At 38.5% G+C, this 57,671-nt stretch carries 59 protein-coding genes, 1 tRNA gene, 1 pseudogene and 1 other annotated feature (1 of these 62 running past the window's edge); of the genes and pseudogenes, 55 read left to right on the forward strand and 6 right to left on the reverse strand.

What is annotated here, in order from left to right; all coding sequences use genetic code 11:
* On the forward strand, positions 1 to 1,179 hold a 1,179-nt coding region (locus WS44_RS00005), incomplete at its 5' end, for an ABC transporter ATP-binding protein (protein WP_046432336.1).
* A gap of 98 nt (positions 1,180 to 1,277) precedes the next feature.
* Here WS44_RS00005 and WS44_RS00010 read toward each other — a convergent pair.
* Positions 1,278 to 1,354, reverse strand: a tRNA-Arg gene (locus WS44_RS00010).
* Between the two features lie 169 nt (positions 1,355 to 1,523).
* On the opposite strand from WS44_RS00010, the gene WS44_RS00015 reads away from it, so the two are divergent.
* From WS44_RS00015 to WS44_RS00040, 6 genes are all read left to right on the forward strand, one after another.
* On the forward strand, positions 1,524 to 2,420 hold the full coding sequence (locus WS44_RS00015) for an alpha/beta hydrolase (protein ID WP_013642186.1): 897 nt from the start codon (positions 1,524 to 1,526) through the stop codon (positions 2,418 to 2,420).
* 1 nt (position 2,421) lies between these two features.
* On the forward strand, positions 2,422 to 2,778 hold the full coding sequence (locus WS44_RS00020) for an arsenate reductase family protein (RefSeq protein ID WP_013642185.1): 357 nt from the start codon (positions 2,422 to 2,424) through the stop codon (positions 2,776 to 2,778).
* A gap of 173 nt (positions 2,779 to 2,951) precedes the next feature.
* Entirely contained in the window at positions 2,952 to 4,181 is a 1,230-nt protein-coding gene (locus WS44_RS00025; protein ID WP_046432343.1) for a GH25 family lysozyme, read from the forward strand.
* A gap of 169 nt (positions 4,182 to 4,350) precedes the next feature.
* On the forward strand, positions 4,351 to 5,190 hold the full coding sequence (locus WS44_RS00030; protein WP_013438211.1) for an alpha/beta fold hydrolase: 840 nt from the start codon (positions 4,351 to 4,353) through the stop codon (positions 5,188 to 5,190).
* Positions 5,191 to 5,259: 69 nt separating this feature from the next.
* Complete coding sequence (locus tag WS44_RS00035; protein ID WP_136860132.1) at positions 5,260 to 5,364, forward strand: aminoglycoside phosphotransferase; 105 nt, start codon at positions 5,260 to 5,262, stop codon at positions 5,362 to 5,364.
* A gap of 49 nt (positions 5,365 to 5,413) precedes the next feature.
* Positions 5,414 to 5,593: a 2-hydroxymuconate tautomerase gene (locus WS44_RS00040; RefSeq protein ID WP_003547962.1), complete on the forward strand. Its 180-nt coding sequence runs from the start codon at positions 5,414 to 5,416 to the stop codon at positions 5,591 to 5,593.
* 55 nt (positions 5,594 to 5,648) lie between these two features.
* On the opposite strand, the gene WS44_RS00045 is transcribed toward WS44_RS00040, so the two are convergent.
* A complete protein-coding gene (locus tag WS44_RS00045; RefSeq protein ID WP_013438209.1) occupies positions 5,649 to 6,674 on the reverse strand; it encodes a branched-chain amino acid aminotransferase in 1,026 nt (341 codons plus the stop codon).
* A gap of 152 nt (positions 6,675 to 6,826) precedes the next feature.
* On the opposite strand from WS44_RS00045, the gene WS44_RS00050 reads away from it, so the two are divergent.
* From WS44_RS00050 to WS44_RS00115, 14 genes are all read left to right on the forward strand, one after another.
* Positions 6,827 to 8,203 carry a DUF2325 domain-containing protein gene (locus tag WS44_RS00050; RefSeq protein WP_013642182.1) on the forward strand — a complete coding sequence of 459 codons (1,377 nt, stop codon included), beginning with the start codon at positions 6,827 to 6,829 and terminating at the stop codon, positions 8,201 to 8,203.
* 68 nt (positions 8,204 to 8,271) lie between these two features.
* Positions 8,272 to 8,352, forward strand: a sequence feature (ribosomal protein L21 leader region).
* A gap of 14 nt (positions 8,353 to 8,366) precedes the next feature.
* On the forward strand, positions 8,367 to 8,678 hold the full coding sequence (gene rplU, locus WS44_RS00055; RefSeq protein WP_013642181.1) for a 50S ribosomal protein L21: 312 nt from the start codon (positions 8,367 to 8,369) through the stop codon (positions 8,676 to 8,678).
* A 20-nt stretch (positions 8,679 to 8,698) separates the two neighbouring features.
* Positions 8,699 to 8,989 (forward strand): 50S ribosomal protein L27, encoded by a 291-nt coding sequence (gene rpmA, locus WS44_RS00060; protein ID WP_013438206.1) that lies wholly within the window; start codon positions 8,699 to 8,701, stop codon positions 8,987 to 8,989.
* Between the two features lie 126 nt (positions 8,990 to 9,115).
* Positions 9,116 to 10,225, forward strand: coding sequence for a Xaa-Pro peptidase family protein (locus WS44_RS00065; RefSeq protein ID WP_013438205.1), 1,110 nt, complete (start codon positions 9,116 to 9,118; stop codon positions 10,223 to 10,225).
* 80 nt (positions 10,226 to 10,305) lie between these two features.
* Positions 10,306 to 10,875 (forward strand): elongation factor P, encoded by a 570-nt coding sequence (gene efp / locus WS44_RS00070; RefSeq protein ID WP_013438204.1) that lies wholly within the window; start codon positions 10,306 to 10,308, stop codon positions 10,873 to 10,875.
* A 16-nt stretch (positions 10,876 to 10,891) separates the two neighbouring features.
* On the forward strand, positions 10,892 to 11,326 hold the full coding sequence (locus WS44_RS00075) for an Asp23/Gls24 family envelope stress response protein (RefSeq protein WP_013438203.1): 435 nt from the start codon (positions 10,892 to 10,894) through the stop codon (positions 11,324 to 11,326).
* Entirely contained in the window at positions 11,326 to 11,718 is a 393-nt protein-coding gene (gene nusB / locus WS44_RS00080) for a transcription antitermination factor NusB (RefSeq protein WP_013438202.1), read from the forward strand. Before WS44_RS00075 ends, nusB begins: the two co-directional genes overlap by 1 nt.
* A 56-nt stretch (positions 11,719 to 11,774) precedes the next feature.
* Positions 11,775 to 12,626, forward strand: a complete 852-nt coding sequence (locus WS44_RS00085; RefSeq protein ID WP_046432357.1) for a bifunctional methylenetetrahydrofolate dehydrogenase/methenyltetrahydrofolate cyclohydrolase — start codon at positions 11,775 to 11,777, stop codon at positions 12,624 to 12,626.
* Complete coding sequence (gene xseA / locus WS44_RS00090) at positions 12,613 to 13,971, forward strand: exodeoxyribonuclease VII large subunit (protein WP_046432359.1); 1,359 nt, start codon at positions 12,613 to 12,615, stop codon at positions 13,969 to 13,971. Before WS44_RS00085 ends, xseA begins: the two co-directional genes overlap by 14 nt.
* Positions 13,961 to 14,203 (forward strand): exodeoxyribonuclease VII small subunit, encoded by a 243-nt coding sequence (locus tag WS44_RS00095; RefSeq protein WP_007125351.1) that lies wholly within the window; start codon positions 13,961 to 13,963, stop codon positions 14,201 to 14,203. The genes xseA and WS44_RS00095 overlap by 11 nt, the downstream gene beginning before the upstream one ends.
* 2 nt (positions 14,204 to 14,205) lie before the next feature.
* Positions 14,206 to 15,075 carry a polyprenyl synthetase family protein gene (locus tag WS44_RS00100; protein WP_013642177.1) on the forward strand — a complete coding sequence of 290 codons (870 nt, stop codon included), beginning with the start codon at positions 14,206 to 14,208 and terminating at the stop codon, positions 15,073 to 15,075.
* Complete coding sequence (locus WS44_RS00105) at positions 15,076 to 15,888, forward strand: TlyA family RNA methyltransferase (RefSeq protein ID WP_013438198.1); 813 nt, start codon at positions 15,076 to 15,078, stop codon at positions 15,886 to 15,888.
* A 10-nt stretch (positions 15,889 to 15,898) separates the two neighbouring features.
* A complete protein-coding gene (gene recN, locus WS44_RS00110; RefSeq protein ID WP_014565970.1) occupies positions 15,899 to 17,581 on the forward strand; it encodes a DNA repair protein RecN in 1,683 nt (560 codons plus the stop codon).
* Positions 17,574 to 18,014, forward strand: coding sequence for an ASCH domain-containing protein (locus WS44_RS00115; RefSeq protein WP_013438197.1), 441 nt, complete (start codon positions 17,574 to 17,576; stop codon positions 18,012 to 18,014). Before recN ends, WS44_RS00115 begins: the two co-directional genes overlap by 8 nt.
* On the opposite strand, the gene WS44_RS00120 is transcribed toward WS44_RS00115, so the two are convergent.
* Positions 18,015 to 18,299, reverse strand: coding sequence for a hypothetical protein (locus WS44_RS00120; protein ID WP_013438196.1), 285 nt, complete (start codon positions 18,297 to 18,299; stop codon positions 18,015 to 18,017).
* Between the two features lie 165 nt (positions 18,300 to 18,464).
* Between WS44_RS00120 and gmk the strand changes: the two genes are divergently transcribed.
* Genes gmk through WS44_RS00175 form a run of 11 tightly spaced genes read left to right on the forward strand, consistent with a single transcriptional unit; the run spans position 18,465 to position 29,395 of the window.
* On the forward strand, positions 18,465 to 19,079 hold the full coding sequence (gmk, locus tag WS44_RS00125; protein WP_013438195.1) for a guanylate kinase: 615 nt from the start codon (positions 18,465 to 18,467) through the stop codon (positions 19,077 to 19,079).
* A 2-nt stretch (positions 19,080 to 19,081) separates the two neighbouring features.
* Positions 19,082 to 19,306 carry a DNA-directed RNA polymerase subunit omega gene (gene rpoZ / locus WS44_RS00130; protein WP_003547927.1) on the forward strand — a complete coding sequence of 75 codons (225 nt, stop codon included), beginning with the start codon at positions 19,082 to 19,084 and terminating at the stop codon, positions 19,304 to 19,306.
* Between the two features lie 50 nt (positions 19,307 to 19,356).
* Entirely contained in the window at positions 19,357 to 21,756 is a 2,400-nt protein-coding gene (gene priA / locus WS44_RS00135) for a primosomal protein N' (RefSeq protein ID WP_046432369.1), read from the forward strand.
* Positions 21,757 to 21,769: 13 nt separating this feature from the next.
* Positions 21,770 to 22,714, forward strand: a complete 945-nt coding sequence (gene fmt, locus WS44_RS00140; RefSeq protein ID WP_013642174.1) for a methionyl-tRNA formyltransferase — start codon at positions 21,770 to 21,772, stop codon at positions 22,712 to 22,714.
* Entirely contained in the window at positions 22,701 to 24,029 is a 1,329-nt protein-coding gene (gene rsmB, locus WS44_RS00145; protein WP_046432371.1) for a 16S rRNA (cytosine(967)-C(5))-methyltransferase RsmB, read from the forward strand. The genes fmt and rsmB overlap by 14 nt, the downstream gene beginning before the upstream one ends.
* 4 nt (positions 24,030 to 24,033) lie before the next feature.
* Positions 24,034 to 24,789 (forward strand): Stp1/IreP family PP2C-type Ser/Thr phosphatase, encoded by a 756-nt coding sequence (locus WS44_RS00150; RefSeq protein ID WP_013438191.1) that lies wholly within the window; start codon positions 24,034 to 24,036, stop codon positions 24,787 to 24,789.
* Positions 24,779 to 26,806 (forward strand): Stk1 family PASTA domain-containing Ser/Thr kinase, encoded by a 2,028-nt coding sequence (pknB, locus tag WS44_RS00155; RefSeq protein ID WP_013438190.1) that lies wholly within the window; start codon positions 24,779 to 24,781, stop codon positions 26,804 to 26,806. Before WS44_RS00150 ends, pknB begins: the two co-directional genes overlap by 11 nt.
* Positions 26,807 to 27,697 carry a ribosome small subunit-dependent GTPase A gene (gene rsgA, locus WS44_RS00160; RefSeq protein ID WP_046432374.1) on the forward strand — a complete coding sequence of 297 codons (891 nt, stop codon included), beginning with the start codon at positions 26,807 to 26,809 and terminating at the stop codon, positions 27,695 to 27,697.
* 11 nt (positions 27,698 to 27,708) lie between these two features.
* Positions 27,709 to 28,359 (forward strand): ribulose-phosphate 3-epimerase, encoded by a 651-nt coding sequence (gene rpe / locus WS44_RS00165; protein WP_046432376.1) that lies wholly within the window; start codon positions 27,709 to 27,711, stop codon positions 28,357 to 28,359.
* Positions 28,359 to 29,045, forward strand: a complete 687-nt coding sequence (locus WS44_RS00170; protein WP_046432380.1) for a thiamine diphosphokinase — start codon at positions 28,359 to 28,361, stop codon at positions 29,043 to 29,045. The genes rpe and WS44_RS00170 overlap by 1 nt, the downstream gene beginning before the upstream one ends.
* 44 nt (positions 29,046 to 29,089) lie before the next feature.
* Complete coding sequence (locus WS44_RS00175) at positions 29,090 to 29,395, forward strand: hypothetical protein (protein ID WP_046432383.1); 306 nt, start codon at positions 29,090 to 29,092, stop codon at positions 29,393 to 29,395.
* Positions 29,396 to 29,493: 98 nt separating this feature from the next.
* On the opposite strand, the gene rpmB is transcribed toward WS44_RS00175, so the two are convergent.
* Complete coding sequence (rpmB, locus tag WS44_RS00180; protein ID WP_007125368.1) at positions 29,494 to 29,679, reverse strand: 50S ribosomal protein L28; 186 nt, start codon at positions 29,677 to 29,679, stop codon at positions 29,494 to 29,496.
* A gap of 167 nt (positions 29,680 to 29,846) precedes the next feature.
* Between rpmB and WS44_RS00185 the strand changes: the two genes are divergently transcribed.
* The 16 genes from WS44_RS00185 to WS44_RS00260 all read left to right on the forward strand — a co-directional run bounded on the left by WS44_RS00185 (position 29,847) and on the right by WS44_RS00260 (position 50,891).
* Positions 29,847 to 30,209: an Asp23/Gls24 family envelope stress response protein gene (locus WS44_RS00185; RefSeq protein WP_003547910.1), complete on the forward strand. Its 363-nt coding sequence runs from the start codon at positions 29,847 to 29,849 to the stop codon at positions 30,207 to 30,209.
* A 21-nt stretch (positions 30,210 to 30,230) separates the two neighbouring features.
* Positions 30,231 to 31,892, forward strand: a complete 1,662-nt coding sequence (locus WS44_RS00190; protein ID WP_013438185.1) for a DAK2 domain-containing protein — start codon at positions 30,231 to 30,233, stop codon at positions 31,890 to 31,892.
* A gap of 1 nt (position 31,893) precedes the next feature.
* A complete protein-coding gene (gene recG / locus WS44_RS00195; protein WP_014565966.1) occupies positions 31,894 to 33,930 on the forward strand; it encodes an ATP-dependent DNA helicase RecG in 2,037 nt (678 codons plus the stop codon).
* A 22-nt stretch (positions 33,931 to 33,952) separates the two neighbouring features.
* Positions 33,953 to 34,954, forward strand: a complete 1,002-nt coding sequence (plsX, locus tag WS44_RS00200; protein ID WP_046432390.1) for a phosphate acyltransferase PlsX — start codon at positions 33,953 to 33,955, stop codon at positions 34,952 to 34,954.
* 33 nt (positions 34,955 to 34,987) lie between these two features.
* Entirely contained in the window at positions 34,988 to 35,230 is a 243-nt protein-coding gene (acpP, locus tag WS44_RS00205) for an acyl carrier protein (protein ID WP_013438182.1), read from the forward strand.
* 119 nt (positions 35,231 to 35,349) lie between these two features.
* On the forward strand, positions 35,350 to 36,378 hold the full coding sequence (locus tag WS44_RS00210; RefSeq protein ID WP_013642167.1) for an ABC transporter ATP-binding protein: 1,029 nt from the start codon (positions 35,350 to 35,352) through the stop codon (positions 36,376 to 36,378).
* Positions 36,379 to 36,381: 3 nt separating this feature from the next.
* Positions 36,382 to 37,368 carry an ATP-binding cassette domain-containing protein gene (locus tag WS44_RS00215; RefSeq protein ID WP_013642166.1) on the forward strand — a complete coding sequence of 329 codons (987 nt, stop codon included), beginning with the start codon at positions 36,382 to 36,384 and terminating at the stop codon, positions 37,366 to 37,368.
* Positions 37,369 to 37,370: 2 nt separating this feature from the next.
* Positions 37,371 to 38,330 (forward strand): oligopeptide ABC transporter permease, encoded by a 960-nt coding sequence (gene opp4B / locus WS44_RS00220; RefSeq protein WP_013642165.1) that lies wholly within the window; start codon positions 37,371 to 37,373, stop codon positions 38,328 to 38,330.
* Between the two features lie 14 nt (positions 38,331 to 38,344).
* A complete protein-coding gene (locus tag WS44_RS00225; RefSeq protein WP_013642164.1) occupies positions 38,345 to 39,277 on the forward strand; it encodes an ABC transporter permease in 933 nt (310 codons plus the stop codon).
* A gap of 219 nt (positions 39,278 to 39,496) precedes the next feature.
* Positions 39,497 to 41,266, forward strand: coding sequence for an oligopeptide ABC transporter substrate-binding protein (locus WS44_RS00230; protein ID WP_046432394.1), 1,770 nt, complete (start codon positions 39,497 to 39,499; stop codon positions 41,264 to 41,266).
* A gap of 207 nt (positions 41,267 to 41,473) precedes the next feature.
* Positions 41,474 to 43,246: an oligopeptide ABC transporter substrate-binding protein gene (locus tag WS44_RS00235; protein WP_046432395.1), complete on the forward strand. Its 1,773-nt coding sequence runs from the start codon at positions 41,474 to 41,476 to the stop codon at positions 43,244 to 43,246.
* Between the two features lie 113 nt (positions 43,247 to 43,359).
* Positions 43,360 to 44,046 carry a ribonuclease III gene (gene rnc / locus WS44_RS00240; RefSeq protein ID WP_013642162.1) on the forward strand — a complete coding sequence of 229 codons (687 nt, stop codon included), beginning with the start codon at positions 43,360 to 43,362 and terminating at the stop codon, positions 44,044 to 44,046.
* A 12-nt stretch (positions 44,047 to 44,058) separates the two neighbouring features.
* Positions 44,059 to 47,628, forward strand: coding sequence for a chromosome segregation protein SMC (gene smc / locus WS44_RS00245; RefSeq protein ID WP_014565964.1), 3,570 nt, complete (start codon positions 44,059 to 44,061; stop codon positions 47,626 to 47,628).
* On the forward strand, positions 47,629 to 48,957 hold the full coding sequence (ftsY, locus tag WS44_RS00250; protein WP_046432396.1) for a signal recognition particle-docking protein FtsY: 1,329 nt from the start codon (positions 47,629 to 47,631) through the stop codon (positions 48,955 to 48,957).
* A 45-nt stretch (positions 48,958 to 49,002) separates the two neighbouring features.
* Positions 49,003 to 50,424: a C69 family dipeptidase gene (locus WS44_RS00255; protein ID WP_013438172.1), complete on the forward strand. Its 1,422-nt coding sequence runs from the start codon at positions 49,003 to 49,005 to the stop codon at positions 50,422 to 50,424.
* A 59-nt stretch (positions 50,425 to 50,483) separates the two neighbouring features.
* On the forward strand, positions 50,484 to 50,891 hold the full coding sequence (locus tag WS44_RS00260) for a MarR family winged helix-turn-helix transcriptional regulator (protein WP_013438171.1): 408 nt from the start codon (positions 50,484 to 50,486) through the stop codon (positions 50,889 to 50,891).
* Between the two features lie 73 nt (positions 50,892 to 50,964).
* Here the strand turns inward: WS44_RS00260 and WS44_RS00265 are convergent, their stop codons facing one another.
* Complete coding sequence (locus tag WS44_RS00265; RefSeq protein ID WP_046432398.1) at positions 50,965 to 52,392, reverse strand: amino acid permease; 1,428 nt, start codon at positions 52,390 to 52,392, stop codon at positions 50,965 to 50,967.
* A gap of 143 nt (positions 52,393 to 52,535) precedes the next feature.
* On the opposite strand from WS44_RS00265, the pseudogene WS44_RS00270 reads away from it, so the two are divergent.
* The 6 genes and pseudogenes from WS44_RS00270 to trmD all read left to right on the forward strand — a co-directional run bounded on the left by WS44_RS00270 (position 52,536) and on the right by trmD (position 56,798).
* Positions 52,536 to 53,298, forward strand: a pseudogene (locus WS44_RS00270) (GRP family sugar transporter).
* Positions 53,299 to 53,370: 72 nt separating this feature from the next.
* Positions 53,371 to 53,712, forward strand: a complete 342-nt coding sequence (gene ylxM / locus WS44_RS00275) for a YlxM family DNA-binding protein (RefSeq protein ID WP_013438168.1) — start codon at positions 53,371 to 53,373, stop codon at positions 53,710 to 53,712.
* 3 nt (positions 53,713 to 53,715) lie between these two features.
* The gene (gene ffh / locus WS44_RS00280; protein WP_013642156.1) at positions 53,716 to 55,146 is read left to right on the forward strand and encodes a signal recognition particle protein; all 1,431 of its coding nucleotides are present in this window, start codon (positions 53,716 to 53,718) and stop codon (positions 55,144 to 55,146) included.
* An 88-nt stretch (positions 55,147 to 55,234) separates the two neighbouring features.
* Positions 55,235 to 55,507, forward strand: coding sequence for a 30S ribosomal protein S16 (gene rpsP, locus WS44_RS00285; RefSeq protein ID WP_003547870.1), 273 nt, complete (start codon positions 55,235 to 55,237; stop codon positions 55,505 to 55,507).
* 66 nt (positions 55,508 to 55,573) lie between these two features.
* Entirely contained in the window at positions 55,574 to 56,089 is a 516-nt protein-coding gene (gene rimM, locus WS44_RS00290; RefSeq protein WP_046432403.1) for a ribosome maturation factor RimM, read from the forward strand.
* On the forward strand, positions 56,079 to 56,798 hold the full coding sequence (gene trmD / locus WS44_RS00295) for a tRNA (guanosine(37)-N1)-methyltransferase TrmD (protein WP_046432406.1): 720 nt from the start codon (positions 56,079 to 56,081) through the stop codon (positions 56,796 to 56,798). Before rimM ends, trmD begins: the two co-directional genes overlap by 11 nt.
* Positions 56,799 to 56,885: 87 nt before the next feature.
* On the opposite strand, the gene WS44_RS00300 is transcribed toward trmD, so the two are convergent.
* Positions 56,886 to 57,428 carry a low temperature requirement protein A gene (locus tag WS44_RS00300; protein WP_046432408.1) on the reverse strand — a complete coding sequence of 181 codons (543 nt, stop codon included), beginning with the start codon at positions 57,426 to 57,428 and terminating at the stop codon, positions 56,886 to 56,888.
* 194 nt (positions 57,429 to 57,622) lie between these two features.
* Between WS44_RS00300 and rplS the strand changes: the two genes are divergently transcribed.
* Positions 57,623 to 57,671, forward strand: the start of a protein-coding gene (gene rplS, locus WS44_RS00305; protein WP_003629071.1) for a 50S ribosomal protein L19. 299 nt of this gene lie beyond the right edge of the window; 49 of the gene's 348 nt are visible here — the first part of the coding sequence; its start codon is at positions 57,623 to 57,625; the stop codon falls past the right edge of the window.

Consider the following 57,671-nt stretch of genomic DNA (forward strand, 5'->3'; position numbering starts at 1 on the left):
GTATTTAGCGTAGCCCTTACACTGTTTACATTTCAATGGAGCTTACTTCTTGCGTGTTTAATTTTTGCGGCAGTGCAGATTTATTTGCCTAAACTGATGGATAAGCAATTACAGAAGGTTACCAGTCTAGTATCTGATGCAAATAAAAAGTATCTGAAGACATTGGGTGATTGGCTCATTGGTCTTTCAGAACTGCGCAGATATTTAGCAGGACAAAAGTTGTTCGACGTGATTGCTAAGAGTTCAGGTAAATTGGAAAATGCTAACGTTGAAAAACAAAAGGTAGATCAAAAACTGGACTATTTAAATCAATTAGCTTATTCAGTTGGGGATGCATTGATTTTCCTGTTAACTGGATTTTTGGTGGTTAATAATTGGGCTGCTTTTGGTTTAATTGCAAGTATTGGTAACTTTAGTTCAGCGATGTTTGCTTCGCTTCAAGGAATAGCTGATTATGGCGGTCGAATGAAGGCAACTAAGGATTTGCGTAAGCAAATTTTACAGGCCAGGAAAAAGATCATTGATGGAAAATCGGTTGATTTGAAACAGCCAGTGTCGTTTTCAACTAAAGGTTTAGCTATCAAATTTAAGAACGGTGAAGAAGTAGCTTTCCCTGATATTCAAGTTAATGCTGGTGAAAAGGTCTTACTTACTGGTGACTCTGGTTCTGGCAAGAGTACTTTATTTAAGTTGATTTTAGGCGAAGAAAAAGCCACTCGTGGTGAAATTGAATACTTTGATGAGAGTGGGAAAGTAGTTAAGCCAGATTTAGCCGAAATTGGTTATTTGCCACAATTTCCAGTGCTGTTCCCAGCGACGATTGCCGAGAATATTACAATGTTTAATGATAAACTAGAACAATTTGTTTCTGGAGCAATTGACGATGTGCAGCTAGCTAGTGACGTATCGAAGTTTCCAGATGGAATTGAAACAGAAATTGATTTGAATAAATTAAACGTTTCAGGTGGTCAAAGGCAAAAAATAGTTTTAGCTCGTAGTAAGGTTCATGATAGTAAGCTAATCTTGATTGATGAAGGAACAAGTGCAATTGACCAAGCTGCAACAATGAGAATTTTGAAACGATTAGTTAAAACCGATGCCACGATTGTGTTTATCGCACATAATTTTAATGATGAGATGCAGAAGATCTTTGATCATGAAATCTGTTTAACTAGATAAAAAATGCCGACAATCAAAGCGTAAAGCAAAGATTATCGGCATTTTTCTTTGGCCTATTTTTTGCAACAAAAAAGCAACGCACACAAGCGTTGCTACTTTGGTGATCCGGGTGAGATTCGAACCCACGACCCACAGTTTAGAAGACTGTTGCTCTATCCAGCTGAGCTACCAGACCATCTGTATGTTTGTATGTCCTCAACAGAACATAAACTATTATAGGGAATACCCATTTAAAATGCAAGGGATATTTTAAAAAAATTATTTTTTTATTTTAAATCCGGGTTTTTATTTTAAAGCAAGTATAATTAAAGTGTGATCAATAAATAATAGAAAAGAGAAGCATTATGGAACTTTCACAGAGACTTAAAAAGTTTGTCACAGAGTATCGTGCGAGATGCAAAAAGAGCGACGACGAACGTGACAAAGATTTGCCACATGATATTCCCGAGGTTGAACGGATCGATGACTTATCATACGGCTCAGACAAATGGCATACCTTAGATGTTTATCTGCCTAAAAAGACTGATGAGCCATTTCCTGTCATCATCAATATCCACGGTGGTGGTTGGGTTTACGGCACCAAAGAAACTTACCAATATTACGGCATGAATCTGGCTAAGCATGGTTTTGCCTTCATTAACCCTAACTACCGCCTTGCCCCAGAAAACGCCGAATTTCCTGATGAGTTGGACGATGTCGACCGTTACATGCACTGGGTCGATGACCATGCAGAAGAATATCGTTTAGATAGAAACAATGTCTTCATCGTTGGCGACAGTGCCGGTGGTCAAATGGCTGAACAATATGTAACGATTTTGACTAATCCAGACTATGCCAAATTGTTCCCATACAAGCCGCTTAACTTAAAGTTTAGAGCAGTTGGACTTAACTGTGCTGCTTCATTTGTTTTAACTCCCGAAAGTCTTGATGGTCTTGAGAGTCTTTACTTCATTCCTAAAGCAGTTGATAAGTATCACGAACAACTTGACGTTGAAAAGTATATTAACTCTAATTTCTTGCCAACATTCTTAATTACTTCAAATAATGATTTCTTGCATGATATGCAGTTTACTTTATTTGGCTTCTTATTAGGTCGCGGCGTGCATGCAATTTGTAAATCATATGGCGATAAAGATCATCCTCGTGGCCATGTCTTTTTCGTAAATCAAAAGGATGAATTAGCCGATATTGCTAACGATGAAGAACTTGAATTCTTTAGAGAACACATGAAGAAGGATTAATATGATTAAATTTTATGGTTATAAACGTTGTTCTACTTCAAAGAAAGCGCAAAAGTGGTTAGACGATCATGGCGTAAAGTATGAGTTCCAAGATTTAGTTGAACAGCCACCTAAAAAAGAAGACTTGATTAAGTGGATGACTAAGTATCAAGATCGCGGTTTAAGATACTTTTTCAATACATCTGGTCAACATTACCGCCAGCAGAAATTAAAGGACAAAATTCCTGATATGACGATTGAAGAAGCTGCCGAGATGATGTCCAAAGATGGCAAACTGATTAAGCGTCCGCTTGTTGTCGGCGATGATCATTTAACTTGTGGTTTTAGAGAAAATATTTATGAAGAAACTTGGCTGTAAAGCTTTTGGCCTTGTATGATACAAAATTATGACAAAGATTAAGCTAACCTTACATCTAGAGCGAATCTATTGACTAAAATCTCAAACGAGCTTATCCTAAATTTGATTTCGTATTACTAGGAAGATCAACAAGTGTGAATTTGAATTTTTTCACATAGTGGAGGACGAGAAGATTGACTACAACCAAAAAATTAATTATTAAATTGGCATGTGCAACCGTATTAGAAACTGCGGGAGTGGCAGTAACTCAAATTAATCGACCACAAATTACTGTTCAAGCATCAGCTACATCTGTTGCAGCACGTTCACTTGGTGTGGACGTTGCCAGTTACCAAAATGCTGACTTATCAAGTCATGCTCAAGCAGGTGCACAATTTGCTATCGTTAAGGTAAGTGAAGGTACTTCATACCGTAACCCTAAGGCTTCAAGCCAAATTTCTACAGCTATTTCTAACAATATGATGCCAATGGCATACCACTTTGCTACTTTTAGTTCTAACTCAAGTGCTGCTGTAGCAGAAGCAAACTATGCTGTTAAGGCAGCGCAAGCATTTGGTTTACCAAAGGGTTCATATATTGCTTGTGACTATGAAACTGGCCAAGGCAACAACATTTATGGTGGTAAGACGCCAACTGCTAACGCAATCATTGCATTCATGGACACAATCAAGGCAGCTGGTTACCAACCACTTCTTTACGCAAGTTCATCAGTTTTGCAAAACAACATTGATACCAGCAGCGTAATTGCTGAGTACCCTAACTCATTATGGGTAGCTTCATATGCTATTTCAGGTAGAATTGATAATCCTAACTTTAATTACTTCCCATCAATGGACGGTGTATCAATTTGGCAATTTACTGATAACTGGCGCGGACTAAGCGTTGATGGTAACGTTGCTGTTCTTCCATTATCAATTAACGGTAATGTAACTTCTAACAACGGTGCTGTTTCACAAGCTCCTTCAAGCAGTAATTCAAATACTACTAATAACTCAAATTCTTCATCTACTGACAATAAGACTGATTCAACTCCAACTGAACCAGCAACTTCTGCTTACGTAATGAAGAAGGCCTACATTTACAACAAGAAGGGTGAACGTCAAAGTGGCTACTACGCAGCTTACTACGGCATTCAATACTACGGCTCAACTGTAACTTTGGATAATGGCAAGACTGCTCTTAAGGTTGGCAATGACCGTTATGTAATGGCAAGCAACGTTTTAGGTAACTCACGTGTTATGAGACGCAATGCTTATATCTACAACCACGCAGGAAGACGTGCAAACTGGAGAGTTTTGAGAAAAGGTACTCCAGTTAAGACTTACGGTTCACGCTTTAACATTAACGGTAAGTACTACTACCGTATTGGTAAGGGCTTATACGTTAAGTCAGCTAATTTCTAAAAAAAGATAAATATCTATTTAGCGCGAGTGAATATGCGCGCGCTTTTTTTGTATAATAAAAGTACCTAAGCAACGCTTAGGTATTTTTTTAATTAAGGTGAAATAAATTTTGAAAAAATTAGCAACATTAGTTTTGCTTAGCTTGGCATTCGCGTTGACGGGATGCACGATGAATAAAAATAATACTAATTCAGATTCATCAGTAAAAACAGTTAAGCGAAATAAAACAAGGGAGAGCTTGCCCCAAAAGAAATATCAAGTATTGGAGCAAGATTGGAATATCAATCAAGATGGCGTCAATATTTATGGTCGATTGTACTTGCCCCAAAATTTACCAGGTAAGAAAAAGGCGGTCATTTTATCGCACGGCTTAGCTGGCAACTACCGTGATGTAACTAAATATGCACAATATTTGGCAGGTCAGGGTTATGTCGCTTATGCTTTTGATTATCCTGGTGGTGCCAAAAATGGCTGCAGCACAGGCGTTGGTCAATTGAATATGTCGATTTTTACGGAGGAGCAAAATCTAAAGACAGTTTTAAATGCAGTTAGAAATAGAAGCGATGTTGATCGCTATCAGGTATCGCTGTTAGGTGAAAGCCAGGGCGGGGCCGTTTCCGCGATGCTTGCTTCTAAATATCCAAAAGAAGTTAAGTCATTAATTTTGCTTTACCCTGCATTTTCAATTACTGATTATGCGCAGGTTGCCTTTAAATCAATTAATCGCGTGCCTGATACGTTGAATCTGTTTGGTTTTACAGTGGGTAAGAATTACTTTGCTAAACTGTTTAATTATGACTTGTTAAAATCCGCCACTAAATACAATGGTCCTGTACTGATCATGCATGGTACAGACGATATCATTGTGCCTGAAACATATTCAGAGAAGGCTAATAAGAAGTTTAAGCATTCGAAATTATATATTTTCAAGCATGCTGGTCATGACTTTAAGGGTAAATATGTGACGCGTGCTAACCGCTTGATTACCGATTTTTTGAAGAAAAATTGAGGATAGATATGAAAAAGGAGGTTCTTAGTTTACTGGCTTTTTTTGGGAGCCTGGACGCTTAATTTTAATTTGAAAACTGATAAGTATCGTAATCGCTTATTTGATGCATATGTTCGAGATAAAGTAGATGAATCAAAGCTCGAAATTCTAGCTGCAGCCGAAGTTTTTGGTTAATTTTCTGCTATAATTGAAGCAAATTCATAAAGATAGGGAGTTGAATATTATGCCATTTGTACATATTGAATTAATTAAAGGGCGTTCAGACGAACAAATCACTAATTTGATGAAGGACGTTACCGAAGCAGTTCACAAGAATACTGGTGCTCCTAAGGAACACATCCACGTAATCATCAATGAATTAGGTAAGCATTCATACGGCCAAGGCGGCGAATGGAGAGCCTAAACAAAAAATGATCTTCTATTTTGGTAGAAGATCATTTTTCTTTGCTTATTTTTGTTTAACTTAATTTAACAGTCCAACCATATTTGTCTTCAAGATCGCCAAATTGAATGCCAGTTAAAGTATCATACAGTTTTTGGGTGATCGGACCAGCTTCAGTTTCACTACCAAAGACGTACTTTTTACCTTGATAAGTGAGTGAGCCGACTGGTGAAATTACAGCAGCTGTCCCCATTGCGCCAGCTTCTGCGAAGCGATCGACGTCCTCGATTGGAATCTTAGTTTCGACTGGATCAAGATCTAAGTCTTTAGCAATCTTTAAGATAGAGCGTTTGGTAATTGAAGGTAAAATTGAGTCTGATTTTGGTGTTTGGAATTGGCCATCTTTAGTAATGCCATAGAAGTTCGCACCGCCGAATTCATCGATATATTTGTGATCTTTTGGATCAAGGTAAAGGGCATCGGCAAAACCATTCTTTTTGGCAATCAATGATGGCATCAAGCTGCTGGCGTAGTTGCCGGCAGTTTTTGCTTGTCCAGTACCAAATGGTGCAGCACGATCGTAGTCGCTGACCTCATATGGCATTGGTTTCAAACCTTTAATATAGGCGCCAACGGGAGTGGCATAAATTCTGAATTGATAAGTTTCAGAGGGTGAAACGCCGACAATTGGCTGAGTTCCCATCATAAATGGACGAAGGTAGAGCGTACCACCTGAGCCGTAAGGAGGGACGAAATCTTGGTTGGCTAAAACGACTTCTTTAACTGCTTTAATGAATTCATCTTCTGGATAAGGCTCCATCAAAAGACGCTTAGCAGAATTTGCCATTCTTTTGGCATTTTGGTCAGGTCTAAATAAGTTAATGCCGCCATCTTTTCTGCGGTAGGCCTTTAAACCTTCAAAGATTTCCTGACCGTAGTGGAGTTCTTCAGCTGCTTCATTAAAAGTGATAGTAGAGTCTTGCGTCAAATGACCGCCTTGCCATTTACCATCTTTAAATTCATCTACCCAGCGATAGGGTAAGTCATGATATTTGAAGCCAAGCTTGTTCCAATCCAAGTCTTCTGGACGAGTTTTAGTCATAAAAATGCCTCCTCATATTTTTAAAGTGCTTTTTCGTTAAATTATAGTTAGATTAAGCTTAAAATACAACTGATAACTTTATATTTTAGTTTTAATTATTAAAAGTAAGCATATAATAGATAGGATGTAAATTTGGGAAAAGTGGTGAAACTATGTACGATTATCGAAATAATATCAAAATTATTTTAAATAAAACTGACGCAGATGATAAAAGCTTAGCCAATAGTTTAAACGCAATTAAGGCAATTCTTGCTATGGCAGAAGGTGGCACAGCTGGAAAAGCGGCACTTAAAAAGGAAGCTCCTAAGCCTAAGAAGATGGCTAACACACAATCAATCGCACAAAGAAACGCAGATTTAAAGCAATTTAAGCAATTATTGATGGGCTTGACTGAATTAATTGAAACACCTGGTGATGAGGCTGCTAAGAAGAAGTCACTTGAAGCCTTGCACAAGATTACTTTTGTTCCTGGCGTGGGCAAACGTTATGGTAATGTACTCGGCAAACTTGACCAGGCCATTCAGAAGTCTAAGACTACAACAGAAGCAGTTAACAAGAAAATCTTTGAAGACGCCTTAAAGCCTAAGGAAGAACCTAAGCGTGACTATCGTAAGGGAAGACGTTACACAGTTATTCGGACTCTTTCGGGATGCAATTTGATTAATGATAATGGTCAAATTGTTTTTAGAATCAAGGAATCACAAATACACTCCTTGAACTTAAAGAGTGGCGATATTGTCGAAGCCTTAGAAGATAAGGACAATCCAAACTATGAAGCAGAAGTGCTGCGTGTGGTTGGTTATCGCAAATTGCGCGCACGTGATTACGATCCAATTGAAGAGTTCCGTTATGCGGTAGTTCAAGGAAAGACTGGCCAGTTAGCAATTACGCGCAATATTAAGGGTGAAAAACTGCGCATTCGTGGCAAAGAAGTAACTATTCCGGTTGACTCTAGTTATTATCAAGGCGAAAATATTCACCTCGAAGATGGTTCGATTGTAGATCTTGCCTGGTACACAGGGGATGTGAGAATTAAGAAGAATCCAAGTGATGCCGTTCAAATTCGCTGGATTTATCAAGTAGATCCGCCAAAGAAGTCTGATTTATCTTATAAGAAGAAAGACAAATCCAAGAAGGATAACGCGGAAGAATTAACCAAGCTGGACATGAATCTGCACTATCAAAGAGTCGGCATTGCGATTGGTAACAACCAAAATGAAGGTATTCTCGAAGGCATCGTTACTAGATACAATGGTATTCCTATTCCAATTGATGCTTTTGAAGGCAAAAAGAAGATCATGGAGCGGCAAATCAAGGATCTTGATATCGTGATCCTGATGACCGCATATGCCGCTCACGATGCAACTTGGAACATCCAAGAATTTGCCTCAAAATATGGCGTGAAATTTGCTGTTTCTTCATCTAAAGGATATCGTTCTTTTGAACGTGCACTTTATCGGGCTGAAAATGGCTTGCCAGCTTATGAAGGAACACAATCCATTGAATATAAAGAAGCAGAGACTAAGTAATTTATAGTAAATTATTGCTATCCGCTGAAAACCGTTGTATTATATAAGAGTTGTATTTGTGGGGACCTCCACATCTGCAACCGCACGGCTTGGGGTTAGAAGTCTTCTTGAGTAAGAAGCACCTCAGTTCGGCGAGTCTAAGTATTTTTTCGGAGGTGTACAAATGTACGCAATTATTAAGACCGGTGGTAAGCAATACAAAGTTGCAGAAGGCGACAGCGTATTTGTAGAAAAGCTTGATGCTGAAGAAGGCAGCGAAGTAACTTTTGACGAAGTTATCCTTGTAGCTAATGGTGACGACGTTAAGGTTGGTACTCCATTAGTAGATGGTGCTAAGGTAACTGCTAAAGTTGAAAAGCAAGGTAAGGAAAAGAAAGTTGTAACTTTCAAGTACAAGCCTAAGAAGCACTCACACAGCAAGTATGGTCACCGTCAACCTTACACTAAGGTTACAGTTGAAAAGATTGAAGCTTAATTTTCAGAGGTGAAATGATTATGAATATTTTAGGTATGAAATTATTTGCCCACCACAAGGGTGGCGGTTCTACTGCCAACGGTCGTAACTCAGCTGGTCGTCGTTTAGGCGCTAAGGCTGGTGACGGTCAATCAATCCACGCAGGTTCAATTATTTACCGTCAACGTGGTACTAAGATTCACCCAGGCAAGAACGTAGGTCAAGGTGGAGACGACACTTTATTTGCACTTGTTAACGGCGTTGTTAAGTTTGAACGTCTTGGCAAGTTCAAGAAGCAAGTTTCTGTATACCCAGCTGAAGAAGCTAAGTAATTCAGAAGATAATTAAGGAGACGAATGGTTAAGACCATTCGTCTTTTTTGTAACCTTTTTCAAGTATTAGAGTTGAAATTCTAGTATAATAGATTCAAATTATACTATGCAAAGAAGGTTCTGATTATGGAAGAAAAGCAACAATTATTATCATTGATTAATAACCGAATTAATCATGTTACAGACTTGATTAAAGAGCACGATGCCGATGCAATGATCATCTTTAATCAAGCTAATTATCGTTATCTCACCAATTTTACCGGTGAAGAAGCTCAACTTATTTTAACTGCCGCAGGTGAACGTACTCTTTTGTCAGATTCACGCTTTGCAGGACAAATTAAGGCCCAAGCTCCAGGTGAAATGGATGTTGTTATGAAACACTCCAGTGATTACGAAGAACTTACTAAGGCCCTTAAAAAGCTTAATGTGAAGAAAGTTTTAGTTGAAGGCGAATTTGTTTCAGCTGCTGAATTTGCTAAGTTAAAGGAACTTAATCCTGACATCGATTTTGAAATGGTCGAGGAATTGGTTGAACGTGTCCGCAATGTTAAGGATGAATTAGAAATTGCCGCATTGCGTAAAGCAATCGATATTTCAATGGAAAGCTTTAAGGCAATTTTGCCAATGATCAAACCAGGCGTAAAAGAACGTGCAGTTGGTGCTAAACTTGATTATTTATTCAAAGTTAATGGCGGAGATGGTCCTGACTTTGATACAATTATAGCTTCTGGTGTTCGCTCAGCTTGGGCCCACGGTGTGGCCAGCGATAAAGAGATTGAAGAAGGTGACATGATTGTCATCGACTTCGGTAGTTTTTACCATGGCTATGCTGCTGATATTACGCGTACCGTTTCCTTAGGTGAAGTAGATCCTGAAATGCACAAAATTTACGATATTGTGCATGAAGCACAACGTCGCGGAATAGAAGCTGCCGTTGTCGGTAATACCGGTCATGACGTTGATAAGGCAGCACGTGATTACATCACCGAACAAGGTTATGGCGAATACTTTGGCCACGGTATTGGTCACGGAATTGGTCTAGAAATTCATGAACTTTGTCAGCCAGCTTTGCCATTTAGAACCACTAAATTAGTTAACAACATGGTCCACACTGTTGAACCAGGTATTTACTTGCCTGACAAGGGTGGGGTTAGAATCGAAGATGATATTTTGGTTCATGATCAAACTCCAGAAACGCTTTCAACTTTGCCTAAAGATGAACTAATTTCTTTATAGTTGTAATTTTAATAGGTCGAAGTTATAGCCAAAACCGTTTAAGATTGGTAAGATATTATTGTAGAAATGAGGGACTTAATATGACAATGATTTCAGTAAATGAATTCAAGAATGGCCTTACTATTCAATATAACAATGATTTATGGCGCATTGTTGAATTCCAACATGTAAAACCAGGTAAAGGTAGTGCCTTTGTTCGTTCAAAGCTTAAGAGCTTGAGAACTGGTGCTGTACAAGAATATACTTTCCGTTCAACTGCTAAGGTTGAAACTGCAGATATTCAAACTAAGTCAATGCAATACTTGTACAACGATGGTTCAAGCTACGTATTCATGGATACTTCAACTTATGACCAATTGGCAATTCCAAATGAACAAATTGGCGATGAATCCAAGTACTTGCTTGAAAACATGGTTGTTAGCGTAATTATGCACGATGGTGAAACTTTAGGTATTCAATTACCTAACACTGTTGATTTGAAGGTTGCTAAGACTGAACCTAACATCAAGGGTGATACTTCATCAGGTGGTGGTAAGCCAGCTACTATGGAAACTGGTTTGGTAGTTAACGTACCATTCTTCATTAACGAAGGCGATGTTTTAACTATTAACACTTCTGACGGTACTTACGTATCACGTGCTAATAAGTAGTTTTTGAGGTAGCGAAATGGCAGATAGTTCAAAAATTCTCTTAAGTGGCGAAGAAAACAGCGAACAAATTAAAATTGATCCAAGTGTTTTAGAAGTTATTTTGGGTATTGCTGCTGAAAAAGTTGATGGCGTTGCAGGTATGCGCGGAAGTCTAAGATCAGGTCTTAACTGGGTTCTTGGCCGTGAAGATCATGGTAAAGGCGTTAATGTTAAGGTTGACGAAGACAACAAGTTAGTTGCTGATGTTTACGTATATCTTGAAAGTGGCGTAAATGTTCCTAAAGTTGGTGTGGCAATTCAAAAGCAACTTAAGGCACAATTATTGCAAATGACTGACCTTGAACTAAAGTCAATTAATGTACACGTTGTAGGTTTAGTTTTCCCAGAAGATGAAAAAGATCCTGAGGAAACTACCTCAGAGCTGTTTCCGGAGGATGAAGTAGAGAAATAATGAACCAACACGAAAGTCGCAAAGTTGCTATGCAAGCCATTTATTTGGCTAATCAAGAGCCAGATTTAAATGCTGAAGAAGTTGAAGCTAAAGTCGTTACAGCGCTTAATTTAAAACAGCTTTCTGCCTATTCGAAGAAGTTGATCGAAGGTGTGCTTGAAAATCGTGCAGATTTACAATCTGCTTTGTCAGAGCACCTAAAAAAAGGCTGGCGTCTAGAGCGTGTAAGTCAAATTGTCGTTGCTATTATGGAAGTTGCTCTTTTTGAAATCAAAAATAGCGATGAAATTGATCCTAAAGCAGCAGTAAATGAAGCTTTGAATTTATGTGACGAATTTGCTGAGCCAAAAGAAAAGCCATTTATTAATGGTATGTTAGCAAACTTTGTTTAATGGATGAATAGCCGGCAGTTTTGCCGGCTATTTTTTTAACAGTAAGGAGAAAGTTAATGGGAAAAATTCTCGATGGTAAAGCTTTAGCAAATTTATTAGGGGAAAATCTTAAAAAAAAGGTTAAGAATTTAAAAGCTGAAGGAATAACGCCACATTTTTGCGTAATAAATATTGGTGATGATCCTGCTAGCAAAATTTATGTTCGCACCAAAAAGCGCAGAGCTGAAAAGATGGGCATTATTCAAGATATTTATCAAATGCCAGCTGATACTAAACAACAAGAAGCTTTAGACTTAATTGATAAGCTAAATGCGAATCCTAATATAAATGGGGTAATGGTCCAGTTGCCAGCTCCTGAACAAATTGATGCAGATGAGTTGCTGGAAAGAATCGATCCCAACAAAGACGTTGATGGCTTAACTCCTGCTAACATTGGTCGTCTATGGATGGAAGATCACTTTATTGAGCCAGCTACTGCAGAAGGAATTATTGCGCTTTTAAAACATTATGAAATTCCACTTAAGGGTAAGGAAGTTGTTGTCATTGGTAGAAGCAATATTGTAGGTAAGCCCCTCGCTGCATTAATGCTTGAACAAAATGCGACAGTAACGATTGCTCACTCAGAAACCACTAACTTAGCCGAACTTACTAAGAGAGCCGATATCATTGTTTCGGCCACCGGTGAAGCGTTATTGGTTAAGGCTGACATGGTAAAAGATGGCGCCGTTGTTGTTGATGTAGGTATCAATCATCTTAATGGCAAATTAGTCGGCGACGTTGACTTTGATGCGGTTAAAGAAAAAGCCAGCTATATTACTCCTGTCCCTGGTGGTGTAGGTCCTCTTACTGTACAATTCTTAATGGAAGCAGTAGTTAAATTAACTAGGAGACAAAATGGCCGAAAATAAATATTTAACGGTTACAGATTTAAATTATTATATTACGCAGAAATTTAAAAACGACCCATACTTACATAAGGTCTTTCTGCAAGGTGAATTATCCAACTTTAGATATCGCCGTAATTCACACCAGTATTTTTCATTAAAGGATGAAAAATCAAAGATTAATGTGGTAATGTTTCGTTCATACTTCGACAAGGTTAAATTTAAACCGGAAGAAGGGATGAAGGTTTACGTTACTGGTTATGTCAGCGTGTATGGCCCTCAAGGTTCATATCAGTTTTACGCTGAAAACATGGAACCAGCTGGACTTGGTGCACTTTATGAGCAATTAAAGCAATTGCAGGCCAAGCTTGCTAAAGAAGGCTTGTTTAATCAAGATCATAAAAGAAGACTGCCACGCTTTCCTGACCGAATCGCAGTTGTAACCAGTGCTTCAGGTGCGGTTATTCACGATATCATGGTCACTGCTAACCGCCGTTTTCCTCATGCCGAAATCGACCTTTATCCCGCTCAAGTACAAGGTGATACTGCGGCAGATTCCTTAGTACGTGCGATGCATCAAATAGCTGAGCAAGGTGATAAGTATGACGTCATGATCATTGGCCGTGGTGGTGGTTCGCTTGAAGACTTGTGGCCCTTTAACGAAGAAGAAGTGGTCCGTCAGATTTATGCAATGCCAATGCCGGTTATTTCTTCAGTTGGTCACGAAACCGATACCACTTTGTGTGACCTGGTAGCCGATGCCAGAGCTGCTACGCCAACTGCCGCCGCTGAGTATGCTACGCCAAATTTGGTTGATGAATTAGCCGGTATTCAGCAGCTGCGCAGTCGCTTATTCTCAAGCATGCAAGCAATTATTCGTGAAAAACGCGATCGCTTGAATCGAGTAAAGAACTCGGTTATTATGCGTGAACCAACGCGTTTATATGACCAGCAAATTGAGACGGTTGATCGCTTAAAGGATAGTTTGCATAACAGTATGCAAAATATGGTTGATCATTCAAAGCAGAGTTATCTTTTGTTAAAACAAAGATTATTTAGTGCAAGTCCAGATAAGCAGATGCAACAGATGCAGCAACAAGAGCGCTTTTTGGCCAAACGTTTGGCTGATAATATGCAGCACTACTTAAAAGACAAGCGCAACAGCTTTAGCAAGACCGTTCAGCAATTAGATGACTACAGTCCGCTTAAAACCTTAGAGCGTGGTTTTGTTTATACTACTGATGCTAATGGCAAGACAGTTAGTTCAGTAAAACAAGTTAAAAAGCTGGAAAGCTTGAACCTGCATTTCAAAGACGGTCAAGTTGAAGCAACAGTTACAAAAATAGAGGAAGAAAATAATGCCAACTAAGAAGAATAATTTTGAAGAACAATTAAACAATTTGGAACAAATCGTAACCAATCTTGAAAATGGTAATGTTCCATTGGAAGATGCATTGAAGCAATTCCAAGAAGGCGTAAAAATTAGTCGTGACTTGGATAAGAAGTTAACTAGTGCCGAAGAAACTGTAGCTAAGTTGATTGATAGCGACGGCACTGAACACAAATTGGATCCTAACAACGCATCAGCACCAGAGGAATAAAAATGACAGCATTTACTTACTTTAAAGATGATTGGACACCCGTTATTGATGATTATTTAGCTAAGCACTTAGCTGATGAAGTTGATAGCAAAAAGATTAGTCAAACTATGTCATATTCAGTAATGGCTGGTGGCAAGCGCCTTAGACCACTTCTTTTCTTAGCTACACTAAATGCCTTAGGAAAGAAGATCGAAGAACCAGAAATTAGAATCGCCTGCGGAATTGAATTAATTCATACTTATTCACTGATTCATGATGATTTACCTGCAATGGATAATGATGATTATCGTCGCGGCAAATTGACCAGTCATAAAAAGTGGGGCGAAGCTGAAGCAATTTTAGCTGGGGATGCCTTGTTGCCACTCGGAATTCAATGGATTGCCCAAGGCAGTAATTCTGCGGAATTGGTAAAAATTATTACGCAAGCAGTGGGTCCTAACGGTATGGTTGGCGGTCAATATTTGGATATTGATTCTACCAATAATGAAAGTGTTGCTGGGGATGCTGATTTTATCAATAAGATGGAATGGCTAAAAACCGGTTGCTTAATCCAAGCTAGTGTTGAAATGGCCGCTGTTTATGCTAAGGCTACAGATATTGAACAAGTTAAGTTAATTGACTATGCTAAGGCCTTTGGTCGCTCTTATCAAATTTATGATGATCTGGTTGATGTTGTTGAAACTAGCGAAGAAGCTGGTAAAGCAACGCATAAGGACCAAGAAGAAGGCAAGAACAATACCTTGACTCTTCTTGGCATTGACAAGAGTCGTAAAGAATTAAGGGATTTGATTAAGCAAGCCAAAGATGATTTGCACGGCCTGAATGGTGAAATCTTGGCAGGATTTTTGGATCTATATCAAAAGGTGTTATAAATGACAAAGCAAAGAGCGGATATTTTATTAGCAGAACAAGGAATTTTTCACTCTCGTTCTGCAGCACAAAGAGCAATTATGGCGGGACTGGTTTCTGATCATAATCATCAAAGAATTGATAAAAGCGGAACTAAATTTCCAGAAGGCGAAAAGTTTTACGTTAAAGATGATGGAAAAAAGTATGTTTCGCGTGGCGGTTTTAAATTAGAAAAAGCCTTAAAAGTTTTTGATATTGATTTAAAGGATAAGATCTGTCTGGATATTGGTGCTTCAACTGGTGGTTTTACCGATGTAGCATTGCAAAATGGTGCCAAGATGGTTTATGCATTAGATGTTGGTTATAATCAGCTCGCTTGGCAACTCCGCGATGATCCAAGAGTTGTGGTAATGGAAAAGCAAAATTTCCGTTACTCTAAGCCAGAAGATTTTGATCAAGGTTTGCCTGACTTTGCGATGACCGATGTTTCATTTATTTCACTTGATTTGATCATGCCGCCAATGTGTGCCATTTTGAAGGATAAATGCGATGCTGTTTGTTTGATTAAGCCTCAGTTTGAAGCTGGTCCTGAAAATGTGGGTAAGCATGGTATTGTGCATGATCATGAAGTTCATAAGCAAGTCATTGAACATACTATGCAAAAAGCTTTGGACATCGGCTTCAACGTTTTAGGCGTTGATTATTCACCTATTAAGGGTGGTAAAGGCAATATCGAATTTTTGATTCATTTGCAAAAAGATGAAGCAGATGGTGGTCATAACCTATGGCAAGGTACCCCAGAGGAAGTAGTCGAGCGCGCTGTAAACGGGCTTTAGGAGTGATGAGATGCTAGTCGAACTGGATATTAAAAACTTTGCGATTATTAAAAGTCTGAAGGTTCGCTTTCAAGAAAAGATGACGGTCATTATTGGTGAAACCGGTGCTGGTAAATCGATTATTATTGATGCTGTTTCATTGTTAATGGGTGGCCGCGGTCAAAAAGAAATGATCAGATCGGGTGAAAATAAGGCTGTCATTACAGGACTGTTTGAGCTTGATGACCAGAAAGAAAAAATTGCTCAACTATGCGATCAATATGGTTTGCCTCATGATGATGATCAGTTGGTAATTAGCCGTGAACTGGCGGTTAAAGGCAGAAACGTAGTACGAATTAATGGACAGCTCACGACGATTAACGTTTTGCGTGATTTAGGCCATTATTTAGTTGATATTCATGGCCAGCACGATCAGCAAATTCTAATGGATCAGGATCGTCAGATTGATTTGGTTGATAATTATGCACCAGCTTCTTTTAAGGATGATTTGGCAGATTATCAAGCTGATTTTGAAAAATGGCAAAAGCTAACCCGTCAACTGCGTCATTTGCGTCAGGATGCACAGGAATTGGCACAAAAGCAAGATATTTTGCAATTTCAAAATAATGAATTGGAATCCGCTGACTTAGAGGATCCTGAAGAAGATGAAAAGCTCGAAGAAGAGTATAACGAGCTGAATAATTATCAAAAGATCGCAGATACGGCTAACTACTTTATGCAGCTTTACGATGATGATGAGCATGGAATAGCCACATTGTTGGGGGATGCACAGAATGCGGCTACTGACTTAACGGAGTTTGGTTCCAAGTTTAAGGACTTTGCCAAAACTGTTGATGACGGTGTTTATGCTTTAAATGATGCTCGCAGTGAATTGTCCAACTTGATGGACCAGATGGATTTTGACGAAGAACGTTTCCAATATGTCACTAATCGACTTGATACTTTGAATTCTTTGAAAAAAAAGTACGGTCCAACATTGAAAGACGTGTTTGATTTCTACAGCAAGGTACAAAAAGAACTCAGCCAGTTTGAAACTGGTGGCCTTGATGAAGAGAAGATTCAAGCTGAAGTTGCAGAAGTAGAAAAACGTTTAACGCAAAAAGCACGCAAGCTGCATTTAACTCGTGAAAAAGTAGCGCATTCACTAGAAGAGCAAATTAAGCAAGAGCTTGCTGACTTATATATGGAAAAAGCTCGCTTCTCAATCAATTTTGATGAAACTAAAACCTTTACTAAAAAGGGTACAGATGAAATTGTATTTCTCATTGCTCCAAACCCTGGTGAAGATTTGATGCCATTAGTAAAAATTGTTTCTGGTGGTGAACAATCAAGATTGATTTTAGCTTTGAAGGCTATCTTTAGCCGCGTTGAACCGGTAGGAACAATGATTTTTGACGAAATTGATACTGGTGTTTCCGGTCGTGTTTCTGCTGCGATTGGTAAAAAGATGCATTCTATTGGTCACAACAAGCAGGTAATTGCAATTACGCACTCACCTCAAGTAGCTGCTGCAGGTGATCAACGTTATCTTGTGGCTAAGCAAGTAAAAGATGGTTCAACCTTCACTCAGATTGGCCCATTAAGCAAGGAAGAAACAATTACTGCCATTGCACAAATGATGGCCGGACAAGACGTGACAGATGCAGCTAAGAAGAATGCCGCTGATTTGATTAAGAGCATAAAAGATGAATAGTATTAGCAAATTTTGGAATGAATTTTGTCAAAAAAATAAAATAGCGCCGAATGCATTAGAAGGAGCTTATGCATTTGGTGCTAATAGTCACGATGCAGATGTTTTGAGTGATTTGATTAATAGAGGAATCAAGACAGCAACAACAAGCATCTATATATCAGCAGATGATTTGCCAGTTGTTGGCATGTATTCGATTGTCTTAGATGGTAATAATCAACCAGTATGCGTCATAAAAAATGAGACCGTGGAGATCATGCCATTTAAAAACGTGTCTGAAAAACACGCTTACTTAGAAGGTGAAGGCGACCGCAGCTATGAATCTTGGAGAAAAGTTCATGAGGCTTTTTTCACCTGGGAATGCAAGGAAGAATTAGGTAAAAAATTTACCGAGGATACTGAGGTGGTCTGCGAGACCTTTACTAAAGTGGGCTAATTATAGGTCGACACGAAAAATATCATCGATATCAACGATGCGTAATATTTTTCGATCGATGTCGCGTAAAACGAAACGTCCAATTGAAATTCTTTTGGGAATTTGGCCAATCTCGTAGCTACCATCCTGAAAGGTAATTAAAATATAATTCTTGTGCAAAATAGCATAAGACAGACGTGCTAAAATTATGCCATTAAATTGGCTATAAATACAAAGCTTATCAGTATTGTATTCGAACAAATGGTGATAAGCTTTTTTTAGTTTTTTGGTTAAAAAATTAGTCATATTGATCATCCTTTACTGAACCGATGTTCGATAAAATAATTATACGAACTTCGGTTCTACAAAACAAGTGTTTGGCACATACAAAATAATAAAAAGTGAAAACTTGAAAATCTCGCGATTTTAGTGCAAACTAGATATATTAATAGTTACTAAGAGGAGTTCAGCATGGCAGATAAAGGTTTATTACTTGTACTTTCCGGTCCCTCAGGTGTTGGTAAAGGGACTGTAAAAAGTGCTATTGTGGAGAACAAGGTCTTTCCATTTGAATATTCAGTCTCAATGACTACTAGAAAACCTCGTCCAGGTGAAGTTGACGGCAAGGATTACTTCTTTGTCAGCGAGGAACGTTTTCAAGAAGCTATTAAAAATGGGGAGCTATTAGAATATAATGAATACGTTGGACATCATTATGGAACGCCCCTCGCTCCAGTGAAGAAGATGCTTCATGAAGGCAAGGATGTTTTACTTGAAATTGATGTCAATGGGGCACAAAAAGTGCGTGAAAAGATGCCAGATGGCGTATTCATCTTTTTAACCCCACCTGATTTACATACTTTGCATTTGCGATTAGAACATCGTGGTACAGAACCAGAAGAAGTAATTCGTGGTCGTATCAAGCAAGCCAGAAATGAAATTCTAGAAATGGAAGACTATGATTATGCAGTAGTTAATGATACAGTAGCTAATGCAGTAGATCATATTAAAGCAATTGTTGATGCAGAACATGTCAGTGTTAAACGTGTAATTGATGACTACCGCAAGATGGTCAAGGAGGATTAATTATGAGAATTACTTACCCATCAATTGATAAATTATTGTCACGTGTTGACTCACGTTACTCATTATCTGTTCTTGCTGCTAAGAGAGCACATGAACTTGAAGCTGGCGATCCCCCAACACTTGAACACTTTAAGTGTGATAAGGCCGTTGGTAAGGCACTTGAAGAAATCGCTGCTGGAAAAGTTACAGTTGACCCAGCACATGCCGAGGTTAACCTCGAAGATTAATTGATTGACCTTCATCCTATGGGGTGAAGGTCTTTTTTACAGGTGATTAGATGATTGCTCAAGTGATTGTAGATGTTGCGGCGCGACAGACTGATCGCGTTTTTGAATATCATGTTCCCTCTGACATTGAGAAGGAAATCCAAGTCGGGTCAAGAGTAGTAGTGCCTTTTGGACCCAGAAAAGTGCAAGGCTTTGTTATCGGCCTATCTGAAACTAGCAATTTTAAAGGCAAAATGAAGGATTTGTTGGTAGTGGTTGATGAAATGCCGCCACTAACGCCTGAATTAGTTAAATTATCTGCAGATTTAGCACAAAATATTTATTCATACCGGATCAAAATTTTACAGGCTATGCTGCCATGGGTGATGCGGGCCGGCTATCGTAAACTATTGCTACCTGCTAGTCCAAAGGCTAAAGAGATGCCGTTTTTTCAAGGCGATCCCATTGATTTAAATAAAATAACAGATTCAACACAAATCAAGAAAATCCGCAGTTTGCTAAAAAATGATGATGCCAAGATTGAGTATGTTGTCGACAATAAGGCTAAAAAGAAAAAGGAAAATCAATATGCATTGGCTTTGGCACCAGAAGAATATACTAAAATCTATAATACTTTGCGGCAAAATGCGGTAAAGCAAAAGCAGCTTTTGATGGATATCATTGAACATACCGATGCTTATCCCAAAACACAAAAGGAATTAGAAGCTGGATTGGGTTTAACCGCTGCAGTCTTGAATTCGGCTGTTAAAAAAAGCTGGCTAAAGAAAAAGGCAGTTGAAGTTTATCGTGATCCTTTAGCAGGCTTTAAAGATGATGAAAAACCAGCTCCAATCAAGTTAAATGATGAACAACAACATGCTTTAGACGAAATTGCCAAAGCTATCGATGAGAAAAAAGCTGAAACATTTTTGCTTGAAGGAATTACTGGTAGCGGCAAGACTGAAGTTTATTTGCATGCCATCAGTAAAGCTTTAGCCCAAGGCAGAACCGCCTTGATGCTGGTGCCAGAGATTTCGCTTACCCCACAGATGGTGCGTCAAGTAAAGGCAAGATTTGGTCAAGAAGTTGCTGTCTTGCACAGTGCGTTATCTGAAGGAGAAAAATATGATGAATGGCGCAGAATACGCCGCGGCGAAACCAAAGTAGTAGTTGGTGCCAGAAGTGCGGTTTTTGCACCGCTTAAAAATATCGGCTTAATCGTGATCGATGAGGAACACGAGTCATCATACAAGCAAGAGTCTGATCCGCGCTATAACGCTCGAGATGTGGCTATCTGGCGCAGTAAATACCATCACTGTCCACTTGTATTAGGCAGCGCAACGCCGTCTTTAGGAAGCCGTGCAAGGGCACAAAAGAATGTCTATCATCTTTTACGACTAACCAAGAGAGCCAACAATAAGAAGCTGCCTAAAGTAAGATTAATCGATTTAAAACATGTTCAATTTGCAGGCGGCCAATTTGATTTATCGCTTGAACTAGTTGATGCGATTAAAAAGCGACTAGAGAAAAAAGAACAAGTTATTTTGATGCTTAACCGTCGCGGTTTTGCCAACTTTATGCTTTGTCGAGAATGTGGCTTTGTCTTAAAATGTCCTAACTGTGATGTATCTTTGAACTTGCATAAGGATACTAACAGCATGCAGTGTCACTATTGTGGTCACACTGAACCAATTCCTACTCGTTGTCCTAATTGTCAAAGTTCTCAAATTCGTTTTTTGGGTACTGGAACGCAAAAAGTACAAGAAGAGTTGGAAGAACTTTTGCCAGGCGCTAGAATTTTACGCATGGATGTTGATACCACCCGTAGAAAGGGTAGCTACAAGAAAATTTTGGATGCATTTGGTAATCACGAAGCAGATATTTTACTTGGAACGCAAATGATTGCCAAAGGTTTGGATTTCCCTAATGTAACCTTGGTAGGAGTAATCAATGCCGATACAGGTTTGTGGCTCTCAGATTACAATGCTTCTGAAAAGACATTTGAGCTTTTAACGCAAGTTGCTGGGCGTGCTGGCCGAGCAGATAAAGAAGGAGAAGTGCTGATCCAGACATATAATCCGGAACACTACGCTATTCAATTAGCTAAGACGCAGGACTATGAGCGTTTTTATGGCTATGAAATGAACGTTAGACACGCCGGAAACTATCCACCATACTTCTTTACTGTTTTAATTTCAATTGCTGCTAAAAAAGAGCAAAACGCTGCAAGAGAAGCTTTTAAGATCAAACGCTATTTAACTAAAGAGCTTCATGCAGAAACGATTATTTTAGGGCCAACGCCAAGTGCAATTTCTCGTGTAAAAAATCAATATTATTACCAAATACTGGTAAAATATAAAAAAGAACCTAATTTGAATAAACTATTACACCATGTTCAGGATTCCGCACAGGAAGCAAAGAAGTATGGCTTAAGTATTTTTATTGATAATGAACCAGAAAGAATAATGTAGAGGAGATGCTGTAATGACATCAGTAATATTTATGGGAACACCGGAATTTTCAGTTCCAGTACTTGAAGGTTTAATTGAAAATAATTATGAAATTAAGGCTGTAGTAACTCAACCAGACAAGAAGGTTGGACGTAAGCAAAAAATTACTAAGAGTCCAGCTAAGGTTGCTGCAGAAAAACATAATTTACCTATTTACCAACCTGCAAAATTATCTGGCTCTGACGAAATGCAAGAATTAATTGATATGCACGCTGACTTAATTGTTACTGCAGCCTATGGTCAATTTTTGCCAACTAAGTTTTTGAATTCAGTTAAAATTGCTGCTGTAAATGTTCATGGCTCACTTTTGCCTAAGTATCGTGGCGGTGCACCAATCCAATATTCTTTAATTAACGGGGATGCCGAAACTGGTATTACCATTATGGAAATGGTCAAAAAGATGGACGCCGGCGATATTTATGCTCAAGAAGCAATTAAGATTCAACCGGATGATAATGCTGGTACTTTATTTGCCAAGTTGGCAATTGTAGGTCGTGATCTTTTGCTTAAGACTTTACCTTCAATTATTGATGGTACTGTTAAAAAGACGCCTCAAGATCCTGATAAAGTGGTCTTTTCACCTAATATTACCAAAGAGCAAGAAAGAATCACTACTAGCATGACAGCTACTGAAGCCAATAATATGATTCGTGCTCTTAACCCAGATCCAGGCGCTTACATGATGGTTGAAGGCAAGCGTTTCAAGGTTTGGAAGGCTGAAGTTGCTGATGAAACTACAGATTTGAAGCCAGGTTCAGTTGTCGCAAATAAGGGTCGCTTCGCTATTAGTTTTGCCGATGGTAATGTTTTGAATTTGCTTGAAGTACAACCAAGTGGCAAGAAGCGCATGAATATTAAGAACTTTTTGAACGGTCAAGGTAGCAAGTTTACACCAGGAGAAGAAATTGTCGACAAGTAAAAGCGCTCGTGCAATCAGCTTAGAAACATTAATCAAGGTTTTACAAGATAAATCCTATTCAAACATCAGCCTAAATAACAGTCTTAACCATTCAGATCTCTCACAGGCTGATCAAAATTTAGCCACTAAGATTGTTTATGGGACGATTCAGTATCGACTTTTTTTAGAGTATCAATTGAAAGGCTTAGTGAGAATTAAATTAACTGAGAAATATCTAAAGCCACTTTTATTGATGTCCATTTATCAAATTGTCTTTTTGGATAAAGTTCCCAATCGCGCGGTCTTAGATGAAGCAAATAAACTTGCTAAACAGTTTGGCAAGCATCACTCATCTGGCTATCGTGTAGTGAATGGAATTTTACGTTCATTTATTAGACGAGGCGTAATTTTACCTGACGCAAAAGATGAAATAAAATATTTGAGTGTAAAAGAAAGTATGCCTGAATGGCTAGTAAATTATTTTGCCAATCATTGGGGCATGGACCGTACTAAAAAGTTGCTTGAAAGCATCAATCAACCGGCTAAAAATAGTGTCCGCATTTCAGCATTATGTGATCGAGATCAAGTCTTTAATCAACTAAAAACGGAAGGTTATGAACCCGAATGGTCTAACTTATCTGTTAATGATATAATTTTAGATCATGGCGGCGTTAGTCAAAGTGATTTATTCAAGCGCGGAAAATTGACAATTCAAGATGAAGCCGCTAGTTTAGTGATAGAATCTTTTGATTTTGATTCCAAAGAAGAGCATATTTTGGACGCATGTAGTGCTCCGGGCGGTAAAACCGTGCAAATGGCAGAGCGAGTTGTCGTCGGTGATGTAACAGCTTTAGACATTCATGAAAAGAAATTGCATTTAGTTAAAGAAAATGCGAAAAGAATGAATGTAGCTAATAAGGTTAAAATTAAAGCTTGTGATGCGCGCAAAGTACAAGATGTTTTCAAGCCGGGAGAATTTACTAAGATTTTAGTAGATGCACCTTGTTCTGGTTTAGGTTTATTAAGACGTAAGCCAGAAATTCGCTATACTAAGACTGAACGCGACTTGCAGAATTTACAAAAAATTCAATTGGCAATTTTAGAATCAGTTAGTCCATTATTAAAAGAAGACGGTGAATTAGTTTATTCTACTTGCTCAATTTCGGTAGAAGAAGATGAAGCCGTGGTCGAAAAATTCTTAAAATTGCATCCCGATTTCGAATTAAAGCCATTCAAGCTCAGCAAGTTGAAATCAAAGACTGGGATGCTAAAAATAATGCCTGACCAAGATAACAATGATGGATTTTTCATTGCTAAATTTAAGATGCGAGGTTAGATTTTTGATTGAAACAGCATACGCTTCTAGTATCGGTAAGGTACGAAAAAGCAATCAAGATTTTGTACAAGTTTTTAAAAATCGCAAGGGAATCACTTTGGCGGTCGTCTGCGACGGCATGGGTGGACATCAAGGCGGCGACGTAGCCTCAACAATGGCAGTTACGCATTTGGGGCATAACTTCGGCATTACCGACTTCACCGATACTAATATTGCGCATAAATGGTTGGATGTTCAGTTAAATTCTGAAAATGAAACCATTTTGAAAACGGCTGATAAGTTTCCCGATTTAAACGGAATGGGGACCACCATTGTTTTAGCCTTTGCTTTTGACAATGATGCTTTAATTGCTCATTTGGGTGATTCACGTGCATATAGCTACTCAGAAGGAAAGTTTGTTCAACTCACAGAAGACCATTCTTTAGTCAACGAATTGGTTAAAATGGGTCAAATTACCAAAGAACAAGCTAAGCATCACCCACAAAAGAACATTATTACTCAAGCTTTGGGTGTATCTAGTACGATTGATCCTGAGATTAATGAAATTAAATTGGGCGATAATGACATTATCTTGTTGTGTACCGATGGATTAACTAATTCTCTTAGTGATCCGCAAATTCAACAAATTTTGGCAACTAAAGAATTAAGTTTGAAAGAACGCTGCAATAAGTTAATTAGCGAGGCTAATCGATTAGGTGGTGGTGACAATATTACTGTCTGCCTAATTTGGAATAAGGAGGACGAAAGCAGTGATCGATAAAGGTTATCTGCTTGGAGAGCGCTATCGCATTATTGATACTTTAGGCGAAGGCGGGATGGCCAATGTTTATCTGGCTGAAGATATTATTTTACAGCGTAAAGTTGCTGTTAAAATCTTGCGCTTAGATTTGCAAAATGAACCTCAAACGCAAGCTCGCTTCCAAAGAGAAGCATTAGCTACCAGTGAGCTAAGTCATCCTAATATTGTCTCAGTTCTTGATGTTGGTACGGATCATGGACTTCCTTATATGGTAATGGAATATGTCGACGGTCCTGATTTAAAAGAATATATCCGTGAAAATTCTCCATTAGATTTGCGTGAAGTAATTCGCATCATGGATCAAATTTTAAGTGCGGTAGCTCTTGCTCACAAGCATAATGTGATTCACCGAGACTTAAAGCCACAAAATATCTTAATGGATAAAAGAGGTAATATTAAAATCGCCGATTTTGGTATTGCAGTAGCGCTTAACCAAAGCTCAATTACGCAAACTAATTCAGTGATGGGTTCTGTCCATTACATGTCACCAGAACAAACAAGAGGAGGATTGGTTACTAAGCAATCCGACATTTATTCTCTTGGGATCATTCTTTATGAATTGATTACAGGTACTGTGCCATTTAATGGGGATACGCCTGTTTCTGTTGCTTTAAAACATGCTCAAGAACCTATTCCTTCAATTAGAAAGAAAGACAAGAGCGTTCCGCAAGCATTAGAGAATGTCGTTTTAAAGGCGACAGCTAAGGATCCACGTGATCGTTACGCTTCTGCTCAAGTAATGAAGGCAGATCTTGATAGCAGTCTTGATCCCGAACGAAGCGATGAACCAATCTTTGTTCCGAATCACGGCAATAGCGATGATAAAACCATCGTTTTACCAGGATTTAAACCACAAAAGACTACTGCTGAGGAATCCAAGAAAGAGGAAAAATCAGAGGTAGAAGAAACACCTAAGAAAGAAAAAAAGAGCTTTTGGCAGAATGTTAAAGCTCATAAATGGTGGTGGATCTTTTCTGTGATTGCCGCTGGGTTGATTATTTTCATTATGATTTTTGCTTTAAGCGGCAATAATCAACCCAAGCAAGTCAATGTCCCTGATGTAACCAACATTGCTGAGAATGCAGCGGAGAGAAGGTTAGAAGCTGCTGGCTTGCAAGTGGGTAAAATTATTCGACGTCAATCTGATGATGTTAAAAAGGGCTATGTCATTGCCACTAATCCGACGGCTGGCAATTCTCTTGATCGAGGAAAATCTGTCAATTTGATCGTTTCTAGCGGTTCAAGCATGGTAAAGGTGCCTGACGTAGTAGGCGATGATTATGATAAGGCCGCTGAGAAGTTAGAAAATCAGGGCTTCGATGTGGTTAGAGAAGATCAATTCTCAAGCAAGATTACTCAAGGCAACATCATTTCGCAAAGTATTGCTGCCGGGGTTGAAGTTAAGCCAACGCAAACTACAATTACTTTGGTAGTTTCTAGAGGTAAGGCTCCACGTCAAAGAAGTAATACGGTGACATTGAAAGATTTGCATAATTACTCATTAAAGAGTGCTCAAGATTATGCAAGAGATCATGGTTTAACTTTGCAGATTAATCAAGAGTACTCTGATGATGTCGAAAAAGGCTTAATCATTTCAATGGATCCAGGTCCTGGAACAAAAGTTGATCGTGGCTCAACCATTGCAATTAAGGTTTCTCGTGGACCCAAGGAAGAAAAAGAGACCACAATAACTAAGAACTTTACCGTAAACTATGTTGGGACAGCAGACGACAGTGCTGGAGAAACAGATAATAATAAAGATGAAGACAGTTCATCCAGCAAGTCAAGTTCTACTAAGGGCGATCATGTTCAGATCTATATTAAGGACGACGATCACTACTTAAGCAATATTTACCGTGATCTTTATATTAAACGTGATATGAGCTTCTCAATTCCATTTTCAATTAAGAATGGTGCAGGACAATTAAGAGTAGTCCGCAATGGAGAAACTATCTTGAATGAAAAGGTGACTAAATAAATGAAACTAGCACAAGGAACTGTTATTGGTTTAATTGCTGGTTATTATGACGTAGAAACCGCTGCGGGTATCGTGAGAACGCGTGCTCGTGGCGTTTTTCGTCAAAAAAAGCAAAAACCAGCAGTAGGAGACCGAGTAGAAATCCAGATCGATGACAAAGGAATGAGTTATCTGGTTAAAATTATGCCGCGGTTAAATCGAATTGGCCGTCCAGCTGTCGCAAATGTTAGCCATGTATTATTGGTAATTTCTGCGGTTGAACCAGATTTTTCATTAGAATTATTAGACCGCTTTTTGACTTTCTTTTCTTGGCAAAAGGTAAAGGCAACTATTTATTTGTCTAAGGCTGATCTGATCGACGATGATAAACTTAGTGAAATAAAAAAATCTTTAGCTTACTATCAAGAAATCGGTTATCCTGTTTTTACTGACTATCATGATGTACAAATTAAGATTCCAGAATTGATCGGTAAAGATCAAATTTGGACGCTAGCGGGACAATCTGGTGCGGGTAAGTCAACTTTATTGAATCACTTAAAAGAAGACGCTCATCAAGCTACAGGCGAAATTTCGACTAGTTTAAACCGCGGTAAGCACACTACTAGAAAAGTAGAATTGTTTAAGTTGGGCGAAGGCTTCCTTGCTGATACACCTGGCTTTTCTTCAATTGATTTGACCCCAATTAAACTTAATGAATTATGCAATTACTTTGTGGAATTCAAGCGTGCTAGTCAAAAATGTAAGTTTCGCGGCTGTCAGCACTTGAAAGAACCAGGTTGTGAAGTAAAGAAGCTGCTTGAAGAAGGTAAAATTTTAGCAAGCCGATACAAGGATTATTTGGCAATGCGGACCGAAATTAGTGAAGGCCGCATCCCCGAATACTTAAAATAACGGAGGAAAATATGCTTATTGCACCATCAATTTTGAATGCAGATAATCTAAATTTAGAAAATGATGTCAAAGATGCCATTGCTGCAGGAATTAGCAGATTTCACATCGATATTATGGATGGACATTTTGTGCCTAATCTTTCTTTTGGACCTCAATTGGTTCAAGACTTCAAACGTGAATTTCCGATGACAGAATCAGAAATTCATTTAATGAGTGATAATCCAGATGATCTTATACCAGCCTTTGTGGATGCGGGTGCTGATCTGATTGAACTTCACTATGAAGCAATGAGTGAGAAGAAATTGGATTATTGGCTTGATTACTTAATTTCCAATGATGTCAAAACTTCTTTAGCAATTAATCCTGATACGCCTAGCGATGTTGTAGCTAAGTTTGCATCTAAGCTTGATCAGGTATTAGTAATGACGGTTCATCCTGGCTTTGGCGGACAAAAATTTATTGAGGATTCTGCTGAGAAAATTAAACAGGCTAGAGAAATTGTTAGCAACGATATTGCTATTGAAGTAGATGGCGGTGTTAATGATCAAACTATTAAAATCGCCAAGGATGCTGGTGCTAATGTCTTTGTAGTGGGTTCATATTTATATAAAGATGGTGATATAGCTAACCAAGTTCGTAAATTAGAAAATGTCATTAAATAATGAGAGCATATGCATTATTAGGTGGCCCAACTGATTTATGGCCCCAGAATATTAAAGAGCAGCTATTAGAGGCTAAACGCAATCATGAATTGATTTTCGGTGTCGATCGTGGTGCCTTGTTTTTAGAAGAACTAGGTATTACGCCCGATGTAGCGATTGGCGACTTTGATTCATTACAAGATAATGATTTGGCACGGATTGAAAAGAGCGTAACAGACATCCGCTATTCTAACCCAGTTAAAGATTTGACCGATTCGGAGTTAATGCTGCAAACGGTTTTTAACGACTATCATGCAGATAAATTAACTATTTTAGGTGCAACCGGTGGCAGACTAGACCATTTCTTGATTAATTTATTGATGCTTCTTAATCCGGCTGTTAATCAATTTGCGCCAAAGGTAGAATTGTCAGATAAACAAAACAGCATCGAATTCTTTAACCCAGGGATGCATGTGATTGAGAGAAAGGAAGAATATCCGTATATCGGTTTTGCTTTGCTCTCTGCAACTGAGAATTTTAATATAATTGGTGCAAGATATGATCTGAAAAATTATTCAGGTAAGTATCCTCGCGTTTTTTCATCAAATGAATTTTTACCTAACAGCGACAGTTTCAAGATTACCTTTAAACAAGGCTTGATTGCGGCAATTTATTCTAAAGATATCAATCGCTTTCATAATCTTTGAAAAAGTGTGAAAATAGGGTAAAGAAAAAGAAATGAGGAAATATTATGAAGTATATTGATTTTGAAAAAGATGTTGCTGATTTCGAAAACGGTCGCTATGAAGCCAGACTTGATCGTGCAAAGAGAAATGTAGAGGACTACATGCACAAGAATCACGTTCATGTTTTTGATAAAAAGAAGAATAAGGAAGTTGCTACAATTAACGGTGCAGCTAGAAATGTTACTTATCAAGATTTAGGTTTGCCAACTAAGCTTGGTGAAATGATTACTGAGTATGCTTATACGCCAATCGATGAAAGAATGGCAGAAGAAATTTCAGACGATGATAAGCATCACAACATTATGAAATAAAAGAAAAAGGGACAGCGTGAAGCTGTCCCTTTTATGATTGCTAAAAAAGCGTAAAAAAATAGTCTACCAGATCGAAGATCTAATAGGCTTTTTTATTATTAGGCACGAGTAACTTTACCAGACTTTAAAGCCTTGGTTGAAACCCAAACGCGCTTTGGCTTACCGTCAACAAGAATGCGAACTTTTTGAAGGTTTGGCTTCCAAGCACGACGAGCTGAGTTCATTGAGTGTGAACGTTTGTTACCGAATGTAGTCTTCTTACCTGTTACGTAATCTTTTGCCATTTGCTAAACCTCCTTTATTTGTGGTGTCATACTTAATTAGATTATCATATGTTTTGAAGCAATTCAACTCTAAAAGGATTTTTTTACAACGTATTTTGTTTATTGATTGAGTAAGTACTATGATAAAATAATAAACGTATACATAGATAATGAGACGGAGGACAAAGATGGCTGTTAAGATCAAGACAAAAGATGGTTTGATTGATATTTCAAACGGTGTAATTGCAACTGTTGTTGGTGGCGCAGCTACGTCTAATTATGGCGTTGTAGGAATGGCATCTAAGAATGCTATTCGCGATGGCTTTGACGGGATTCTTAACCGCGCCAACTATAAACGTGGCGTTGTTGTAAAGTCAGAAGATAATGAAATTACTGTTGACGTGTACATTATTGTTGGTTATGGACTTAAGATTTCTGAAGTAAGTAAGAATGTTCAAGACAGTGTTAAATTCAATCTTTCTAATCAATTAGGAATTAACACTAAAGCCGTTAATGTAATCGTTCAAAGCGTAAAAGTACTTGACGAATAACGTAAGCGGAGGTTTTAAATAGTGGTTTTAAATGAAATAGATAGTAAGCAATTTAGAGATATGGTGCGTGTTGCCACCCACAGAATTGGTAAGAACGCTGAGTTTGTTAACTCATTGAACGTGTTCCCAGTTCCTGATGGTGATACTGGTACCAACATGAATTTAACTATTGAAAGTGGGGCAAGAGCCGTTTCTGAAAATCCTAGCAGCAATGTTGGTGATTTGACTGAAAGCTTAGCTAAAGGAATGTTGATGGGTGCACGTGGTAACAGTGGTGTTATTACTTCACAGTTGTTCCGCGGCTTCTACAAAGCTACTCAAGGCATGAAGACCTTAACTGCACAAGAATTGGCTAACGCCTTTTCAAATGGTGTAGCTACTGCTTATAAGGCAGTAATGAAACCTGTCGAAGGTACTATTTTGACTGTAGCTCGTGTTGCTGCTCAAGAAGGTGCTTCTAAGGCTAATGACACTGATGATGTTACTGAAGTAATGAAGGCAGTTGTTGAAGGTGCTAAGAAGGCTCTTAAATCAACTCCAGATTTACTTCCAGTATTGAAGCAAGTTGGTGTTGTTGACTCAGGTGGTCAAGGACTTTTGTTCATTTATGAAGGTTTCTTAGAAGGTCTTCTTGGTGAAAACTTTGCTGATCAATATCAACCTGACGAAACTGAAATGGATGAAATGATCAACGCAATGCACCACCAATCTTCTGTACAAAGTCAACTAGCTACTCAAGATATCAAGAACGGCTACTGTACTGAAATTATGGTTGACCTTAACGCTGACGTGCCAAACAAGAAGAAATTCGATTTGGAAGAATTCAGAAAGCACTTGTCAGGTTTGGGCGACTCACTTTTAGCTGTATCTGATGGTGAAATTGCTAAGGTTCACGTTCACACCGAACACCCTGGTGATGTCTTCAAGTACGGTAGTCAATTCGGTCAATTAGGCAAGATCAAGATCGACAACATGCGTATCCAACACGAAAGCATCGTTGATCAAGATGAAGAACAACAAGGATCAGTTGACTTTGCTGTTATTGCCGTAGCTTCTGGTAACGGTATTAGAAAATTGTTTGAAAGCGAAGGCGTAAACAGAATTATTTCTGGTGGTCAAACAATGAACCCATCAACCCAAGACTTTATTGATGCAATCAAGAAGTCAGGTGCTAAGAAGGCAATTGTTTTGCCAAACAACGGTAATATCGTGATGGCTGCTAAGCAAGCTGCAGAAGTTAGTGACATTCCAGTAGGTATCGTACCAAGCAAGACTATCTCACAAGGTCTTACTGCAATGCTTTCATTTAACCCAGATGCTTCCGTTGATGATAACGTTGAAGCTATGTCAGAAGATCTCGACACTGTAGTTTCAGGTGAAGTAACTCAAGCTACTCGTGATACTGAAATTGACGACGTAGAAATTCACAAGAATGATTACCTTGGTATCATCGACGGTAATATTAAGGTTGATAACGCTGATTTGATCAAGGCTACTACCGAAATGATCGAAAAGATGCTTGATGAAGATTCAGAAATCATTACCATCATGTTTGGTCGTGATTCAAATGAAGAAGAAGCACAAGAAGTGGTTAGCCAACTTGAAGAAAAACATGATGATCTTGAATTTGAAATTCATGATGGCGGTCAACCAGTATATCATTTCTTAGTATCAGTTGAATAAAATGTTAGATAATGCATTATTTGCTCCGGTAACAGATTTAAAAGGCGTAGGGACAAAGACTGCAGCTGATCTAGGAAGCTTAGGGATTTATAGTATTTATGACTTACTCTTTTATTTTCCTTTTCGATATGACGAACTTCAAACATTGCCGTTAGACCAAATCATGGATGGTCAAAAGGTAATGCTGAAAGGAATCGTAGCAACTGAGCCTTTTGTTAGTGGATTTGGATACAAGAAGAGCAGACTAAGCTTCAAAATAAGAATTGACCATGATATTGTCATGGTCAATTTTTTTAATCAACCGTGGCTGAAAAGTAAAATTGAGATTGGGCAAGAAGTTGCCATTTATGGTAAATACAATGTCGCTCGGCAAAGTTTGTCCGCCTTTAAATTTGTAGCTGCTAAAGAAAATGACAGTGGTATGGCGCCGATTTATCCAGTTAATCGACATGTAAAGCAAAAGAAGCTGATTAATTTAATTAATTTGGCTATTGATAGTTTCTTAGATCAGGTGCAGGATATTGTTCCAAAAGAAATCATGGAAAAGTATCGTCTGCTACATGATCAAGAAATTATTCAAAAAATGCATCACCCTAAAAATGGTCATGATGCTGAATTGGCTAAAAGAAGTGCGATTTTCCGTGAATTCTTCATTTTTGAATTGCAGCTGGCGTTGCTTGCAAATCATGATGGTAAGCAGCAGGGTTACCCTAAGAAATATGATTTAAAAGAAATAGCTAATTTGACTAAATCTTTGCCATTTGAGCTTTCTGATGATCAAAAGAAAGTTGTTAATGAAATTTTCGCGGATATGCACTCAGATGGTCAAATGAGAAGATTGCTTCAAGGTGATGTTGGCTCTGGTAAAACCATTGTAGCTGTTTATGCTATCTTTGCGGCAATTAGTGCGGGCTACCAGGCTGCCTTGATGGTGCCAACCGAAATCTTGGCTACGCAGCATTTTAAAAAGATTGATGAGTTGCTGCGTCCACTTGGCGTAAGAGTAGCTTTACTTACAGGTAATACTAAAACACTCGAGCGCCGTGAAATTTATTGCGAGTTAACGGACGGAACGATCAATGTCGTCATTGGTACTCATGCTTTAATCCAAAAGAACGTCATCTTTAAAAAGTTAGGCTTAGTCATCATTGATGAACAGCACAGGTTCGGTGTTGGTCAAAGACAAGCTTTGATCAATAAAGGTGACAATCCGGATATTTTAGCAATGACGGCAACGCCAATTCCTCGAACTTTGGCTCTGACTGTTTATGGCGATATGACAGTATCTGAAATTCACCATCTGCCGGCTGGCCGAAAACCAATCATTTCGGCTTGGAAGACCAGCAGCCAGATGAAAGACGTTTACAAGTTAATGTACGAGCAACTAGATCAGGGCTTCCAAATTTATGCGGTAACGCCATTGATTACAGAATCAGAAACTCTGGATTTAAAGAATGCTGAAGAATTGCATGAAAAATTAAGCCATGATTTTCCAGATCAGAATGTAGTGCTTTTACACGGACAAATGCCAGGAGCTAAAAAAGACGAGATCATGTCCGCCTTTGCTAGTGGTGAAATCAATATTTTGGTAACGACCAGCGTAATCGAAGTTGGAGTTGACGTAGCTAATGCCAACATGATGGTCATTTATAATGCCGATCGTTTTGGTCTAAGTCAATTGCACCAGCTGCGTGGAAGAATTGGACGTGGTCAAACACAAAGTTACTGTATCTTTATTGCAGATCCTAAGACGGATTCAGGCAAGGCTAGAATGAAAATCATTGCCGCAACCAACAATGGGTTTAAATTGGCTGAGGAAGATCTTAAAATGCGTGGTGAAGGTGATTTATTCGGTAAAGCTCAATCCGGTTTGCCAGAATTTCGCGTAGGTGATGTGGTCAATAATTACAATACGTTAGTAGTGGCCCAAAAGGTCGCCCGTGAGTTGGTTAAAGCAGATCCAGAATTAACAAGTCCGGAACATAATTCCTTAAAGCAAGTGTTAGAATATAAGCAATTAGAACAAAACAGAATTTAAAAAAGATGTGGTGAAAAAGTATATGAGAACAATTGCAATTGATGCCATGGGCGGTGAAAATGCCCCAGAAGCAATCATTGAGGCTGTTTTGAAAGTAAAAGGCGAAATGCCCGACACTAAATTTTTACTATTTGGTGATAAAGAACAATTGCGTAAATTAATTCCAGCTGATCAAATTAATGATCAATTGGGTGTTGTATCAACAACTGAAATTATTGAAGATGAAGATGAGCCAGTAAGAGCCATCAGAAAGAAAAAAGATTCTTCAATGGTGGTTGCCGCAAATTATGTTAAAGAAGGAAAAGCTGATGCACTTCTTTCATTAGGTAACACCGGTGCGCTTTTGGCATGTGGTATCTTTATCATCGGCCGAATTAAAGGCATCGTTCGTCCTGGTTTGATGCCAACGCTTCCTGCACAAAACAGTGATGATGGCTTTAACATGGTAGATGTAGGTGCTAACGCTAAGAGTAAGCCTGAATACTTGTTGCAATGGGCGCAAATGGCTTCTTATTATGCAGAAAAGATTCGCGGTATTGAAAATCCACGTATTAGCCTTTTAAATGTTGGTGCAGAAAGCGACAAGGGTGACGATGTTCACCAACAAGCTTATCAATTGCTGAAGGATAGTTCATTGAACTTCCAAGGAAATATTGAAGGTAACGAACTATTGCTTGGCAACGCTGATGTTGTAGTTACTGATGGTTTTACCGGCAATGCCGTTCTTAAAAATATCGAAGGAACTTCAAGCGTTCTTTTACATCTATTAAAAGACAGTCTTTTAAATGGTGGCGTCATGACTAAGCTTGGTGCTTTAATGGTCAGGGGTTCATTATCCAGCCTTAGATCAAAATTTGATACTGCTAAGTATGGTGGAGCTGTCCTTCTTGGTGTCAATGCACCAGTTGTTAAGACACACGGCCGTTCAGATGTAAGACCGATTTACTACACCTTGAAGCAGGTTGATAAAATGATTAAAGAAAATCTTGTTGAAGATTTTAAAGACGAATTTGCTTCAAAATAGTAAAATAATTTATTAAAAAGGAGGAATATTTATATGTCAAAAGAAGAGATTTTTAATAAGATCAAAGATTTGATTGCTGAAAATTTTGATGTAGATAAAGACAAGATCACTGAAAGTACTAGCTTTACCGACGATTTGGATGCTGATTCAATTGACCTAGTAGAATTCATTTTGCAACTTGAAGATGAATTCGGCTCAGAAATCCCTGATGAAGAAGCTGAAAAGATTAAAACAGTTGGGGATGCAGTCTCATATATCGAGTCTCATCAAGGTTAATTTCCTAAAAAAGCCGTGTAGCTATTTGCATACGACCAGCTTTGTGTTTATAATTAGAAAATAAATAGAAAAGATTAAACGGCTTTTAATGAACAAAGCCATAAATGGAGGAATGACCTTTGGAAAAGCAGAGTGATCTATTATTAGATATTCAGCACCTGCATACGGCGTACCGTTTGCAAGGGAAATTCTATGATGCTGCAGATGATATTAATTTGACTTTGAAGCGTGACGAAATTCTTGCTATCGTAGGCGAATCTGGTTGCGGTAAGAGTACTATCGCTGCAAGTATTATTGGATTGTATGACCATAAAAACACCAAAGTTACAGGTGATATTCTTTACAACGAATTGAACCTAGTTGGTTTGAATGAATCATTGTTTAATAAGATTCGTGGCGACAAGATCGGTATGATCTTCCAAGACCCACTAGCCAGCTTGAATCCTTTGATGCGTGTTGGTGATCAAGTAGCTGAAACTTTATACTACCATACGGATATGGATGAAAAGGCACGTCATGCACGTGTTATTGAATTATTTAATCAAGTAGGTATGCCTAAGCCTGAAGAAATGTACGCAATGTATCCACACGAATTATCAGGTGGTTTGCGTCAACGTGTCGTTATTGCGATGGCTATCGCATGTAAGCCTGAAATCATCATTGCTGATGAACCAACAACAGCTTTGGATGTAACTATCCAAGCTCAAATTTTGGACTTGCTTGAAGACATTCAAAAGCAATCACACTCAGGTATTATTTTGATTACACACGACTTGGGCGTTGTGGCAGAAACTGCAGATGAAGTTGCTGTTATGTATGCTGGTCAAATCGTAGAAAAATCAGATGTAAAGACGATTTTCGAAAATCCTCTTCATCCGTACACAAGATCATTGCTTAATTCAATGCCTCAAACTGATGATTCAGATGAGGACCTCCATGTTATTCATGGTACTGTGCCATCACTTAAGAATATGCCACGTACAGGTGATAGATTTGCTGCTAGAATCCCATGGATTCCAGCAAGCGCTCATGAAGAAAATCCACAAGTACACGAAGTAGTCCCAGGTCACTGGGTAAGATGTACTTGCTGGAAGACCTTCCATTTTGAAGGCGAAGACGAAACGCAAAAAGCAGCAAGTGGGGAGTAGTATATGGGCAAAGAAATAATTCAGATTAAAGATTTAAAAGTATATTACCCAATTCGTTCAGGCTTTTGGAACAGAATTACTGATTATGTTCGTGCCGTTGATGGGGTTAACTTCTCAATTGGTGAAGGTGAAACCTACGGCTTAATTGGTGAATCTGGTTCTGGTAAGTCAACGACTGGTAAGGTAATTGTTGGTGTTGAAAAAGCTACTAGTGGTCAAATTATGTATAAGGGCCTAGACGTAACTAAGGCAAGCAATCGTAGAAAGCTTGACTACAACAAGGATGTTCAAATGATTTTCCAGGATTCAATGTCAAGTTTGAACCCAAGAAAGAGAATCGAAGATATCATTGCTGAGCCAATCAGAAACTTCGAAAACTTGACTACTGATCAAGAACGTGATCGTGTACAAGAATTACTCGATATTGTAGGGATGCCTAGTGATGCGATTTACAAATATCCTCATGAATTCTCTGGTGGTCAGCGTCAAAGAATTGGTGTTGCTCGTGCGGTAGCTACGAATCCAAAATTGATTGTAGCCGATGAACCAACTAGTGCTTTGGACTTATCAGTTCAAGCTCAGGTTTTGAACTTCATGAAGCACATTCAACAACAATACAACATTGCATACTTATTCATTTCTCACGACTTAGGCGTGGTTAAGCATATGTCAGAAAATTTGGCGATTATGCACCGTGGTCGTTTGGTAGAACTGGGTAGCCGTGATGAAATTTACAAGCACCCAATTCATATTTATACTAAGCGACTTCTTTCCGCAATTCCTAGGGTAGACGTAGAACACCGTGAAGAACACAAGAAGCACCGTGAACAAGTCGAAAGAGAATTTAAGGAAAACCAAAGCAAGTGGTATGACGAAAATGGTCGTGTTTACCCACTTCAAAAGGTAGCTCCTAACCACTGGGTAGCTTTGCCAAAAGACATGGCACAAGAAGCTAAAATTGAAGAACGAGAAGAAAAGGAGAGTGATTAAGCATGTGGAAAACAATCTTACGTCGTTTATTAATCATGATCCCTCAATTGATCATCTTGAGTCTGCTCGTCTTCCTTTTAGCTAAGATGATGCCTGGTGACCCATTCAGCGGATCAATCAACCCTAACACTGACCCGAAGCAAATTGAAGCTTTAAAAAGAGCTGCTGGTCTTTATGATCCTTGGTACGTGCAATACTTTAGATGGGTAGGCAACTTGTTCCATGGTGATTTAGGTACAAGTTACATCCAGCACGTTCCAGTAGTTTCATTGATTGCCGATCGTGCAAACAATACTTTCTGGCTTTCACTTTTGACTACAATTTTGACTTATAGTATTGCTATTCCTCTTGGTATCACTGCTGGTCGTCACCAAGATGAATGGCAAGATACTAGTGTTCAAATCTTTAACTACATTACTTTGGCAACGCCAGGGTTCGTATTCTATATCTTAGGATTATGGCTCTTCGGCTTTACTTTAGGTTGGTTCCCAATCTCAGGTTCAGTTTCAGCTAACGCGTCAGGATTCTGGGGCGTGCTTGGCAGTAGACTTTACCACATGATTTTGCCAGCAGTCTTGTATGCTTTGATTACTACTACTGGTATCGTTCAGTACTTGAGAACTGGTATCGTTGACAACAAGGTTGAAGACTACGTCAGAACAGCTCGCAGTAAAGGTGTTCCTGAAAATGTCGTTTTCCATAAACACATTTTGAGAAACTCATTATTGCCAATCGCTGCCTTCCTTGGTAATACTATTACTGGTCTTCTTAGTGGTTCAATGATTATTGAAAGTGTCTTCAGTTATCCTGGTATGGGTAAGTTGTTCCTTGACTCAATCAGTCAACGTGACTACACCACTTTAACTGCTTTGATTCTTATCTTTGGTATTTTGACTTTAATTGGTAACTTATTGTCAGATATCATTATGAGTATTATTGACCCACGTATTAGAATTCAATAGGGAGGAGAGAAGAAATGGCTGATAAGAAGAAAGATACTGCTACAAAGAAAGCAAGTAAAAAAGACGCTACACCAAAGGCTACTCTCCCACCTTCTGGATTCAAGGTGGCTGTACGTGAAATTTTACGTTCTAAGTCTGCTTTAACAGCGTTGATTATCATTATTTTAATTTTGTTATTCACTTTTGGTGGTTCACTGTTCTTGAATAGAGCACAAATTACTGAAATGAATATCGCTGACGCATATTACGGTTGGGGCCAAGGTGGTCACCTTCTTGGTACTGATGATGGTGGTCGTGACATTTTGAAGCTACTCATCATGGGTGGACGTAACTCAATCATGATCGGTATCTCAGTTACTGTAATCACTGAAATCGTTGGGTTGGTAGTCGGATTAGTTTCTGGTTACTATGGTGGTGTTATTGATGTCATCATCATGAGAATAGTTGACTTCATTCAAATTTTGCCACAAATGCCAATTATCATTGTTTTGACTACAGTTATTCCTAACTACAACGCTGTAACTTTGGTATTCTTGATCGCGATGTTCGGATGGACGACGACGGCACGTTATTACCGTTCATTCATTCTGTCACAACGTGACCGTGACTATGTTTTGGCATCAAAGACATCAGGCTCATCTAACTTACAAATCATGTTCCGTGAAGTTTTGCCAAACATTACTTCAATGATTATCATCGACGTTGTTTTAACTATTGCTGGTAACATTGGTATTGAAACTAGTCTGTCTTTCTTGGGCTATGGGTTGCCAACTACTACACCATCACTTGGTACTTTGATTGGATTTGCTGATGACCCAGTTAACGTTATTAACCGTCCATGGTTATGGCTTCCAGCTACTATCTTGCTTTTGGTAATTTCCTTAAGTATTAACTACGTTGGTCGTGCTCTTCAACGTGCTGGTGACGCAAGACAACGTGAAAATTAATAATCTAATAAATATATTAAAACAGCTCTATCGCTTGATAGAGCTGTTTTTGTGTCTGCATGATAATAAAGTTATGTAATTCTAATAAAATAAAAATTAAAAATAATTTCATAAAACTATTGAAAAAACTAATATAGCGTGGTATTATTTAATCATCAACTTGATTCAAAGATTTTTAATAAAAATCATAAAAGATATCCTAGATGGAGGAATAATTATATGAAATTAACAAAGATTTTAGGTTCTGTCGGAGTAGTTTCCGCGGCCGCATTAGCATTGGCTGCTTGTGGTCAAAGCGGTAACAGCAATAACCAAGGAGCAAAGGATGCTAAGAAGTTTCCAGATTCAACTCCTAAGAAAGCTACCAAGCAGGGTGGTACCGTTTCTGTAGCTTTGGAAACTGATACTCCATTTACTGGAATCTTTTCAGATGAATTATCAACTTCCGCAATTGACTCAAATGTAGCTGCACCTGGTGAAGAATCATTATTCGATACTGATGATCATTACAGAATTAACAATAAAGGTGCCGCAACTATGAAACTTGACCGTAAGGCCAAGACAGTAACCATCACTGTTAAGAAGGGTGTTAAGTGGTCAGACGGTAAGCAAGTAAATGCTAAAGACCTTGAATATCCATACGAAATTTTGGCAAACAAGAAGACTCAAGCACAACGTTACGATTCAACTCTTGAGTCAATTCAAGGTATGAAAGAATACCACGAAGGCAAGGCTAAGACTATTTCTGGTATTGAAATGCCAGATGGTGAAAAGGGTCGTACAATTGTAATTCACTACAAACAAATGAGACCAGGTATGTACTTCTCAGGTAACGGCTACTTCTGGGAATCAGCTGCACCATACCACTACTTAAAGAATGTTCCATTTAACAAGCTTCAATCATGTGATCAAATCAGAAAGAAGCCATTATACTTTGGTCCATTTAAACTTGATAAGCTTGTTCGTGGTCAATCAGTAACTTGGGTACCAAACAAGTACTACTGGAGAGGTAAACCAAAGTTAAACAAGGTTGTAATCCAAGTAGTTAGCCCTAACTCAGCTTCGCAAGCTATTAAGAGTCACAAGTTCGATATCGCTGGCGTAATTAACTCACAATGGGATCAAGTTAAGAACACCAAGGGTGTTAACTGGGTTGCTCAAGTTCCATTGGCATACAACTACGTTGGTTTTAAGATGGGTAAATGGGACGCTAAGACTGGCAAGAATGTCATGGATAAGAACTCCAAGGTTTCCAACAAGTCATTGCGTCAAGCTATTGGTTACGCAATGAACATTGATGCCGTTAACAAGCGTTACACCCAAGGCTTGAACTTCAGAGTTAATACTTTAATTCCTTCAGGCTTCGGTGAATACCACGACAGCAGCATCAAGGGCTACAACTACAACTTGAAGAAGGCTAACCAATTATTGGACAAGGCTGGCTACAAGAAGAAGGGTAAGTGGCGTGTACAACCTAACGGTAAGCCATTAGTACTTCACTTTGCTGCTATGTCAGGTTCACCAAACGCTGAAGCTATTGCTCAAAACTACTTACAACAATGGCACAAGATCGGTTTGAACGTTAAGCTTACTGGTGGTCGTTTGATGGAATTCAACTCATTCTACGACAAGGTTCAAAACGATTCTAAGGATATCGACTTCTTCCAAGCAGGTTGGAGCTTAGCTTCTGAACCATCACAAGGAAGCATGTACGGTGAAACTTCACCAATGAACTACGAACGTTTCGTAACTCCAGAAAACAACAAGCTGCTTGCTGAAATGGACTCAGAGAAGTCATTTAACACTAAGTACCGTGTAAAGGTCTTCCACCAATGGCAAAAGTACATGTTCGATGAAGCCTTTGTAATCCCAACCAGCAACTCATACAGTATCAATGCTGTAAACAACAAGATCACCGGTTACTCAACTAAGCCATCACAAAACAACAACGGTCACCAATTATGGTACCAAGTAGGTTACGCTAAGTAATTAGGCACATTAGTAAAAATCTCCAAAATTTCTAAACAATAAATAATCCTTTACATAAACTTTCATATTAAAAATCTAATAACTAACATAAAAAAGCGACAGATGTCTTAAAAAGATACCTGCCGTTTTCATGCTATTGTAACTATTTTGTAATAGTGCTATTATTGATAGTATCAACTTGTTCCAAGTTATGGAGGATTTTTACTAATGAAAAAGGCAAAAGTATTTGCTGGCATTACACTTTTATCAGGTGTTGCTCTTACTTTAGCAGCTTGTGGGAAGTCATCTAATCAAAACGCTAATGAAGCTTCAACTGCTGCTAAGTTTAGTTCAGTTGTTCCAAAGAAGGCTACCAAGAACGGTGGTACTGTAAAGGTTGCTGTTGAAACCGATACCCCATTCACAGGTATTTTTAATGATGAACTTTCAACTTCAGCAACTGATACCGAAGTTATGCAATATGGTGCTGAATCACTTTTCTCAACTGATGATCATTATGTCTTCACTAATAAGGGTGCAGCTACCATTAAGATTGACCAAAAGGCCAAGACTGCAACTATCAACATTAAGAAGGGCGTTAAGTGGTCAGATGGTAAGCAAGTAACCGCTAAGGACTACGAATACGCTTATGAAATTATTGCTAACAAGGATTCTAAGTCACAACGTTACACTGCAAGTTTAGCTGACTTGGTAGGTTTGAAAGAATACCACGAAGGTAAGGCAAGCACTATTTCTGGTCTTGAAATGCCAGATGGTGAAAATGGTCGTAAGGTTGTTCTTCACTTTAAGACTATGAAGCCAGGTATGAACACTAGTGGTAATGGCTACATCTGGGAAGCTGCAGCACCTTACCACTACTTAAAGGACGTTAAATTCTCAGACTTAATGTCAAGCGACAAGATCCGTAAGAAGCCTTTGTTCTTTGGTCCATACAAGCTTCAAAAACTTGTTCGTGGTCAATCAGCTACTTGGATACCAAACAAGTACTACTACAAGGGCAAGCCAAAGCTTAGCAAGATTACCGCTACTGTAATCAACCCTAACTCAGTTGCTCAAAGTATTAAGTCAAACAAGTTTGACGTTATCCAAGTTATCAACTCACAATGGCCAAACGTTAAGAATACTAAGGGCGTTAACTTCATTGCTACTGTTCCACTTTCATACTCATACCTTGGCTTTAAGGTAGGTAAGTGGGACGCTAAGAAGGGCGAAAACGTAATGAACCCTAAGTCCAAGATGAACAACAAGGCTCTTCGTCAAGCCATTGGTTACGGTATGAACGTTAACCAAGTTGCTAAGCGTTACTCATACGGCTTAAGCTTTAGAATTCCTACTTTGATTCCTAAGCAATTCGGTGACTACTTCGACAAGGATGTTAAGGGTTACTCATACAACATTAAGAAGGGTAACGAAATCTTGGACAAGGCTGGATACAAGAAGAAGGGTACTTACCGTGTACAACCTAACGGTAAGCCTTTGACTATTCATCTTGCAGCTATGAGTGGTAATGCTAACCAAGAACCAATCATCCAAAACTACATCCAACAATGGAAGAAGGAAGGTTTGAACGTTAAGCTTACTGGCGGTCGTTTAATTGAATTTAACTCATTCTACGACAAGGTTCAAAACGATGACCCATCAGTTGATATGTTCATGGGTGCATGGTCACTTTCAAGTGAACCATCACCAAACGACCTTTACAGTAAAACAGCTCCGATGAACTACTCACGTTTCGTAACTAAGAAGAACACTCAACTTCTTGATGAAATGGACTCACAAAAGGCCTTCAACCACCAATACAGAATTGATAAATTCCACGAATGGCAAAAGTACATGGATGACGAAGCTTACGTTCTTCCTGTATCAAACAGTTACACTATTACTGCAGTTAACAAGAAACTTACTGGCTACTCACTTAAGCCATCAGCTTCAATGGGTAACGGTTTCCCTAACTGGTACAATGTAGCTTACGCTAAGTAATAAAAATTACTAAATATTAAAAGACTACTTCATTTTTTTGAAGTAGTCTTTTTTGACATTCAAATTTTAGTGGTAAAACTGGTATAATTTACTAGGTATAAAGGGGCAATTATATGGTAAGTACAAAATTTTTAAAGAAATTAAAAGACGAATATAATGTTAAATTTAATAATGAAAAATTACTAGAAGAAGCATTTACGCATTCTTCATATTCAAATGAACACCCTGACGCTGGGATTCGTGATTATGAAAAACTAGAATTTTTAGGTGATGCCGTTCTTGAATTGGCTGTATCTAATTATTTGTATCGTCATTACCCTAAGTTAAATGAAGGTGAATTAACTAGATTAAGATCTAATATTGTTAGAACTGAAGGCTTCTCTGAATTTGCGATTGAATGTGGTTTTCAAAAAGAAATTCATTTGGGCAATGGTGAAGAAAAAGCTGGTGCTAGAAGCCGTAAAACTTTACTAGAAGACGTTTTTGAAGCTTTTAATGGTGCTTTATATCTTGATCAAGGGATGCCAGCAGTTGAGCACTTCTTGCATTTAACAGTTTATCCTTTAATTGATAAGGGTGAGTTTGATGATTCACGCGATTATAAGACGGACTTGCAGGAATTGTTGCAACAAAATGGTCCCGTTAATATTGAATATTCAGTCATCAGTGAATCACAATTGCCATCGCACTTTGAAGTTGAATTAAAGATCAATGATGAGGCTAAGACTCGCGGCGAAGGCCATAATAAGAAGGCGGCAGAACAACAAGCTGCCAAGGCTGCATTAAAAGAATTAGAGTAAGGGGACGAAAAAGTGCCATTAACAGAATTAGTGCTTGATGGTTTTAAATCATTTGCGGAAAAGACAACTATTCATTTTAATGACGGAATTACTGGCATCGTTGGACCTAATGGTAGTGGTAAAAGTAACATCACTGAAGCTATCCGTTGGGTAATGGGTGAATCCAGTGCTAAATCCCTTCGTGGTACCAACATGAAGGATGTCATTTTTGCTGGTAGTCAATATCGTAAGCCACTGAATAAAGCAGAAGTTACTTTAGTATTTGATAATAAAGATCGTGAATTGGCTTTTGACGCCGATCAAGTTTCAATTACCAGAAGAATTTTGCGTTCAGGCGACAGTGAATTTCTGATCAACAATCAACAAGTTAGAATGCGCGATGTTCGTGCACTTTTCCTTGATTCAGGAATTTCACCAAATAGTTTGGCCATTATTTCCCAGGGACGCGTTGATCAAATCTTAAATTCTCGTCCAGAACAAAGACGACTTATTTTCGAGGAAGCAGCTGGTGTGCTTCACTTTAAGCAGCAAAAAGAAGAAGCACAGACGCAACTCAAAAAGACACAAGATAACTTAATTAGAATTAATGATTTAGTTAAAGAACTCGAAGGTCGTCTTGAGCCGTTACATGAACAAAGCTCACTGGCTAAAGAATATCAATTTCAAAAGGCAGGTTTAGACAAGAAATTAAAGAGTCTATTGGCTTTTGAAATTGAAGATATCAACCGTCAAAAAGAAGATGTAGAAAAGTCTGCTAAGAAGAGTCAAGTTCTTTTATCTAAATTAGATAATGAAGTTAAGGACTCTCAAGATGCAGTTTCTGAAAAACGAGGCGAGTATAAGAAACTGCAAACTGAGCGTGATAATACGCAAAAGCAACTGCTTGAATTAAGTAAGAAGTTGTCCGATTTGGATGCTAGCTTGCAAATGGCAGAGCAATCTCGTCAGTTTGATGATGCGACTAAGGTCGAGTATCAAAATCAAGTTAAGAGTTTGAAAAATAGCCTGGTTAAATTAAATGAAGACTTGGCTTCTTTGCAAAAGAATGCGACAGAGTTAAAGGATAAGCAGGCTGTTTTACAAAAGCAACGTGATGAATTAACTGCAGAATTAAAGGAAGATCCAGAAGAATTAAATAAGAAACTGGAAAGCTTCAGAAATGATTATATTCAGTTGCTTCAAGATCAAGCGACGACTAATAACCAAATCGTTAACTTGAATACTGAATTAAAGCGAAGCAAAGCCGATACTAGTTATCAAAATAGCGATGTCTCAAAGCAATTAAGTGAGGCAAAGACTGAACTCGAGAAGCTCCGTGCCGAAGGCAAAACTTTAACTGAAAAGCGCAAGAGTGAAAAGATCAAGTTAGCCGAAGTTGGCGATCAAAATAGCGACTTGACTAATAAGGTTAATCAATTGCGTCAGACAGTTGCCGATGAGCGAGGAAAATTAGAAAAAATTGAGGCTCGTCATGAAGCTATAGTTAACATCCAAAAACGTCACGAGGGTTATTACTATGGTGTTCGTAATGTTTTAAACAACATGAATGCCTTTCCTGGCGTAATTGGTGCAGTAGGCGAATTGATTTCCTTCCCAGTTGAACTAGAAGCTGCGATGACCACTGCTCTTGGGGGCGGCGTTCAGGATTTAATTACCGATAGCAGAATTAGTGCTAGAAACGCAATTAACCAATTGAAGCGCAATCGTGCAGGTCGTGCCACTTTCTTGCCATTAGACGGTTTACGTCAATATGGCATCCCTCAATCAACCGTTACTACACTTGAATCATATGAGGGGTTTAGAGGCGTAGCTAGCGATTTAGTTGAAAGCAAAACTGAGCATAATATTAACGCTGCAATCAATTACTTATTGGGTAGCGTAATTATTGTAGATACGATTGATACTGCTTTATCTATTTCTAAGCGCATCAATCGCTATCGAATCGTTACTTTGGATGGGGATGTAATTTCACCTGGTGGTTCCATGACTGGTGGACAAAGAAATCAGCGGAATAACTCTCCATTGCAAACCGCTACTGAAATCAATCAGTTAGAAGCACAAATCAAGACTTTGACTAAGACTTTGAGAGAAGATCAGAATCAACTTGAAACCTTAGTTGATCAAGCCCAAAGAGCAAATGCTGAATTACAAAAGCTTCAAAGTTCTTTGCAAGAAACTAATCAAGCAATTAATGAAGTTGCTATTTCTTTCCAAAGTCAAGAAAAAGAAGTTAAGCGTTTAACCGATGCTAATAATTTGTACGAATCTAGAATCAAAGAACGTGATTCTCGGATTAAAGAATTAAAGCAGCAGATTGAAGAAGCTCAAACCAAGCAAAATGAATTGACTAAGCAAGGTAAAGAGCAAAGAACTGCAATGAATCAGCTGCAAGAGCGAATTAGAAACTTTAACAGCTTGAGTCAAAAGGTTCAAGATCAGCTTTCCAAGTTGGATCCAGATATTGCGGTTTATACCAACAAATTAGAAAACTTGCGTAGCCAAGAAAATGAGAAGAAACAGCAGATTAGAAATAATCAAGAACAAACTGCTGATTTGACGCACAAACTGCAAGATTTAACTCAAAGTGGTGAGCGTTCAGTTCAAAAGAATACCGATCTGAAGAAGCAAAAAGCAGACCTCAAGCAGCAAACTGAAGACTTACAAACCAAGTTGAATGAGCTTAGTTCACAATTGGGTCAATTTGATGCGCAAATCAATCAGCTGGATCAAGTAGCTAGTCGAAACTATGAATTGCGTAAGGATGCCGCGATTGAACAAGAAGGCTATTCAGTGCAACTAGCTAAGTTCAACAGTGCAATTAATCAACGTCTTGAAACTTTGCGTGATGATTACTCATTAACTTATGAGGCAGCTCTTGCTCAGGCTGAAGGCGAAAATGATGAAGACACCAGAAATGAATTAGCTAAGAGCGTTAAACTGCATCGCATGTCAATTGAAGATATTGGTCCAGTTAACCTTGATTCAATTCAAGAATATGAAGATGTTAAAAAGCGTTATGACTTCTTGAGTGGTCAACAAAACGACTTGCTTAAGGCACGTGACGATCTTGAAAAGTCCATGAATGAACTTGATGAAGAGGTTAAAACTCGATTCAAGGATACGTTTAATACAATTGCAGACAGCTTTAAGCAAATCTTCCCTGTAGTCTTTGGCGGAGGAAAGGCTAAACTTGAACTAACCGAGCCAAATAACCTGCTTGAAACAGGAATTGAAATTATCGCTCAACCACCTGGCAAGAAATTGCAACGCTTAAGTTTGCTTTCTGGTGGTGAAAGAGCCTTAACTGCTATTACTTTGCTGTTCGCAATGTTGCAAGTAAATCCAGTACCATTCTGTGTACTAGATGAGGTGGAAGCTGCCCTTGATGATGCAAATGTAACTCGATTTGCCCAGTTTTTGCTTAAGTACGATATGAAGACGCAGTTTATTGTAATTACTCATAGACGTGGAACTATGCGTAAGGCTGATCAATTGTATGGTGTAGTAATGCAAGAATCTGGTGTTTCTCAAGTATTGTCTGTATCATTAAAAGAATTAAAGAACAAACATGAGGTGAGATAATTGGGATTATTTGATCGAATTAAAAAGTCTCTCTTTGGTAAAAAAGACGAGGACGGAGAAGAGAAAAAAGAAGAACAGCCAAAACAAGAGGAAGAAGAAAAGCAAGAACAAGGATCAGAAGAATCAGCTGAACCTGAAAAAGAAAAATCAGCTGAAGAAACTGTTACAACAGAAGAATCTGAAGCAGAAACTACCTCTGAGGCTGAAAATGAACCTACATCTGAAACTGAAGTAGAACCAGAACCACAAGCTACTGAAGTAGAAAATTCTGAAGAGTCTGAACCAGTAGAAGAGAAGCCAGCCGAAGAAAAAACACATGAGGCTGAATCTGAAACTGAAGAAGAACAACCAGCAGAGCAAGAAAATGATGAGGAAAAATCCTCTGATGAAGAAGATGCTCAAGAAAAGCTTTATGAAAAGGGGCTTGAAAAAACCAATAAAGGTTTTGGTGCGCGTTTAAATGCCTTCTTTGCAAGATTTAGATCAGTAGATGAAGACTTCTTTGATGATCTTGAAGATTTGTTGATTGAATCTGATGTTGGTTTTGAAACAGCTGAACAATTAACTGATGAATTGCGTGAAGAAGCTAAGTTGCAAAATGCTAAATCACGTGATGATTTGAAGCAAGTAATCGTTGAAAAATTGGTTGACCTTTACGACCAAGGTGGTCAAGGTAAGGATGAAAAATTAGCTTACGATCCTGACGCTAAACCTAATGTTTACCTTTTTGTCGGAGTTAACGGTGCCGGAAAGACTACTACCATTGGTAAATTGGCTAAACGCTTTAAAGATGAAGGTAAATCCGTTATTTTGGCTGCAGCCGATACTTTTAGAGCAGGTGCGGTTGAACAATTGGAAGAATGGGGCAAGCGTGTTGGTGTCCCTGTTGTAACTGGTAAAGAGAAGGCAGATCCTGCTTCAGTTGTCTACGATGCTACTGAACGGGCAATTAAAGAAAAAGCTGATTATCTGTTAGTTGATACAGCAGGTCGTTTGCAAAATAAGAAGAACTTGATGGCTGAGCTTGAAAAGATTCAAAGAACGATCAAGAAATTATTGCCTGAACAACCAGCAGAAACTTTATTGGTTCTTGATGGTTCAACTGGACAAAATGCCCTTTTGCAGGCCAAAGACTTTGACAAGACCACTAAGTTAACCGGTTTAGTTTTAACTAAGCTTGATGGCTCTTCAAAGGGTGGAGTTGTTTTGGCAATCCGTAACGAAATGAAGTTGCCAGTTAAATTGGTTGGTTTAGGTGAAAAGGCAGAAGATTTAGCAGATTTTGATGCTGCAAATTATGCTATTGGTCTTTTCCACGGCCTAGTCTAGTGATAAAGTAAAAGCATATACTATATTAGTTATAAGGAGAATTTTATGAAAGAATATAGCGCTTGTACTACTATCTTAGTAGGTAAGAAAGCATCAATCGATGGCACTACCATGATTGCTCGTAACGATGATACTTTCCGTCCTATTACCCCACAAAAGTTCATTATTGAACCAGCTCGTCATGGTGAAAAGAAGCACATTAAGTCATGGCTTAACAAGTTTGAAATGGATCTTCCAGAAGATGCTCAACGTGTTCCAGCCGTACCTAATGTTGATTACAAGCACCGTGGTTACTACGACGAAAGTGGTATTAACCAAGAAAACGTTGCTATGTCATGTACCGAATCAACTTACGGTAACGAAAGAACCTTAGCATTCGATCCACTTGTTAAGGATGGTTTGGATGAAGACTGTATGCAAACTTCAGTATTGCCATACATTCACTCAGCTCGTGATGGTGTTAAGTACTTGGGTAAATTGATTGCTAAGTACGGTTCACCTGCTGGTAACTCAGTTTTATTCAGTGACAAAGATGAAATCTGGTACATGGAAATCGTTACTGGTCACCACTGGGTAGCAGAACGTATTCCAGATGATTGCTACGCTGCAACTGGTAACCGTGTAGCTATTGAACAAGTTGACTTCGACAACCCTGATTACTTCATGTGGAGTGAAGGCATTCAAGAATTCGTTGAAAAGCACCACTTGAACCCAGATCACGAAGGCTGGAACTTCCGTCACATTTTCGGTACTTACACTGAACAAGACCGTCACTACAACACTAACCGTCAATGGTACATTCAAAAGTTGTTCAACCCTGAAATTGAACAAGACCCACAAGATGGTGATATTCCATTCATCCGTAAGGCTGCTAAGAAGATTACCAAGGAAGATATTGAATTTGCATTAGGTTCACACTACCAAGACACTCCATATGATCCATTTGGTAAGGGTACCGATGAAGAAAAGCACCGCTACCGTCCAATTGGTTTGAACCGTACACAAAACGCTCATATCTTGCAAATCAGAAGTGATGTTCCAGAAGACCGTGCCGCAATTATGTGGTTATGTATTGGTGGTCCAACATTTACTCCATTCATTCCATTCTTTGCTAACATGAACGATACTGATCCTTCATTTAACAATACTTCAATGGATTACAACATGAATGACGCATGGTGGTACTACAAGTCATTTGCAGCCATTGTAGAAAGTCACTACCCACAATTTGTTCAACTTGATACTACTTACCTTACTGAACTTAACCGTTACTTCAGAGGTCGTGTTGAAGAAATTATCAAGGACTCGGAAGGCAAGTCAGGCGATGAATTGACTGAATTCTTGACTAAAGAAAACCAAAAGACTGTTGCTCATACTCGTAAGGAAACTGAAAAGTTATGGGGTCAAATGATGATTGACTCAATCAACATGTCTAAGTTGACTTTCAACATGGATGAAAATCTTTAATAATAGATAAAAAAAGCAGCGTTTCGCTGCTTTTTTGTGAATTTGAAAGGCAGATATAGATGGCAGAAGGTACAATTGGTTCATTTCTGACTAAGATCAGCAATGAAGTTGAAAAGCAAATGAATGATGACTTAAAGAGTTTTGATATTGATGCTAATGAACTCGAATTCTTAATTGAATTGCGTCATCATAAGAATGGTAAAACCTTTAGCAAATTGGCTAAAGAGCTTCATGTTACAGATGAAAAGATTAAGCAAATAGCTTCTAAGCTTGAACAAAAGAATTTAATTACTGTTTCTGACAATACAGCGGTTGAAACAGATAAAGGCTTAGATTTATGCAAGAAGGTTGAAAAGCACCGTGAAGAAACTGATCAAACCATTACAGGGATGCTGAGCAAAGATGAAACCTTAGGTTTGGTTAATGTATTAAAGAAGATGCTTAAATCAAGCGAAAACAAAGATTAATATTAAAATCAAAAAAGGTGTCTAGGAATATTTTTCCTAGGCACCTTTTGCTTTATAAAAGTTTAATAAAAGTTTATTTCTTTTTATCCAAAATTGAGTGATGAATACCATAACCAAAGTAAATGATTAAGCCCAAAATAAACCAGATACCAGCGTAAAGCTTAGCTTGATAGTCTAATCCTAAGAAGACAACTAATGTAGCTAAGAAGCCAAAGGCAGGCAATACTGGGTAAAATGGCATCTTAAATGATGGATCATCAATATCTTTGCCTTCACGTGGACGCAATTTATAAATACCTAAAGATACAAACATAAATGCGATTAACGTACCTGCTGAAACAAGTTGTGACAACATTGAGAATGGGAAGAAGGCACCCAGTAAAATGGCTACAACAGTTAAAGTCCATAATGCATTATTGGGTCGACGATCCGCATTTAACTTACCTAACCATTTAGGAAGCATCCCATCACGACCAAAAGAGTAAATCAATCTCGAACCAGCCATACTCATTCCGATTAAAGCAGTGAACATCCCAAGAACGGCGATGGTTTGTACAACGACAGCCACAATTGGATGTCCAGCATAGCGAAGAGCAAGCCCAACTGGTTCAGCAGAGTTAGCGTATTTTTGGTAAGGCATCATTCCGACAAGTACAAGACTTACACCAACAAATAAAGCAACAGCGATAGCTAATGAACCCAAGATACCACGTGGCATCGTCTTTTGTGGATTAATAGCTTCAGCTGAGTTGGCCGCAATTGAGTCAAAGCCGATGTATGATAGGAAGATCATTGAAACACCTGCGTAAATTCCTTGCCAGCCACCAAATGGTCCGTTAGCAGTCATGCGGTATTCTGGAATAAATGGAGTAAAGTTTGAAGCTTTAATTGCGGTTAAACCAACTACAATAAAGAGCAAAATTGCTAAAACTTTTAAGATTACCAAACCGTTTTCTACTCGAGCTGCTCTTGAAACACCACGACTGATCAAGATTGAAACTAAAAGAATAGAAACAAGAGAGATGACATCAATGATTCCGCCGTTATTACCAAACGCATTTGATAATGAATTTGGTAGTTTAAGACCTAATGGTGCAATCAGTGCACGGAAGTTAGCTGAAAGTCCGGATCCGACGAAAGCTAGGGCAATGAAGTATTCGGCAAGAAGCGCCCATCCTGCGACCCAACCCCAGAATTCACCAAAAACAACGTTGATCCATGAATAAGCTGAGCCGGCAAAAGGCATAGCTGCTGCCATTTCTGCGTAAGCGAAAGCTACAAGTCCTGCTGCAACAGCTGCTAAAACAAAGGAAATAGCAACGGCAGGTCCGGTATGCATCGCTGCAACTTCTCCAGGTAGGGTAAAGATCGAAGCAGAGACGATCGTTCCGACACCTAATGCTAAAAAGTCTTTTACCTTCAATGAGCGAACCAGGTGTCCATCTTTGTTTTCATAGACGCGTGGATCTTCTTTTTTGTTCATTCTTTGCCAAAGATTCACAACGCAACTCCTCCTTAAAAATAATATGGTATGTACTTCATTATAATTAAAAATACGTTAAAAAATCAACTGAATAATTTTAAATATTTCACTTTGAGTACGTTGAAAGTGTTTACTTTTAGTTACAAACAAAAAATAGAGTTATGGCTTTATTAATCGCTTTAGTTAACATTATTGGCTGGTGCCTTATCCCATTAACTGTTAAAGATTCGCCTCAAAGCCAGATTGCAGGAATGGGTATTGGTGCTTCAGCTACTGCTCTTATTATTTATTTGTTCACTAGACCAGCATTTGATGCTGCAACTTGGGCAGTTGCCTTTGTAGCAGGGATGCTATGGACAATTGGACAAATGGGACAATTCATTTCATATACCCGAATCGGTGTTAGTGGTACTATTCCACTTTCAGCTGGTTTTCAATTAGTAGGTAACTCATTAATTGGTGTTTTAATCTTTGGCGAATGGCCAACGGCACAAGCAAAAGTTATTGGTTTCATTGCCTTAGCACTGGTAGTAATTGGTATCGTATTAAGTTCTAAGAGTGATGACAAGGGATCAGGCGATGCTAACGCTAAAAATATTGCCTTCTTGCTCATTACAACGATTGGTTTCTGGATTTATTCAAGTTTTCCAAAGCTGATTGCCAAGGATATTAATCCTGGCGTGAACGGATTAGATTATATTTTTCCAGAAATGCTCGGTGTTTTAGTTGGTACTGTAGTTTATGTCATTGCATCACATTCAACAGCAGTTTATCGCAATAAGATGATTTGGCGAAACAGTATTGCCGGTGTCGGGTGGTATCTGGTTCTTACATGAAGAAAAATCTAAACGTGAAATGACCTACATTGTTATTGGGTTGATTTTTATCGTCGGTGGTAGTATTTTAACCGGTTTTGCCAAGTAAAATTAGAAAAGAAGGGTCTTGATCGTTTTGATCAGGGGCCTTTTTTGATATACTAAAGGCTGGTGAAACTTAATGGATGAATTAACTAAAAATGAAGAGCTTGGCGATTTATATGCCTATTACGGCACATTGCTGACTCGGGGCCAACAATCATATTTTGAAGATTATTACTATAATGATTTGTCCCTAGGTGAAATTGCTGTAAATCATCATGTATCAAGACAAGCCGTTTATGATAATTTGAAACGGTCGAGCAAAATTTTGCAGAACTATGAAGACAAGCTTCATATGCGCCGGGATAATGACCATATTGAAAATGTATTGGCGGACGTATTATTGTCGATTGATAATGATGATAGTCAAACTGCTAAAAATGAAATAACGAATTTATTAAATCAATTGAGGGGAGAGTAACCCATGGCTTTTGAAAATTTAAGTGAACGAATTCAAAAAGCATTAAAAAATTTAACCGGTAAAGGTAAAGTTTCAGAAGAAGATATTAATAAAGCTAGTCGTGAAATTAGATTAGCTTTGCTTGAGGCCGACGTTAACTTCAAGGTTGTTAAGGACTTTATCAAGACAATCAAGAAAGAAGCATTGGGTAAGGAAGTTCAAGAAAGTCTTAACCCAGGCCAACAAGTCATCAAGATTGTTAATGAGCAATTAACTAAGATGATGGGTGAGGAAGCAGTTCCTCTTAACAAGTCTAAGCACATTCCTACCATTATTATGATGGTTGGTTTGCAAGGTACTGGTAAGACTACTACTGTTGGTAAGTTAGCCTACCATTTGCAAAAGACCGAGAAGGCTCGTCCACTTTTGATTGCTGGCGATATTTATCGTCCTGCCGCTGTAGATCAGCTTAAGCAAATTGGTGAACAATTGAAGGTGCCGGTTTATAGCGAAGATGGTGAAAAGGACGTTGCCAAGATTGTTCAAGATGGTTTAGCTGAAGCTGAAAAGAACAAAAACGATTATGTTTTAATCGATACGGCTGGTCGTCTTGAAATCGATGAACCATTAATGGAAGAACTTGAACGAGTAAAGAAGGTTGCCAACCCTGACAACATCTTGCTTGTAGTTGATGCCATGACTGGTCAAGCTGCTACCGATGTGGCTAAGGGCTTTGATGAACGTCTTGACGTTACTGGCGTTATCTTGACTAAATTGGATGGTGATACCCGTGGTGGTGCTGCACTTTCTATTCGTGCCGTTACTGGTAAGCCAATCCTCTTCACTGGTCAAGGTGAAAAATTAAGTGACTTGGATGTCTTCCACCCAGACAGAATGGCCTCAAGAATTCTTGGTATGGGTGATATGCTTTCCTTAATCGAAAAGGCTCAACAAGATTACGATGCCAAGGAAGCACAAAAAGTTGCTGAAAAGATGCGTGAAAACACCTTCGACTTCAATGACTTTGTCGATCAACTTGAACAAGTACAAAAGATGGGACCTTTGGATCAAATTATGAAGATGATTCCTGGTCTTGCTAATAATCCTCAACTTAAGAATTTGAACGTTGATCAAAAGCAAATCGATCATACTGAAGCGATTGTTTACTCAATGACTGAAGAAGAACGTGAAAATCCAGATATTTTGAATCCTAGCCGTCGTAGAAGAATTGCCGCCGGTTCTGGTCGTCCCGTTGTTGAAGTAAACCGAATGATCAAGCAATTTAAGCAAATGCGCGAAATGATGAGCAAGGTTACTAAGGGTAACATGAAGGGCTTAAGCAACTTGCCTGGTATGGATTCACCAATGGCCAAGATGGCTATGCGCCGCATGAATAAGAACTTCAAGAAGAACAAGAAGAAGCGTCTGCGTAAGGTTAAGAGATATCATTCATAAAAAATGAAGCTGTTAAGGAAAAATACTTTACACCCATTTGTTTTGGTGGTATATTATTAATCGTTAAGTTTTAGGAGGAAATTAATTTATGTCAGTTAAAATTCGTATGCACCGCGCTGGTGCCAAGAGAAAGCCATTCTACAGAATCGTTGTTGCAGACTCACGTATGCCACGTGACGGTCGTTTCATCGAACAAGTTGGTTACTACAACCCAGTTTCACAACCAAAGGAATTGAAGCTTGACGAAGACAAGATCTTTGAATGGTTACAAAAGGGTGCACAACCTTCAGACACTGTTAGATCACTTCTTTCAGGTGCTGGCTTGATGGCTAAGTTGCACGATGCAAAATACAACAAGTAATTTGCTATTAGAGAAAGCTTGATGCCGAGTGCTTCAAGCTTTTTTTGTTACTATAAAGGAGAAAAAATGCAATATTTTGATGTTGCAAAGATTTTAACCACGCATGGCCTAAATGGTGAAGTTAAAGTTAACGTGATTACAGATTTCCCGGAAGATCGTTTTGCGGAAGGGATGCAGCTAGCTTTAAAGGCTGATACTGATCGAATTTTGACTATTAAAAAGAGCCGTCCTTTCAAACAATTTTGGCTGCTTCAATTTGATGAAGTAACTGATATTGATGAGGCAGAAAAACTTCGTGGTCAAATTTTGGTAGTTAGTGAAGATAATCGTGGTGAATTGCCAGAAGGTGTTTATTACTACAAAGATATTTTTGACTGCGATGTGATTGATGAAGAATCTGGAAAAAGATTAGGTAAAATTACTGATATTCAATCGCCCGGTGCTAATGATATTTGGTTAGTTCATGAAGATGACGGTAAAGAATATTGGATTCCTAATATTGCAGACGTAGTAAAAAAGGTTGATGTTCCTAACAAGAAGGTTTATGTAGAATTAATGGAGGGCTTGCGCGATGAAGATTAATGTTTTAACCCTTTTTCCAGATATGTTTACTCCATTACAGGTTTCAATGTTAGGGCGTGGTCTTGAAGACAAAAAGTGGGATCTCAATTTAGTTAATTTCCGTGATTTCACTACCGATGTTCATCATCATGTTGACGATACCCCATATGGTGGTGGAGCCGGCATGGTTTTACAAATCATGCCAATCAAGAAGGCGCTTGATTCACTTCCTTCAACTGGTAAGATAATTATTACTGCGCCACAAGGCAAAACCTTTAATGAAAAAATGGCACAGGATTGGGCTAAGGAAGATGAATTAACCTTTATTTGTGGTCACTATGAAGGCTTTGACCAACGCGTGTATGACTTAGCTGATGAAACAGTTTCAATTGGCGATTACGTCTTAACTGGCGGTGAATTGCCAACAATGAGCATGATTGATGCTACGGTGCGCTTAATTCCTGGTATCTTGGGTAATGCGGCCAGTCCAGTTGAAGAGAGCTTCTCTCATGGCTTGCTTGAATACCCACAATATACTCGCCCAGCAGACTTTGAAGGCCAAAAGGTGCCGGAGGTTTTAACTAGTGGCAACCACCAAAAGATTGACGAATGGCGCCATTATCAAGCTTTAAAGGCAACTTATCTTCATCGACCTGATATGCTTGAAAAGCGTGAGCTTTCAGATGAAGAAAAGAAGATGCTGGCTGACATTAAAGCTGAAACAAATTAAAATAAAAACAGCAAACTAAAAGACATGATAACTTGGATTTAAGTGATCATGTCTTTTTATTGTTTATCTTTTTAGAATTATTCTACCTTAACCTGCGATAATAATTAAAACAAGAATATCTAAAAGGATCATTCCCATGGCTGGTAAAAAGGCAGCTGCTAGATTGATGATCATTTCAATCAGGAGAATCCAGCTAAGTTTGACCTCAAGTTTTGACAATTTGAAATGAATACTGATTAAAAACAAAACTCGGATCATTAGCAGCATGAGGATCAAAGAAAAACTAAATAAAATTTTGCTTTCAAGATTCCCATCAATGATTACTAGGTAAAGACTAACGCCAATTAAGATCATATCAATATTAATAATTAAAATGTTGATAATTGAATCGTTACCATGGTTATCAAAATAACCACTGAGCTCGCCCCAACCCAAAATTAGCCAGAAAAATGTCAGGATTGCATTAATAAATCCGGTTAGTGTTTGATGTTCTAGTAAGCTTTCCGTTAGTCGTGAAAAGACTACAGCAAAAATTAAATCATAGAATAATTCTAACCAAGAAATTTTACGGTTTTTAATCACATTTTTGATAGTACGTGGCTTGCCCAAAAAATTTACTATTTTATTCATTACTCTTCCTTGATTTATAAAAAATATTTTACTACAAAGATAAAAAAGCTAGGTTAGTAATTGATTTTTAACTTGAACAGTTAGTCTAACCTTGTTATACTAGTAAGCGTGGATTTTCCACGGAATTTATAAGTTATGGGTGTTCCGCTGGCGCTGGTGCGTTGATGAAGACCGAAGAAGGAGAAAAATATATTATGGATCCATTAATTCAAGAATTAACTAAAGAACAAATTCGTGACGATA

Source organism: Lactobacillus sp. N54.MGS-719 (assembly GCF_000980505.1).
Classification (GTDB): Bacteria; Bacillota; Bacilli; order Lactobacillales; family Lactobacillaceae; genus Lactobacillus; species Lactobacillus amylovorus.

Coding starts and splice junctions, on each gene's coding strand:
- fmt (WP_013642174.1), top strand. CDS start 21,770: ATGACATCAGTAATATTTATGGGAACACCGGAATTTTCAGTTCCAGTA.
- WS44_RS00045 (WP_013438209.1), bottom strand. CDS start 6,674: ATGACTAAAACTCGTCCAGAAGACTTGGATTGGAACAAGCTTGGCTTC.
- plsX (WP_046432390.1), top strand. CDS start 33,953: ATGAGAACAATTGCAATTGATGCCATGGGCGGTGAAAATGCCCCAGAA.
- gmk (WP_013438195.1), top strand. CDS start 18,465: ATGGCAGATAAAGGTTTATTACTTGTACTTTCCGGTCCCTCAGGTGTT.
- WS44_RS00185 (WP_003547910.1), top strand. CDS start 29,847: ATGGCTGTTAAGATCAAGACAAAAGATGGTTTGATTGATATTTCAAAC.
- WS44_RS00215 (WP_013642166.1), top strand. CDS start 36,382: ATGGGCAAAGAAATAATTCAGATTAAAGATTTAAAAGTATATTACCCA.
- ffh (WP_013642156.1), top strand. CDS start 53,716: ATGGCTTTTGAAAATTTAAGTGAACGAATTCAAAAAGCATTAAAAAAT.
- WS44_RS00075 (WP_013438203.1), top strand. CDS start 10,892: ATGGCAGATAGTTCAAAAATTCTCTTAAGTGGCGAAGAAAACAGCGAA.
- WS44_RS00255 (WP_013438172.1), top strand. CDS start 49,003: ATGAAAGAATATAGCGCTTGTACTACTATCTTAGTAGGTAAGAAAGCA.
- WS44_RS00115 (WP_013438197.1), top strand. CDS start 17,574: ATGAATAGTATTAGCAAATTTTGGAATGAATTTTGTCAAAAAAATAAA.
- WS44_RS00085 (WP_046432357.1), top strand. CDS start 11,775: ATGGGAAAAATTCTCGATGGTAAAGCTTTAGCAAATTTATTAGGGGAA.
- WS44_RS00040 (WP_003547962.1), top strand. CDS start 5,414: ATGCCATTTGTACATATTGAATTAATTAAAGGGCGTTCAGACGAACAA.
- WS44_RS00050 (WP_013642182.1), top strand. CDS start 6,827: ATGTACGATTATCGAAATAATATCAAAATTATTTTAAATAAAACTGAC.
- efp (WP_013438204.1), top strand. CDS start 10,306: ATGACAATGATTTCAGTAAATGAATTCAAGAATGGCCTTACTATTCAA.
- trmD (WP_046432406.1), top strand. CDS start 56,079: ATGAAGATTAATGTTTTAACCCTTTTTCCAGATATGTTTACTCCATTA.
- WS44_RS00065 (WP_013438205.1), top strand. CDS start 9,116: ATGGAAGAAAAGCAACAATTATTATCATTGATTAATAACCGAATTAAT.
- recG (WP_014565966.1), top strand. CDS start 31,894: ATGTTAGATAATGCATTATTTGCTCCGGTAACAGATTTAAAAGGCGTA.
- recN (WP_014565970.1), top strand. CDS start 15,899: ATGCTAGTCGAACTGGATATTAAAAACTTTGCGATTATTAAAAGTCTG.
- WS44_RS00225 (WP_013642164.1), top strand. CDS start 38,345: ATGGCTGATAAGAAGAAAGATACTGCTACAAAGAAAGCAAGTAAAAAA.
- WS44_RS00105 (WP_013438198.1), top strand. CDS start 15,076: ATGACAAAGCAAAGAGCGGATATTTTATTAGCAGAACAAGGAATTTTT.
- rpsP (WP_003547870.1), top strand. CDS start 55,235: ATGTCAGTTAAAATTCGTATGCACCGCGCTGGTGCCAAGAGAAAGCCA.
- opp4B (WP_013642165.1), top strand. CDS start 37,371: ATGTGGAAAACAATCTTACGTCGTTTATTAATCATGATCCCTCAATTG.
- WS44_RS00230 (WP_046432394.1), top strand. CDS start 39,497: ATGAAATTAACAAAGATTTTAGGTTCTGTCGGAGTAGTTTCCGCGGCC.
- WS44_RS00300 (WP_046432408.1), bottom strand. CDS start 57,428: ATGAATAAAATAGTAAATTTTTTGGGCAAGCCACGTACTATCAAAAAT.
- rpoZ (WP_003547927.1), top strand. CDS start 19,082: ATGAGAATTACTTACCCATCAATTGATAAATTATTGTCACGTGTTGAC.
- priA (WP_046432369.1), top strand. CDS start 19,357: ATGATTGCTCAAGTGATTGTAGATGTTGCGGCGCGACAGACTGATCGC.
- rpmA (WP_013438206.1), top strand. CDS start 8,699: ATGAATATTTTAGGTATGAAATTATTTGCCCACCACAAGGGTGGCGGT.
- WS44_RS00020 (WP_013642185.1), top strand. CDS start 2,422: ATGATTAAATTTTATGGTTATAAACGTTGTTCTACTTCAAAGAAAGCG.
- WS44_RS00100 (WP_013642177.1), top strand. CDS start 14,206: ATGACAGCATTTACTTACTTTAAAGATGATTGGACACCCGTTATTGAT.
- WS44_RS00170 (WP_046432380.1), top strand. CDS start 28,359: ATGAGAGCATATGCATTATTAGGTGGCCCAACTGATTTATGGCCCCAG.
- WS44_RS00120 (WP_013438196.1), bottom strand. CDS start 18,299: ATGACTAATTTTTTAACCAAAAAACTAAAAAAAGCTTATCACCATTTG.
- rimM (WP_046432403.1), top strand. CDS start 55,574: ATGCAATATTTTGATGTTGCAAAGATTTTAACCACGCATGGCCTAAAT.
- rpmB (WP_007125368.1), bottom strand. CDS start 29,679: ATGGCAAAAGATTACGTAACAGGTAAGAAGACTACATTCGGTAACAAA.
- WS44_RS00235 (WP_046432395.1), top strand. CDS start 41,474: ATGAAAAAGGCAAAAGTATTTGCTGGCATTACACTTTTATCAGGTGTT.
- ylxM (WP_013438168.1), top strand. CDS start 53,371: ATGGATGAATTAACTAAAAATGAAGAGCTTGGCGATTTATATGCCTAT.
- WS44_RS00175 (WP_046432383.1), top strand. CDS start 29,090: ATGAAGTATATTGATTTTGAAAAAGATGTTGCTGATTTCGAAAACGGT.
- xseA (WP_046432359.1), top strand. CDS start 12,613: ATGGCCGAAAATAAATATTTAACGGTTACAGATTTAAATTATTATATT.
- rnc (WP_013642162.1), top strand. CDS start 43,360: ATGGTAAGTACAAAATTTTTAAAGAAATTAAAAGACGAATATAATGTT.
- WS44_RS00095 (WP_007125351.1), top strand. CDS start 13,961: ATGCCAACTAAGAAGAATAATTTTGAAGAACAATTAAACAATTTGGAA.
- acpP (WP_013438182.1), top strand. CDS start 34,988: ATGTCAAAAGAAGAGATTTTTAATAAGATCAAAGATTTGATTGCTGAA.
- WS44_RS00030 (WP_013438211.1), top strand. CDS start 4,351: ATGAATAAAAATAATACTAATTCAGATTCATCAGTAAAAACAGTTAAG.
- WS44_RS00260 (WP_013438171.1), top strand. CDS start 50,484: ATGGCAGAAGGTACAATTGGTTCATTTCTGACTAAGATCAGCAATGAA.
- rplU (WP_013642181.1), top strand. CDS start 8,367: ATGTACGCAATTATTAAGACCGGTGGTAAGCAATACAAAGTTGCAGAA.
- nusB (WP_013438202.1), top strand. CDS start 11,326: ATGAACCAACACGAAAGTCGCAAAGTTGCTATGCAAGCCATTTATTTG.
- WS44_RS00015 (WP_013642186.1), top strand. CDS start 1,524: ATGGAACTTTCACAGAGACTTAAAAAGTTTGTCACAGAGTATCGTGCG.
- rsgA (WP_046432374.1), top strand. CDS start 26,807: ATGAAACTAGCACAAGGAACTGTTATTGGTTTAATTGCTGGTTATTAT.
- rpe (WP_046432376.1), top strand. CDS start 27,709: ATGCTTATTGCACCATCAATTTTGAATGCAGATAATCTAAATTTAGAA.